Annotated in this window: 54 protein-coding genes (2 of these 54 running past the window's edge); 32 read left to right on the top strand and 22 right to left on the bottom strand. The window is 73.1% G+C overall.

Going from position 1 to position 55,788, the window contains the following annotated elements; all coding sequences use genetic code 11:
* The 3 genes from WA762_RS14350 to WA762_RS14360 form a co-directional block, all read left to right on the top strand.
* Nucleotides 1-507 carry the 3' portion of a class II aldolase/adducin family protein gene (locus WA762_RS14350; protein ID WP_335936022.1) on the top strand. Its footprint begins 153 nt before the window's first position, so 507 of the gene's 660 nt are visible here — the last part of the coding sequence; its start codon lies beyond the left edge, outside the window; it ends in the stop codon at nt 505-507.
* 361 nt (nt 508-868) lie between these two features.
* The gene (locus WA762_RS14355) at nt 869-1,993 is read left to right on the top strand and encodes an alpha/beta hydrolase (RefSeq protein ID WP_335936023.1); all 1,125 of its coding nucleotides are present in this window, start codon (nt 869-871) and stop codon (nt 1,991-1,993) included.
* A 186-nt stretch (nt 1,994-2,179) separates the two neighbouring features.
* Nucleotides 2,180-3,484, top strand: coding sequence for a hypothetical protein (locus tag WA762_RS14360; RefSeq protein WP_335936083.1), 1,305 nt, complete (start codon nt 2,180-2,182; stop codon nt 3,482-3,484).
* Between the two features lie 114 nt (nt 3,485-3,598).
* Here the strand turns inward: WA762_RS14360 and ypfJ are convergent, their stop codons facing one another.
* The gene (gene ypfJ / locus WA762_RS14365; protein ID WP_335936024.1) at nt 3,599-4,489 is read right to left on the bottom strand and encodes a KPN_02809 family neutral zinc metallopeptidase; all 891 of its coding nucleotides are present in this window, start codon (nt 4,487-4,489) and stop codon (nt 3,599-3,601) included.
* 242 nt (nt 4,490-4,731) lie between these two features.
* On the opposite strand from ypfJ, the gene WA762_RS14370 reads away from it, so the two are divergent.
* The 3 genes from WA762_RS14370 to WA762_RS14380 all read left to right on the top strand — a co-directional run bounded on the left by WA762_RS14370 (nt 4,732) and on the right by WA762_RS14380 (nt 7,943).
* Nucleotides 4,732-6,330 carry an ABC-F family ATP-binding cassette domain-containing protein gene (locus tag WA762_RS14370; protein ID WP_335936025.1) on the top strand — a complete coding sequence of 533 codons (1,599 nt, stop codon included), beginning with the start codon at nt 4,732-4,734 and terminating at the stop codon, nt 6,328-6,330.
* A gap of 376 nt (nt 6,331-6,706) precedes the next feature.
* Nucleotides 6,707-6,928 carry a helix-turn-helix domain-containing protein gene (locus WA762_RS14375; protein ID WP_199883310.1) on the top strand — a complete coding sequence of 74 codons (222 nt, stop codon included), beginning with the start codon at nt 6,707-6,709 and terminating at the stop codon, nt 6,926-6,928.
* 223 nt (nt 6,929-7,151) lie between these two features.
* Complete coding sequence (locus tag WA762_RS14380; protein ID WP_335936026.1) at nt 7,152-7,943, top strand: enoyl-CoA hydratase/isomerase family protein; 792 nt, start codon at nt 7,152-7,154, stop codon at nt 7,941-7,943.
* A gap of 161 nt (nt 7,944-8,104) precedes the next feature.
* On the opposite strand, the gene WA762_RS14385 is transcribed toward WA762_RS14380, so the two are convergent.
* The gene (locus WA762_RS14385) at nt 8,105-8,902 is read right to left on the bottom strand and encodes a hypothetical protein (protein WP_335936027.1); all 798 of its coding nucleotides are present in this window, start codon (nt 8,900-8,902) and stop codon (nt 8,105-8,107) included.
* Nucleotides 8,903-8,994: 92 nt separating this feature from the next.
* Here WA762_RS14385 and WA762_RS14390 point away from each other — a divergent pair, with 92 nt between their 5' ends.
* The 5 genes from WA762_RS14390 to amaP all read left to right on the top strand — a co-directional run bounded on the left by WA762_RS14390 (nt 8,995) and on the right by amaP (nt 11,409).
* Nucleotides 8,995-9,468, top strand: a complete 474-nt coding sequence (locus WA762_RS14390; protein WP_335936028.1) for an Asp23/Gls24 family envelope stress response protein — start codon at nt 8,995-8,997, stop codon at nt 9,466-9,468.
* Nucleotides 9,469-9,574: 106 nt separating this feature from the next.
* Nucleotides 9,575-9,766: a hypothetical protein gene (locus tag WA762_RS14395; RefSeq protein ID WP_335936029.1), complete on the top strand. Its 192-nt coding sequence runs from the start codon at nt 9,575-9,577 to the stop codon at nt 9,764-9,766.
* 11 nt (nt 9,767-9,777) lie between these two features.
* Nucleotides 9,778-10,131 (top strand): hypothetical protein, encoded by a 354-nt coding sequence (locus tag WA762_RS14400; protein ID WP_335936084.1) that lies wholly within the window; start codon nt 9,778-9,780, stop codon nt 10,129-10,131.
* Nucleotides 10,128-10,814, top strand: a complete 687-nt coding sequence (locus tag WA762_RS14405; RefSeq protein WP_335936030.1) for a DUF6286 domain-containing protein — start codon at nt 10,128-10,130, stop codon at nt 10,812-10,814. Before WA762_RS14400 ends, WA762_RS14405 begins: the two co-directional genes overlap by 4 nt.
* Before the next feature lie 16 nt (nt 10,815-10,830).
* Nucleotides 10,831-11,409 (top strand): alkaline shock response membrane anchor protein AmaP, encoded by a 579-nt coding sequence (gene amaP, locus WA762_RS14410; RefSeq protein WP_335936085.1) that lies wholly within the window; start codon nt 10,831-10,833, stop codon nt 11,407-11,409.
* 260 nt (nt 11,410-11,669) lie between these two features.
* Here amaP and WA762_RS14415 read toward each other — a convergent pair whose 3' ends face one another.
* From WA762_RS14415 to WA762_RS14435, 5 genes are all read right to left on the bottom strand, one after another.
* On the bottom strand, nt 11,670-12,425 hold the full coding sequence (locus WA762_RS14415; protein ID WP_335936031.1) for an SDR family oxidoreductase: 756 nt from the start codon (nt 12,423-12,425) through the stop codon (nt 11,670-11,672).
* Nucleotides 12,426-12,430: 5 nt separating this feature from the next.
* The gene (locus WA762_RS14420; protein WP_335936032.1) at nt 12,431-14,230 is read right to left on the bottom strand and encodes a glycoside hydrolase family 15 protein; all 1,800 of its coding nucleotides are present in this window, start codon (nt 14,228-14,230) and stop codon (nt 12,431-12,433) included.
* Between the two features lie 144 nt (nt 14,231-14,374).
* Nucleotides 14,375-15,190 carry an SURF1 family cytochrome oxidase biogenesis protein gene (locus WA762_RS14425; RefSeq protein WP_335936033.1) on the bottom strand — a complete coding sequence of 272 codons (816 nt, stop codon included), beginning with the start codon at nt 15,188-15,190 and terminating at the stop codon, nt 14,375-14,377.
* Between the two features lie 84 nt (nt 15,191-15,274).
* A complete protein-coding gene (locus tag WA762_RS14430) occupies nt 15,275-15,508 on the bottom strand; it encodes a hypothetical protein (protein WP_335936034.1) in 234 nt (77 codons plus the stop codon).
* Between the two features lie 63 nt (nt 15,509-15,571).
* A complete protein-coding gene (locus tag WA762_RS14435; protein ID WP_335936035.1) occupies nt 15,572-16,570 on the bottom strand; it encodes a DEDDh family exonuclease in 999 nt (332 codons plus the stop codon).
* A gap of 195 nt (nt 16,571-16,765) precedes the next feature.
* Here WA762_RS14435 and WA762_RS14440 point away from each other — a divergent pair, with 195 nt between their 5' ends.
* Nucleotides 16,766-17,479, top strand: a complete 714-nt coding sequence (locus WA762_RS14440) for a VIT1/CCC1 transporter family protein (RefSeq protein WP_335936036.1) — start codon at nt 16,766-16,768, stop codon at nt 17,477-17,479.
* Between the two features lie 22 nt (nt 17,480-17,501).
* On the opposite strand, the gene WA762_RS14445 is transcribed toward WA762_RS14440, so the two are convergent.
* Nucleotides 17,502-20,591 carry an NACHT domain-containing protein gene (locus WA762_RS14445; protein ID WP_335936086.1) on the bottom strand — a complete coding sequence of 1,030 codons (3,090 nt, stop codon included), beginning with the start codon at nt 20,589-20,591 and terminating at the stop codon, nt 17,502-17,504.
* A 158-nt stretch (nt 20,592-20,749) separates the two neighbouring features.
* Between WA762_RS14445 and WA762_RS14450 the strand changes: the two genes are divergently transcribed.
* Together WA762_RS14450 and WA762_RS14455 are read left to right on the top strand one after the other, a co-directional pair.
* On the top strand, nt 20,750-21,691 hold the full coding sequence (locus WA762_RS14450) for a sterol desaturase family protein (RefSeq protein WP_335936037.1): 942 nt from the start codon (nt 20,750-20,752) through the stop codon (nt 21,689-21,691).
* A complete protein-coding gene (locus WA762_RS14455; RefSeq protein ID WP_335936038.1) occupies nt 21,688-22,377 on the top strand; it encodes a lysoplasmalogenase in 690 nt (229 codons plus the stop codon). Before WA762_RS14450 ends, WA762_RS14455 begins: the two co-directional genes overlap by 4 nt.
* 66 nt (nt 22,378-22,443) lie before the next feature.
* Here WA762_RS14455 and WA762_RS14460 read toward each other — a convergent pair whose 3' ends face one another.
* Together WA762_RS14460 and WA762_RS14465 are read right to left on the bottom strand one after the other, a co-directional pair.
* A complete protein-coding gene (locus WA762_RS14460) occupies nt 22,444-23,907 on the bottom strand; it encodes a CoA transferase (protein WP_335936039.1) in 1,464 nt (487 codons plus the stop codon).
* 91 nt (nt 23,908-23,998) lie between these two features.
* On the bottom strand, nt 23,999-25,534 hold the full coding sequence (locus WA762_RS14465) for a S8 family peptidase (protein WP_335936040.1): 1,536 nt from the start codon (nt 25,532-25,534) through the stop codon (nt 23,999-24,001).
* 311 nt (nt 25,535-25,845) lie between these two features.
* Here WA762_RS14465 and WA762_RS14470 point away from each other — a divergent pair, with 311 nt between their 5' ends.
* From WA762_RS14470 to moaA, 3 genes are all read left to right on the top strand, one after another.
* Nucleotides 25,846-26,211, top strand: a complete 366-nt coding sequence (locus WA762_RS14470) for a DUF485 domain-containing protein (protein WP_335936041.1) — start codon at nt 25,846-25,848, stop codon at nt 26,209-26,211.
* Entirely contained in the window at nt 26,208-27,848 is a 1,641-nt protein-coding gene (locus WA762_RS14475; protein WP_335936042.1) for a solute symporter family protein, read from the top strand. The genes WA762_RS14470 and WA762_RS14475 overlap by 4 nt, the downstream gene beginning before the upstream one ends.
* A 336-nt stretch (nt 27,849-28,184) precedes the next feature.
* On the top strand, nt 28,185-29,174 hold the full coding sequence (moaA, locus tag WA762_RS14480) for a GTP 3',8-cyclase MoaA (RefSeq protein WP_335936043.1): 990 nt from the start codon (nt 28,185-28,187) through the stop codon (nt 29,172-29,174).
* 18 nt (nt 29,175-29,192) lie between these two features.
* Here the strand turns inward: moaA and WA762_RS14485 are convergent, their stop codons facing one another.
* Nucleotides 29,193-29,441, bottom strand: coding sequence for a hypothetical protein (locus WA762_RS14485; protein WP_335936044.1), 249 nt, complete (start codon nt 29,439-29,441; stop codon nt 29,193-29,195).
* 317 nt (nt 29,442-29,758) lie between these two features.
* Nucleotides 29,759-30,121 carry a DUF3099 domain-containing protein gene (locus tag WA762_RS14490; RefSeq protein ID WP_443080587.1) on the bottom strand — a complete coding sequence of 121 codons (363 nt, stop codon included), beginning with the start codon at nt 30,119-30,121 and terminating at the stop codon, nt 29,759-29,761.
* A gap of 268 nt (nt 30,122-30,389) precedes the next feature.
* Here WA762_RS14490 and WA762_RS14495 point away from each other — a divergent pair, with 268 nt between their 5' ends.
* Nucleotides 30,390-30,701 carry a GlsB/YeaQ/YmgE family stress response membrane protein gene (locus WA762_RS14495; protein WP_335936046.1) on the top strand — a complete coding sequence of 104 codons (312 nt, stop codon included), beginning with the start codon at nt 30,390-30,392 and terminating at the stop codon, nt 30,699-30,701.
* A 75-nt stretch (nt 30,702-30,776) separates the two neighbouring features.
* Here WA762_RS14495 and tyrS read toward each other — a convergent pair whose 3' ends face one another.
* Together tyrS and WA762_RS14505 are read right to left on the bottom strand one after the other, a co-directional pair.
* The gene (gene tyrS / locus WA762_RS14500; protein ID WP_335936047.1) at nt 30,777-32,042 is read right to left on the bottom strand and encodes a tyrosine--tRNA ligase; all 1,266 of its coding nucleotides are present in this window, start codon (nt 32,040-32,042) and stop codon (nt 30,777-30,779) included.
* Between the two features lie 229 nt (nt 32,043-32,271).
* Complete coding sequence (locus tag WA762_RS14505; RefSeq protein ID WP_335936048.1) at nt 32,272-33,666, bottom strand: metallopeptidase TldD-related protein; 1,395 nt, start codon at nt 33,664-33,666, stop codon at nt 32,272-32,274.
* 479 nt (nt 33,667-34,145) lie between these two features.
* Between WA762_RS14505 and WA762_RS14515 the strand changes: the two genes are divergently transcribed.
* On the top strand, nt 34,146-34,577 hold the full coding sequence (locus tag WA762_RS14515; protein ID WP_335936049.1) for a hypothetical protein: 432 nt from the start codon (nt 34,146-34,148) through the stop codon (nt 34,575-34,577).
* A gap of 28 nt (nt 34,578-34,605) precedes the next feature.
* On the opposite strand, the gene WA762_RS14520 is transcribed toward WA762_RS14515, so the two are convergent.
* Nucleotides 34,606-36,132 (bottom strand): TldD/PmbA family protein, encoded by a 1,527-nt coding sequence (locus tag WA762_RS14520; RefSeq protein ID WP_335936050.1) that lies wholly within the window; start codon nt 36,130-36,132, stop codon nt 34,606-34,608.
* 294 nt (nt 36,133-36,426) lie between these two features.
* Between WA762_RS14520 and fabG the strand changes: the two genes are divergently transcribed.
* Both fabG and fabI read left to right on the top strand, forming a co-directional pair.
* Nucleotides 36,427-37,146, top strand: a complete 720-nt coding sequence (fabG, locus tag WA762_RS14525; protein ID WP_335936052.1) for a 3-oxoacyl-[acyl-carrier-protein] reductase — start codon at nt 36,427-36,429, stop codon at nt 37,144-37,146.
* A 5-nt stretch (nt 37,147-37,151) separates the two neighbouring features.
* Nucleotides 37,152-37,919, top strand: coding sequence for an enoyl-ACP reductase FabI (fabI, locus tag WA762_RS14530; RefSeq protein ID WP_335936053.1), 768 nt, complete (start codon nt 37,152-37,154; stop codon nt 37,917-37,919).
* Nucleotides 37,920-38,262: 343 nt separating this feature from the next.
* On the opposite strand, the gene WA762_RS14535 is transcribed toward fabI, so the two are convergent.
* Nucleotides 38,263-38,937, bottom strand: coding sequence for a FadR/GntR family transcriptional regulator (locus tag WA762_RS14535; RefSeq protein WP_335936054.1), 675 nt, complete (start codon nt 38,935-38,937; stop codon nt 38,263-38,265).
* 257 nt (nt 38,938-39,194) lie between these two features.
* On the opposite strand from WA762_RS14535, the gene WA762_RS14540 reads away from it, so the two are divergent.
* From WA762_RS14540 to WA762_RS14555, 4 genes are all read left to right on the top strand, one after another.
* Complete coding sequence (locus WA762_RS14540; RefSeq protein ID WP_335936055.1) at nt 39,195-40,526, top strand: CynX/NimT family MFS transporter; 1,332 nt, start codon at nt 39,195-39,197, stop codon at nt 40,524-40,526.
* 29 nt (nt 40,527-40,555) lie between these two features.
* Nucleotides 40,556-40,666, top strand: coding sequence for an SGM_5486 family transporter-associated protein (locus WA762_RS14545; RefSeq protein ID WP_335936087.1), 111 nt, complete (start codon nt 40,556-40,558; stop codon nt 40,664-40,666).
* A 168-nt stretch (nt 40,667-40,834) separates the two neighbouring features.
* A complete protein-coding gene (locus WA762_RS14550; RefSeq protein ID WP_335936056.1) occupies nt 40,835-41,041 on the top strand; it encodes a hypothetical protein in 207 nt (68 codons plus the stop codon).
* Nucleotides 41,042-41,171: 130 nt separating this feature from the next.
* Entirely contained in the window at nt 41,172-41,690 is a 519-nt protein-coding gene (locus WA762_RS14555; protein WP_335936057.1) for a SixA phosphatase family protein, read from the top strand.
* 167 nt (nt 41,691-41,857) lie between these two features.
* Here the strand turns inward: WA762_RS14555 and serB are convergent, their stop codons facing one another.
* Entirely contained in the window at nt 41,858-43,114 is a 1,257-nt protein-coding gene (gene serB, locus WA762_RS14560; RefSeq protein WP_335936058.1) for a phosphoserine phosphatase SerB, read from the bottom strand.
* Nucleotides 43,115-43,453: 339 nt separating this feature from the next.
* Between serB and WA762_RS14565 the strand changes: the two genes are divergently transcribed.
* Nucleotides 43,454-46,096, top strand: coding sequence for an ABC transporter ATP-binding protein/permease (locus WA762_RS14565; protein WP_335936059.1), 2,643 nt, complete (start codon nt 43,454-43,456; stop codon nt 46,094-46,096).
* A 109-nt stretch (nt 46,097-46,205) separates the two neighbouring features.
* On the opposite strand, the gene WA762_RS14570 is transcribed toward WA762_RS14565, so the two are convergent.
* Nucleotides 46,206-46,943: a transglycosylase SLT domain-containing protein gene (locus WA762_RS14570; protein ID WP_335936060.1), complete on the bottom strand. Its 738-nt coding sequence runs from the start codon at nt 46,941-46,943 to the stop codon at nt 46,206-46,208.
* 588 nt (nt 46,944-47,531) lie between these two features.
* On the opposite strand from WA762_RS14570, the gene WA762_RS14575 reads away from it, so the two are divergent.
* On the top strand, nt 47,532-48,677 hold the full coding sequence (locus WA762_RS14575) for a GAF domain-containing sensor histidine kinase (RefSeq protein WP_335936061.1): 1,146 nt from the start codon (nt 47,532-47,534) through the stop codon (nt 48,675-48,677).
* Complete coding sequence (locus WA762_RS14580; RefSeq protein WP_335936062.1) at nt 48,670-49,314, top strand: response regulator transcription factor; 645 nt, start codon at nt 48,670-48,672, stop codon at nt 49,312-49,314. Before WA762_RS14575 ends, WA762_RS14580 begins: the two co-directional genes overlap by 8 nt.
* A 173-nt stretch (nt 49,315-49,487) precedes the next feature.
* On the opposite strand, the gene WA762_RS14585 is transcribed toward WA762_RS14580, so the two are convergent.
* On the bottom strand, nt 49,488-50,273 hold the full coding sequence (locus WA762_RS14585) for a hypothetical protein (RefSeq protein ID WP_335936063.1): 786 nt from the start codon (nt 50,271-50,273) through the stop codon (nt 49,488-49,490).
* A gap of 155 nt (nt 50,274-50,428) precedes the next feature.
* On the opposite strand from WA762_RS14585, the gene WA762_RS14590 reads away from it, so the two are divergent.
* The 4 genes from WA762_RS14590 (at nt 50,429) to WA762_RS14605 (ending at nt 53,779) form a co-directional block, all read left to right on the top strand.
* Nucleotides 50,429-51,226, top strand: coding sequence for an ABC transporter ATP-binding protein (locus tag WA762_RS14590; RefSeq protein ID WP_335936064.1), 798 nt, complete (start codon nt 50,429-50,431; stop codon nt 51,224-51,226).
* 211 nt (nt 51,227-51,437) lie between these two features.
* Nucleotides 51,438-51,866, top strand: coding sequence for an NfeD family protein (locus WA762_RS14595; protein WP_335936065.1), 429 nt, complete (start codon nt 51,438-51,440; stop codon nt 51,864-51,866).
* Between the two features lie 147 nt (nt 51,867-52,013).
* On the top strand, nt 52,014-52,949 hold the full coding sequence (locus tag WA762_RS14600; protein WP_335936066.1) for an SPFH domain-containing protein: 936 nt from the start codon (nt 52,014-52,016) through the stop codon (nt 52,947-52,949).
* A gap of 62 nt (nt 52,950-53,011) precedes the next feature.
* Nucleotides 53,012-53,779 carry a sulfite exporter TauE/SafE family protein gene (locus WA762_RS14605; protein ID WP_335936067.1) on the top strand — a complete coding sequence of 256 codons (768 nt, stop codon included), beginning with the start codon at nt 53,012-53,014 and terminating at the stop codon, nt 53,777-53,779.
* A 106-nt stretch (nt 53,780-53,885) separates the two neighbouring features.
* On the opposite strand, the gene WA762_RS14610 is transcribed toward WA762_RS14605, so the two are convergent.
* From WA762_RS14610 to WA762_RS14620, 3 genes are all read right to left on the bottom strand, one after another.
* Complete coding sequence (locus WA762_RS14610) at nt 53,886-54,392, bottom strand: HNH endonuclease (RefSeq protein WP_335936068.1); 507 nt, start codon at nt 54,390-54,392, stop codon at nt 53,886-53,888.
* Between the two features lie 154 nt (nt 54,393-54,546).
* Nucleotides 54,547-55,080: a YbhB/YbcL family Raf kinase inhibitor-like protein gene (locus WA762_RS14615; RefSeq protein WP_335936069.1), complete on the bottom strand. Its 534-nt coding sequence runs from the start codon at nt 55,078-55,080 to the stop codon at nt 54,547-54,549.
* A gap of 229 nt (nt 55,081-55,309) precedes the next feature.
* A protein-coding gene (locus WA762_RS14620; protein ID WP_335936070.1) for a transposase crosses the window boundary here: on the bottom strand, nt 55,310-55,788 show its 3' portion. 112 nt of this gene lie beyond the right edge of the window; 479 of the gene's 591 nt are visible here — the last part of the coding sequence; its start codon lies off the right edge, out of view — the gene reads right to left on this strand; its stop codon occupies nt 55,310-55,312.

Genomic DNA, 55,788 nt, shown 5'->3' on the forward strand with positions numbered 1-55,788 from the left:
CCGTACGACCGGCTCGGCCCGAAGGACGTGGTCGGCGTCGACCTGGACGGCAACCGCGTCCTCGGCGTACTGGCCCCCACCAGCGAACTCCCGCTCCACCTCGCGGTGTACCGGAACACCGGAGCGGGGGCCGTGGTGCACACCCACGCGGTGCACGCCACGGCCGTCTCCACCCTGGTCACCGAGGTCCCGCCGGTCCACTACGCCGCCGCCGTGCTCGGCGGCCCCGTCCGGGTCGCGGCCTACGCGCGCTACGGGACCGAGGAGCTGGCCGGGAACATGCTCGCCGCCCTGCGCGACCGCACCGGCTGCCTGCTCCGGAACCACGGCACCGTGACGTACGGCGCCGGCCTCGACGAGGCGTACGACCGGACCGCGCAGCTGGAATGGCTCTGCCGGCTCTGGCTCACCGCGAACTCCGTGCCCGGGCGCTCCCCGAGCCTGCTCACCCCGGCCCAGCTGGACGAGGTGCGGGAGGCGCTGAAGGGATACGGACAACGCCGCTGACCGGCCACGACGGACGGGCGCGCCGCGGACTGCGGCCCCGCGGGGCGGGCGGCCCCGCCATACGGCCCCGCCTTACGGCCTGTGATCCCGCCACGGCGGACCCGGCACACGGCCGCCACGCGGCCCAAGGCCGGCACACGGCCCAAGGCCCCGCAGCGGCGGGGCGGCTCCGCCCCTCGGCCCGTGATTCCGCCACGGCGGGCGCGGACCCGCCCGTTCCGGTCCTCGCTCCGGCCGGTCCCCGCCGCCCGGTTCCCGTTCCGCCCGGCCCACCGGCCGGGCCGGGCTCCCGCGCCGCCGCCGGGACACCGGACGGACCCGTCCGGTGGCAGAGCGCGACCCGCCCCAGGACACTGGAGCGGTGCGCCCGGCAACAGTCACGGCAGCAGCCGTCACCACGATCCTCGGACTCGGCGCGGCGTCGGTCGCGGCGGGCCGGCACGCCGGCGGCGCCGCCCTCCGGGCTCCGTCCGGACGACCGCTCCCCGCCGACCGGGCCCTCACCGTGCACGCCACCGCGCCCGGCCGGGTCACCCTGACCCGCTCCCTGACCGCCCTGCGGCCCGGCACGTACGCCCTGGTGGGCGACGACGTCCACGCCGTCGTCGGACCGGTGGCCGAGCACGTCCGCCACGCCCCCGACACCGTCGTCCGCCGACTGGAACGGGTGGACCGGGGCACGCTGGAGACCGGGGCCCGGGTCCGGATCACGCCCCAGCTGCACAGCGGAGACCCCTCGGTGCTCGGCCTCGGCCACGAGGAGGTCGAGATCCCCGGCGAACTCGGGGCCCTGCCGGCCTGGTTCCTGCCCGGTCCCCGCGACACCTGGGTCATCACCGTGCACGGCCTCGGCACCACCCGGGAACACCCCCTGAACGTCATGGGGCTGCTGCACGGACTGCGCCTGCCCGTCCTCGACCTGGCCTACCGGGGGGACGCCGGGGCGCCGCGCTCCCCGGACGGCCTCTCCCGCCTCGGCGAATCCGAATGGCGCGACCTGGACGCGGCGATCCGCTTCGCCGTGCGGTACGGGGCCGAGAAGGTCGTCCTGTACGGCTGGTCCACCGGCGCCTCCATGGCCCTGCACGCCGCCGTCGGATCCGCGCTGCGCGACCGCGTCGCCGGCCTCGTCCTCGACTCCCCGGTCCTGGACTGGGCCACCACGCTGCGCGCCCTGGCCGCCGCCCGGGGCGTCCCCGCCCCGCTGCTGCCGCTCGCCGTCCGCGCCGCCCAGGGCATGACCGGGCTGCACGGCGCCCGCCTCCTGGACCCGTCCCTCGCCACCGGGCTGCGCGCCCCGACCCTGATCTTCCACGGCCCGGACGACACCCTGGCCCCCTGGGGCCCGTCCCGCGAACTCGCCGCCCGCCGCCCCGAACTGATCGCCCTGCACACCGTGCCCCAGGCTCCGCATGCGGCCATGTGGAACGCCGACCCGGACCATTACGAGGAGACCCTGCGCCGCTTCCTCACGCCCCTGATGTGACCCGATGAGCGGGGATCGGCCGATTGGCGCCGCGCCCCGCCCGGCGCCCCGTCCACCGGGAATTCGGGTTCCGTTTGGGCTTTCGGGCCGTCAGGGGCAAGACTGCTCTTCGTGACGTCCCGTACCCCGCGCGACTCCAGGCTCCGACTTGTCCGCCAGCGACCCATCGCCACCGCTCGAAAGGCCGTGACCACCCGGCGCACCAGGCCGGCTCCCCGCCCCCCGGAGGGCACCCCGCCCCGGGCCGAACTGGCCCGCCAGGCCAGGACGGTCCTCGCCGACGCCGTACGGATCGCCCGCTGGGCGGCCGACGGCGCGATCCCGGGCGCGCCGCCGCCGGCCGCCCTGGCGCTCGAAGGGGCCGCCGCGGCCCTGGAACTCTCCCCGGCCCAGGTGCGCTCCGGCTGGGACCGGGCCCGCCTCGCCGGACTCGTCGAACTCCACGGCGACACCGTCCGCCCCGGCTGGCGGCTGCGCGCCTGGGACCGCGACGACTCCGCCGTGCTGCGCGGCTGGGTGGCGCTGTTCGACGCCTGGTCGCTCGTCCACCCGGCCCCCGGCGACGTCGAGCCCACCGCGGTCGCCGAGGCCGTCGAGGCCGTGCCCCAGGTGCTCTCGCTGCTCCAGCTCTCGGCCGGCCCGGTCGCCGTGCCCGCCCTCCTCGACCTGCTCGAACAGCGGGTCGCGGAGCTCCACGAGGAGCGCTGCGAGGTGCCGTACGGGCCGTCGCCCGAACCGGCCGGGCCGATCCCCGCCGCACACCCGTCCGCCCTGGTCGCCCGTCTCCTCGACTGGGCCCTGGAAGGGCTCGCCGCGGTCGGCGCGCTCACCCTCGACGCCGGACACGCCACGCTCACGCCGCTGGGCAACTGGGCGGTCTGGGTCAAGCTGGAACAGATCTGCGTCGCCGCCCAGAGCCCGGCGGGCAACATCGAGCAGTCCGCCGCCGACATGCTCCACGGCTGCGCCCGGCTCACCCCCGGCCCCGCCCGCGACGAGTACCGGGCCTGGCTCGCCGCCCGCACCGTCGGCACCGCCGTCGCGGAACTCCTCGCCGTCGCCCGGGGCGAGGACGCCCTGCTGCGCGGGCTCGCCTTCGAGGCGCTCCGCGTCGTCGGCGCACCCGCCGAGCCCGAGGTACGCTCCGTCCTCGACGACGTCTCGCTGCGCCCCTACGCGCTGCTGTGGCTGGCCGAGTACGAGGGCGCCGACCCCGAGGAGGCCCAGGACGTCCTCAGCCGGGAGGAGGCCACCTGGCTCTGGGTCGACACCGCGGCGGCCGTCGCGGACCACGGCGAGACCGGGCTCCTGGTCCGCCACCTCGACTCGGCCGTCCAGGGCACCGTGCCCGCCCTCCTCGACGAGGTCCGCGCCATCGGCCACCCGCGCACCGTGCAGGTCCTGGTGGCCCTGGCCGCCGCGCACCCGGACCCCGCCCTGGCCAAGGCGGTGCGCCGGGCCGCGTTCCAGGTGCACACCGGCGGCGTGTGACACGCACCGCACGCACGGAGGGCCGGACCCGCCCCGGGCGGGTCCGGCCCTCCGTCGTCACGGGCCGGGGGCGTCACGCCGGACGGCGCGTCCCCCGGCCGGAGCCGCCGTCGCTCAGCGGAAGGTGTCGCAGGCCGCCATGGAGCCGCTGCGGTACCCCGTGGTGAACCACTGCTGCCGCTGCGCCGACGAGCCGTGTGTCCAGGCCTCCGGGGAGACCCGCCCCTGGAACTTCTCCTGGATCCGGTCGTCGCCGACCGCCGCCGCCGCGTCGAGCCCCTCCCGGATGTCCGCCTGCGTGAGCGACGTGATCAGCGGCCGTCCGGTCCGCTCGTCGGGCGTGCTCGTCGCGTGGTGCGCCCAGACCCCGGCGTAGCAGTCCGCCTGCAGCTCCACCCGGACCGAGTTGCTGTCCGCGCCGGTGCGCCCGTCGTGCGCCCGGCCCAGCGTCCCCGTCAGGTTCTGCACATGGTGCCCGTACTCGTGGGCGGCGACGTACGCCTGGGCGAACGGGCCGCCGTCGGCGCCGAACTTCGACCGCAGCTCCTCGAAGAAGCCCAGGTCCAGATAGACCTTCCGGTCGCCCGGGCAGTAGAACGGCCCCACCGCCGAGGTCGCGGAGCCGCACGCGGTGTTCACCCGGTCGGTGAACAGCTTCGTCGGAGCGTCGCTGTACCGCTCGCCCTGCCTCTGGAACTCCTGCCGCCAGAAGTCCTGCACGCTGTTGACCACCGCGACCATCCGGCAGTCGTCCCTGGTGTTCGCGTCCCGCCCGGTCCGGCAGGACTGCTGCACCTGCGCCGCCGAGGACGCGGACGCCGTCGTCCCCGAGTCGCCGGACGTCAGCCCGAGCTGGTCGGGGCCGATGCCGAGGAACAGCCCCACCAGCAGCGCGATGAGGCCGACGACGCCGCCCCCCACGGTGGCTGCGCCCCCCGGGATGCGGCTGCCGCGCACGTCCTCGACCTCGGACGTGTCCAGATCGGCGTCGTCGTCGAACTGCATGTGAAGTCACCCTCCGTTCCGGTCGTGTGCTCCGACCGCCTCCGCAGAGTATTGGCGAGATCACCCGCGAATGACCAACGGGGCCACGAGGCGGAGCGGCCCGGCCCCGGCGGGCGCGGAAAACCAGTTGCACACCGCCAGTAGAATGAGCCGCATGGCAATTCTCCTTGTGCATTAGCGGCGTCGAGTCGTGAGTCCGTAAGTCACCCGTCCGCCGCCCAGACCGCCCTGGAGTCTTACCCGTGATCACCGCTTCCGGCATCGAGCTGCGCGCCGGCGCCCGCATCCTCATCGAGTCCGCTTCCTTCCGCATCGCCAAGGGCGACCGCATCGGCCTCGTCGGCCGCAACGGAGCGGGCAAGACCACCCTCACCAAGTGCCTCGCGGGCGAGGGAGCCCCGGCCGGCGGCACCATCACCCGCTCCGGCGAGGTCGGCTACCTCCCGCAGGACCCGCGCACCGGCGACCTCGACGTGCTCGCCCGCGACCGCATCCTCTCCGCCCGCGGCCTCGACGAGATCCTCCGCAAGATGCGCGAGAACGAGGACCGGATGGCGAACGGCAAGGGCGCCACCCGCGAGAAGGCGATGAAGAAGTACGAGCGCCTGGAGACGGAGTTCCTCACCAAGGGCGGATACGCCGCCGAGGCCGAGGCCGCCACCATCGCCGCCGCGCTCAGCCTCCCCGACCGGGTGCTGGGACAGCCGCTCCACACGCTCTCCGGTGGTCAGCGCCGACGCGTGGAGCTGGCCCGCATCCTGTTCTCGGACGCCGACATCCTGCTGCTCGACGAGCCGACCAACCACCTCGACGCCGACTCGATCGTCTGGCTGCGCGACTACCTCAAGACTTACCGCGGCGGCTTCATCGTCATCTCCCACGACGTCGAGCTCGTCGATACGGTCGTCAACAAGGTCTTCTACCTCGACGCCAACCGCTCGCAGATCGACGTCTACAACATGGGCTGGAAGCTCTACCAGCAGCAGCGCGAGGCTGACGAGAAGCGCCGCAAGCGCGAGCGGCAGAACGCCGAGAAGAAGGCCGCGGCCCTCAACTCGCAGGCCGACAAGATGCGCGCCAAGGCCACCAAGACCGTCGCCGCGCAGAACATGGCCAAGCGCGCCGAGCGGCTGCTGTCCGGGCTGGAGGCCGTCCGGGTCGCCGACAAGGTCGCCAAGCTGCGCTTCCCCGAGCCCGCGCCCTGCGGCAGGACCCCGCTGATGGCGGAGGGCCTGTCCAAGTCGTACGGCTCCCTGGAGATCTTCACCGATGTGAATCTCGCCATCGACAAGGGCTCCCGGGTCGTCATCCTCGGCCTCAACGGCGCGGGCAAGACCACGCTGCTGCGCCTCCTCGGCGGCGCCGAGAAGCCCGACACCGGCCGGGTCGTCGAGGGCCACGGGCTCAAGCTCGGCTACTACGCCCAGGAGCACGAGACCCTCGACCCGGACCGCACGGTCCTGGAGAACATGCGTTCGGCCGCGCCCGACCTGGACCTCGTCGACGTCCGCAAGACCCTCGGCTCGTTCCTCTTCTCCGGCGACGACGTCGACAAGCCCGCCGGCGTGCTCTCCGGCGGCGAGAAGACCCGCCTCGCGCTGGCGACCCTGGTGGTCTCCTCCGCCAACGTGCTGCTCCTGGACGAGCCGACCAACAACCTCGACCCGGCCAGCCGCGAGGAGATCCTCGGCGCGCTGCGCACCTACAAGGGCGCCGTCGTCCTCGTCACGCACGACGAGGGCGCGGTCGAGGCCCTCCAGCCGGAGCGGATCATCCTGCTTCCGGACGGGGTCGAGGACCTGTGGGGAGCGGACTACCAGGACCTGGTCGCCCTGGCCTGACCCGGTCCGGCCGCCCCGCGGCCGCTGTCCGGGCCGCCTCCGGCCAGCTCTCTGACGCACCCGTATGGATCATTCGGCTCATGTGTGATCCGTCATCTGTGTGAGTGCGTCTCGTACCGCGTCGGCGTCCCCCGGCAGACGGCCGCCGGGCCCACCCGTTCGGCGGGTGCGCCCCCCGCGTGGCCCTGACCAGGACGTTCCGTTCCGGGCCCGCCCCGATCCGCCTCCCGAGCCCGACGGAACAGGGGATTCCGAACGGGTCGGGCCGCCGATCGGCCGGGGATCCGGTTGCGCGGACCTTGTCGAATGGGTGGCCAGGAGGCCCCCGAGGGGTGATCATGAGAGTCCAGAGCGCACTTCCCATGAGGAGGCACGGGTGGCCGAGACTCTGAAGAAGGGCAGCCGGGTGACCGGCGCCGCGCGCGACAAGCTCGCGGCAGACCTGAAGAAGAAGTACGACTCCGGTGCGAGCATCCGGGCGTTGGCCGAGGAGACCGGCCGCTCCTACGGATTCGTCCACCGGATGCTCAGCGAGTCCGGAGTCACGCTGCGCGGACGCGGCGGCGCGACACGAGGCAAGAAGGCCACCGCGGCCTGAGGGCCTGTCGGGTGACCTTCGGCCGCCCGGTCAGAGGTCTCCCGACAGGCTCTGAGGGCTTCGGTGGACGGGACAGATCGCGGACAAGGCCGTCCGGACCCGTCCCGGAGCTCACCGGTTCCGATGGTGGCCACCCGGTCGATCGTGCTCTTGATCGGGTGGTTACTGTTCAGTCACTTGGTTCGACACGCTCGGCCCGCTGACTGACGATCCGGAGGCTCCCATGACCTCGCCCGACTCCGTGCTCGACAAGGACGGCGTACGACTCACCGTCGACGACGCGGTCGCCACGGTGACCCTCGCCCATCCGGCCAAGCGCAACGCCCAGTCCCCCGCTCTGTGGCGGGCGTTGGCGGAGGCCGGGCGGGCACTGCCCGGCACGGTCCGGGTCGTCGTGCTCCGCGGCGAGGGCAAGTCCTTCTCCGCGGGCCTCGACCGCCAGGCGTTCACGCCCGAGGGGTTCGACGGCGAGCCGTCCTTCCTCGACATGGCGCGCGGCTCGGACGCCGAACTCGACGCGACCATCGCCGAATACCAGGAGGCGTTCACCTGGTGGCGCCGCAACGACATCGTGTCCATCGCGGCCGTCCAGGGGCACGCCATCGGGGCCGGCTTCCAGCTCGCCCTCGCCTGCGATCTGCGGATCGCCGCCGAGGACGCGCAGTTCGCCATGCGGGAGACCAGCCTGGGCCTGGTCCCCGACCTCACCGGCACGCACCCCTTGGTGCACCTGGTGGGGTACGCCCGCGCGCTCGAGATCTGTGCCACGGGCCGCTTCGTGCACGCCGAGGAGGCCGAACGCATCGGCCTCGCCAACCTGGTGGTCCCGGCCGGTGAGCTGGACGCCGCCGCACGGGACCTGGCCGGCGCGCTGCTGGCCGCCCCGCGCGACGCGGTGGTGGAGACCAAGGCGCTGCTGGGCGGTGCGGTCCACCGGGGGTACGAGGAGCAGCGCGCCGCCGAACGAGCCGCGCAGGCCCGCCGCCTGCGCGACCTGGCGGGCATCACCGACTGACCGGCCCGACCGACCGACCCGACTGACCGGCCCGACCGGCTGACCGCCGGAGCCCGGCCGCCGGACGGACGGGACCGCACGTCGGCCACCGGGGCCGTCGCCCCATCGCGTCTTACCCCGGTGCCCCGCCGCCCGGACGCATGGGCGCCGGTGGACGGCTCTCAGGGGAACTCCCGGCCGGGGCGCGCCGGTGACCGGCGGAGGGGAGCGCGGAGCGGCCCGGCAGGGTCCGGACGAGGTGCGCCGGGCGTGCCCCGGCAGCCGCCGCGCGCCGCCACCGCCGTCACCAGCACGGCCACCGCCGGCCGTCCCGGCACCGCGCCCGCCACCGCCTCCCGCACCGCCCGCACCACGTCGAGCACGCGATGACCCGGCTCCGTCGCCAGCTCCATCCGCACCCGCCCCGGGGCCGTGTGCACGGCGTCCCCCAGCACCCGGGTCAGCGTGGCGACACCGGGCGTCCCCGCGGCGGCGGCGCCCACCGCTCCCTCGGGCTCGGCCGGGCAGACCTCGACCGGTGCGGGCGGGCGCCGCCGGGGAGGCGCGTCCAGCAGTTCCGTCACCCGCAGGTCCACTCCGGACACCGCCAGCCCCAGATCCCGGTCGGCCGACGCGAGGAGTGCCGTACGCAGCGCACCGGCCGCGGCCGGCAGCGGCCGACCCGAGAACGCCGACATGGTCCCCGCCATCCGCAGCGGGCCCGGCGGCCACGCGCCCGGCGGCCAGACGCCCGGCGCCGGGACGGGGTCCGGGCCGGCCGCGCGGATCCGCAGCTCCCCGAGCACCGGCGCGGGCGCCGGCCCGACCGCCGCCTCCCGCAGCACCGCGACCGCGGCCCGTTCCGAGATCCAGGCCCCGTCCGCCGGTTCGCCCAGGGGGAGCAGCCGGCCCAGTCCGGTCCGCCGCCGGACCACCGCCGCCCACCCGTCGCCCCCGTGCGTTCCGTCGGTCGCCGTCATGGGGCCAGCCTGCCGTATCCACGGCGCGGGATGGGGCAAGCGCACCTAATGTGGGCAAAGAGGTCCAAACTGCCCCGAAGGGAAGAGTGGCGATGACCGACACCACACAGCGGGCCCGTACCGAGAGCCCCGGCCCGGAACCGTCCCCGCTCACCAAGCGCGGCGGGGGAGACCCCGCCACCCGGGGCCGCACGAGCATCGCGGACGGGGTGGTCGAGAAGATCGCCGGCATGGCGGCGCGGGACGTGGTCGGCGTCCACGCGATGGGCAGCGGTCTCTCGCGCACGTTCGGGGCGGTGCGCGACCGGGTGCCCGGCGGCGGCAGGTCCGTCGCGCGCGGGGTGAAGGCGGAGGTCGGCGAGTCGCAGACCGCGCTCGACCTGGAGATCGTCGTCGACTACGGAGTGGCGATCGCCGACGTCGCCCGCGACGTACGGGAGAACGTGATCGCGGCGGTCGAGCGGATGACCGGCCTGGAGGTCGTCGAGGTCAACATCGCGGTGACCGACGTGAAACTGCCCGACGAGCCCGATGACGAGGAACTGCCCGAGACCCGCCTCCAGTAGCGGTGACCGCCAGGCGGCAGGCGGTGGATGGCGGGCGGCGGACGGCACAGGCGGGCGGCGGGCGGACCCGGCGAACGGGAGGACCGAGGCAGTTGAGGAGTGCGCGATGAGCACGGCGTTGGTCGGCATGGTGGCCGGCATGGCGCTCGGATTCGCCGGATACTTCGGCGGATTCGGGGCGTTTCTGCTGGTGGCGGCCCTGGGAGCGGTCGGTTTCATCATCGGCCGGTTCCTGGAGGGCGATCTGGAACCCGGTGACTTCTTCCGGAGTCGCGAACGCGGCGACCACCGGCGGTGACGGCGGTGCCGGTGCCGGGGGCGGGCGGCCGGGTGGCCGCCGGTGAACGCGGAGCGACCAGGATCGCCGACCGGGTGGTCGCGAAGATCGCCGCGCAGGCGGCGAAGGAGGCGGTCGACGGACCGCCGCGGGAGGGCGGGCCGCCGCGCGCCACGGTCATGGTGCGCCGGGACGCCGCCCGGGTGCGGATCAGTCTGGAACTCGCCTACCCCACGGACATCGGCCGCCAGTGCCGAGGGGTGCGCCGACGGGTCGTGGAGCGGGTACGGGCGCTGACGGGCATGGAGGTGCCCGAGGTCGCCGTGCGCGCCGAGCGCCTGCACCCGGCGGAGACGGGCGGCGCGTCCCGGGGGAGGGTCCGATGACCGTGCCCCACGACCCCCGGCACGATCCCGGGCATCCGCCCGACGGTCGCCCCGCCGAGGACGGCGAGGCGCCGGCACTCGACGGGACCGGCTCCTGCGCCACCCGGGTCCCGCCCGCGCGGCGGCGGGAGCGCGGTCGTCCGGCGCGCCGCTTCTGGTCCGCCCGCCGTGTTCCCGCCGCGCTGCTCGCCCTGGTGGTGCTCGCCTGTGCGGGTCCGCTGCTCTACGACGTGGCGGCGGTACGGGCCGGGCGGCCGGCGATGCGCTGGCGCCGGGTGCTGGCCCGCGAACTCGCGGACCGGCCGCTGCACGACGCGGCGGTGCTGACCGGAGCGGCGGTCGCCGCGGCGGTCGGCCTGTGGCTGCTGGCACTCGCCCTCACTCCGGGGCTCCGCGGTCTGCTGCCGATGCGCCGGGCCCGCACCGGCGTCCGGGCCGGCATCGACCGTTCGGCGGCGGCCCTGATCCTGCGCGACCGGGCCGTCGAGGTGTCCGGGGTGCGGTCGGCGCGGGTACGGATGGGCCGGCGGAGGGTCCGGGTGCGCGCGGTCTCGCACTTCCGGGACCTCGACGACGTACGGGCCGACCTGGACACCGTGCTCTCCACCGGCATCGCGGAACTGGGCCTGGCCGGGCGGCCGGCCGTGGACCTGAGCGTCCGCCGTCCCCCGAGGAAGGGGTGAGGAAGCGGTGAACCCGCTGCTGAGGACCGTCAACCGGGCACTGCTCGGTCTGGCCGGACTCGCGCTGATCTGCGGCGGCGGCGCGGTGCTCGCCGCGGGGCTCGGCCTGGCCGTGCCGTCCTGGTGGCCCTGGCACGGCGGAAGCGATGTGCTGCTCGGCGCGGCCGACCGGGTCCGCTGGCGCGACCGGGGCTGGTGGTGGCCGGCGGTGCTCGCGGCCCTCGCCGCCGTGGTCGTCCTCGCCCTGTGGTGGCTGCTGGCCCAGGCGCGCCGGCCCCGCCTGACCGAGGTGCTGGTGGACAGCGGCGACGGCGAGGGGGCGGTGGTGAGGGGCCGGGCCCTGGAGGCGGCGGTCGCCGACGAGGCGGAGTCCCTGGACGGGGTGGCCCGCGCCCGGGTCGTCCTGACCGGCCGCCGCGGCGCGCCGCACGCGGCGGTACGGCTGCTGCTGGAACCGCACGCCACACCGGACGCGGCGCTGGGCCGGCTCACCGACGAGGCGCTGGCCCACGCGCGGGATTCCGCCGGGCTGGCCGCCCTGCCGGCCGAGGTGCGGCTGGGGGCGGTCGGGCACCCTGCGGAAAGGGTGAGCTGACGCCGCGCCACCGGCGTCGGCCCCCCTCCGGGAATCCCGGGCCCCGGCGGCCGGGCCGCAGCGGCCCGGCCACCGGGGCCCGGGATTCCCGACGTACGCACGGAGACCGCGGTGGCAGGGAGTCCCGGCCGTGGGGGAACCGGGGCATTCCCGCCCTACGGAAACCGGGGGAGTCCGCGTCGTACGGAAGCGGGGGCACTCCCGCCGTACGGAAGCCGGGACAGTCCCCGTCGTACGGAAGCCGGGGAGAGCCCCGCCGTTCAGAAACCGTGCCGGGAGCCGCCGTCGACCGGCAGCATGACGCCCGTCACATAGGACGCCGCGGGGGACAGCAGGAACGCCGCGGTCCGGCCGAACTCCTCCGCGGTGCCGTACCGGCGCAGCGGGATGCCCGCCCCGTTGGCGGCGCGGCTGGCCTCGGCGTCGCCGGACAGCGCGTCCAGTTCACGGATCCGGTCGGTGTCGATCCGGCCCGGCAGCACGCCCACCACCCGGATGCCCCGGGGCCCGAGTTCGTCGGCCAGGGACTTGGCGAAACCGGCCAGGCCGGGGCGCAGCCCGTTGGAGATCGTCAGCCCGGCGATCGGCTCGTGTACCGAGCCGGAGAGCACGAAACCGATGACGCCGCCCTCGCCGAGGGACGCCGCCGCGGCCCGGGCGAGCCGCACCGCGCCCAGGAACACCGACTCGAACGCCGACTGCCACTGCTCGTCGGTGTTGTCGGCGAGCAGCCCGGGCGCCGGACCGCCGACGCTGATGAGAATGCCGTCCAGCCGCCCGAACCGCTCCAGGGCGGTGTCGACCAGGCGCTGGGCGGCGGCGGGGTCGGCGTTGTCCGCGGCCAGTCCGACCGCGTCCGGTCCCAGTTCGGCGGCGGCCGCCTCGACGCGCTTCTCGTCCCGACCGGTGATGATCACCCGGGCGCCGTCCCCGGCCAGCGCACGCGCCGTCGCGTTGCCCAGCCCCCGGCTCGCCCCGGTGACGATGTACACACGGTCCTTCAGTCCCAGATCCATGGGCCCTATCCTGCCGTGCCGGCCTCCAACGTGTCCTCACCGGCCAGTGCCATCGCGGTGCCCACCAGCCCGATGTGGCTGAACGCCTGCGGGAAGTTGCCGACCTGCCGGGACGCGAGGGTGTCGTACTCCTCGGAGAGCAGCCCCACGTCGTTGCGCAGCTTCAGCAGCCGCTCGAAGAGGTCCCGGGCCTCCGCCCCGCGCCCGGTCAGCTTCAGGGCGTCGGCCAGCCAGAACGAACACGCCAGGAACGCCCCCTCGCTGCCGGGCAGCCCGTCGATCGACGGGCCGTCCGTGCTGTAGCGGCGGACCAGGCAGTCGCTGCCCAGCTCCGCCCGGACCGCGTCGACCGTGCCGATCACCCGCGGGTCGTCCGGCGGCAGGAAGCCGGTCCGGGGGATCAGCAGCGTCGCGGCGTCCAGGTTCCGCGAGCCGTAGGACTGCGTGAAGGTGTTGCGGACCGGGTCGAACCCCTTCTCGCACACCTCCCGGTGCACGGTGTCCCGCATGGCCCGCCACCGGTTCGCGTCACCGGCCAGCGCCGGGTTCCTCTCCAGGGCGCGCACGGCGCGGTCGGCGGCGACCCAGGCCATGATCTTGGAGTGCACGAAGTGGCGGCGCTGGCCGCGGATCTCCCACAGCCCCTCGTCCGGCTCCCGCCAAGTGGACTCCAGGAAGCCGAGCAGGCTCAGCTGGAGGTTCCAGGCGTGCGGCTTGTCTTCGAGACCGGCCTCGCGGCCGAGCCGCAGCGAGTCGATGACCTCCCCGTACACATCGAGTTGGCGCTGGCCGACCGCGGCGTTCCCGGCCCGGACCGGGGCGGAGTTCTCGTACCCGCGCAGCCACGGCAGCTCCGTCTCGGGCAGCCGGCGTTCACCCGACAGGCCGTACATGATCTGGAGGTCCGCCGGGTCCCCGGCGACCGCCCGCAGCAGCCAGTCCCGCCAGGCGACGGCCTCCTCCAGATACCCGGCCGAGATCAGCGCGCCGAGGGTCAGCGTGGAGTCCCGCAGCCAGCAGAAGCGGTAGTCCCAGTTCCGTACGCCGCCGATCTCCTCCGGGAGCGAGGTGGTGGGGGCCGCCACGATCCCGCCGGTCGGCCCGTAGGTGAGCGCCTTCAGGGTGATCAGCGAGCGGATCACCGCCTCCCGGTACGGGCCCTGGTACCGGCACCGCGCGGACCACTCGGTCCAGTCGGACAGGGTGGTCCGCAGCGCCCGGAACGGGTCGACGGGTTCGGGGCGGGGCGAGTGCGAGGGGTGCCAGGTCAGGACGAAGGCGACCTTCTCGCCCGCGCCGACGGTGAACGACGAGCACGTGGAGAACTGCTGGCCCCACGTCTTGACCGGCGGTTCGCTGCGCAGCCAGACCGAGTCCGGGCCGGCGACCGCCACCCGCTGGCCCTCCGAGCGGCGCATCCACGGCACGATCGACCCGAAGTCGAAGCGCAGCCGGATCACCGAACTCATCTCGACCGTGCCGCTGACGCCCTCGATGATCCGCATGACCTCGGGCTGCTGGTCGCGGTGCGGCATGAAGTCGGTGACCTTGACCGTGCCGGTGCGGGTCTCCCAGAACGTCTCCAGGACGAGGGAGTCACCCGCGTAGCCGCGCCGGGTGCAGGCTTCGGCGCCCGTCGGCGCGATCCGCCAGTGGCCGTTCTCCTCGTCGCCGAGCAGGGCCGAGAAGCAGGCCCCCGAGTCGAAGCGGGGCAGACAGAGCCAGTCGACGGAACCGTTCCTGCCGACCAGGGCGGCCGTCTGCAGATCGCCGATCAGGGCGTAGTCCTCGATGCGTGGGGTCACGTTCTGGCGTGTTCCCGAACATGGGCCCGGTTAAGCAGCCCCGCCCCACGGGCGACGCTCCGCGGCCCCGGGCCGGTCCGGCCCGGGCCCGGCCCTCCGGTCACGCGGGCCGCCGGGGGCCGGGCCCCGGCCGGGCGCGCCGGGTCAGGCCGGGGCGGGCTCCGGCCGCTCCGGCTCGGCGGCCGACGGCTCCTCGGCGGTCTCGGCGGCCGCGGCCTGCTCCCGGTCGCGCTTCTCCCTGCGGGCGAGGACCACGTAACCGACCGGGACGGCGGCGGCGAACAGCCACCACTGCACGGCGTACGCCATGTGCGGGCCGATCGAGCCGTCGTCGGGCGCCGCGATCAGTTCCGGTGAGCCGCCGGACGGCTCGGGCGCGGTCTGCTCGATGTAGCCGCCGAACACCGGCCGGGACAGCCGCTCGGACTCCTGGCCGCTGTTGATCAGCATCACCTGGCGGTCGGGCAGGTCCGAGATGTCCTTGATGCCGCTGCTGCCGGTCGTCTCGTCGGCCTTGAGCCGCCCGGTGACGGTCACCTCGCCCGAGGGCGGGGGAGGGACACGCGGGAAGGCGCGCTGGCTCTCGGCGGAGGGCACCCAGCCCCGGTCGACCAGGACCGTCCCGCCGCCCTTGAGATCGAACGGGGTCAGCACGTGGACGCCGACCCGGTCGTCGTTGGAGGTCCTGCGGCGCACGACCACCTCGTGCGCGGTGTCATAGACGCCGGTGGCCGAGACCGTGCGCCAGTAGTCGGACCGCGGAACCGTGTGCCCCGGCGAGGTCAGCGACGCGACCGGCACCGGGTCCGCCCTCAGGTTGCGGGAGATCAGGGCGTTCTGCGCGACCCTGTGCTCATGCCGGTGGAGCTGCCAGAAGCCCAGCTCGACCATCGTGGGGATCAGGACGAGGACGAGCAGGGCGAGGAGCAGCCACTGCCGGGTCAACAGGAAGCGGTACACCCCATGACGGTACAACCGCGTCATGGGGTGCGGTGCGCAGGGGTCGGGGAGCAGGGGACGGGGAGGGCCGACGGCGGCCGGTGGTCAGACCTTGTCGATGATGCCCACCCTCCCCTCGGCGCGGGCGCAGTGGCCGCCGCAGTACCAGTGCCCGTCGACCTCGACGCCCTGCCCGATGATCTGGACCCGGCAGTGCTCACAGATCGGCGCCATGCGGTGGATGGCGCAGGAGAAGCAGTCGAAGACGTGCACCGCGCCCTGCGCGTGCACCTCGAAGGACATGCCGTAGTCGTTTCCGCATACCTCGCAACGTGCCATGCGCCACAGGGTCGGACGCGGCGGCGGCCACGGGCGGGCGGCGGGCGGGCGAGTCGTCCTGGTTCACTCCGATGACGGCGCGGCCGCCCGGGACGTCGCCGGGGCCACGTCCCGCAGCAGATGGGTGAACGCGCTCTCGTCCAGGATCGGGGTGCCGAACGACTTCGCCTTCACCGTCTTCGACGTGGCCGCGTCCGGATCGTTGGTGACGAGCAGGCTGGTCAGCCGGGAGACGCTGGTCGCCACGTGCAGTCCGGCCTCCACGGCGCGGTCCTCCAGCAGCTCGCGGTCTATGGAGGTGTCCCCGGAGAACGCCACCCGCATGCCCTGCATGAGAGGTTTGTCCTTCTCGTACCGTCCGGGGTTGGGGTACGGGCACGGCGGGCGCTTGCGCGAGGGACGCCAACTGCCCCGCCCGTACGAGGGCTGGTAGCCGATCCGCGGGGCGACCGGGGAGTCCGACCACTCGGTCAGCGGCCGGCACTCCAGCAACGGCAGCCGCACCTCGTCCCGCGCCGCCGCGTGCAGGCTCGGCCGGAACGCCTCGGCCAGCACCCGGGCGTCGTCCAGCGCGTGGTGGGCGCGCTGCTGCACGACCCCGAAGTGCGCGGCCAGCGACTCCAGCTTGTGGTTGGGCAGCGGCAGCCGCAGTTCCTTGGAGAGCGCGATGGTGCACAGCCGCTGCTCGACGGGTGCGGTGACCGAGGCCCGGGCGTACTCCCGGGCCAGCATCGACCAGTCGAACGCGGCGTTGTGCGCGACGAGCACCCGGCCCGCGAGGCGTTCGGACAGCTCGGCGGCGATCTCCGGGAAGAGCGGGGCGCCTTCGAGGACCTCGCTGGTCAGCCCGTGGATCCAGACCGGCCCGGGATCGCGCTGCGGGTTGACCAGGGTGTACCAGTGGTCCTCCACGTCGCCTCTCGCGTCCAGACGGTAGACGGCGGCGGAGACTATCCGGTCGTCGCGGGCGAGTCCGGTGGTCTCCACGTCGACGACCGCGTACCCCCGGGGGTACGCGGCCGGCCACGGCGCTGCGGTCTGACGGTCGTCGAGCATGGTCACAGAGAATACGGGCCGCGACTGACAGTCTCCTATTCCGGCCGTCCCCCACGGGCGTTCCGGCCGTCTCCGCTCCCGGGCGTTCCGGCCGACTCCCCGGGGCGCTCCGGCCGTCTCCCGTCGGCGGGCGGGGAGTTTCGCGGCGGCGGGCCGAGGAGGGTGCGCGCCCGGGACCGGACGGGGTGAGACCATCCCCCGATGACGGACATCCGGATGCATGACGAACCGCACGGCGACGGAATCGGCGCGCGGCTGAACTGGCTGCGCGCCGCCGTCCTCGGCGCCAACGACGGCGTCGTCTCCACCGCGGGACTGGTGGTCGGGGTGGCCGGCGCCACCGGCGACCGGGGCACCCTGCTCACCGCCGGTCTGGCCGGGCTGCTGGCCGGTTCCATGTCGATGGCGGCGGGCGAGTACGTCTCGGTCTCCACCCAGCGCGACTCGGAACGAGCCGCGCTGGCCACCGAGAAATGCGAGCTCGCGCAGGCCCCCGAGGCGGAACTGGTCGAACTCACCGGCCTGTTGGAGGACAAGGGGCTGAGCCACGAGGTCGCCCGCGAGGCCGCCCTCCAGCTCACCGCCCGCGACGCGCTGCGCGCCCACGCGGAGGTGGAACTCGGCATCAACCCGGACGAGCTGACGAACCCGTGGCACGCGGCGGGCGCGAGCTTCCTGGCGTTCACCGTGGGCGCGTTGCTCCCGCTGCTGGCGATCGTGCTGCCCCCGGCATCGCTGCGGCTGCTGGTGACCGTGCTCTCGGTGCTGGCGGCGCTGGCGCTGACGGGCTGGTGGAGCGCCCGCCTGGGCGACGCGGCGCCGTGGCCCGCGGTGCTGAGGAACATGGGCGGGGGCGCGCTGGCGATGGCGGTCACCTATGCGGCGGGGGGTCTGCTGGGGGCGGTGGGGGTGTAGGCGGGCTTCAGGGGCGTCGGAATCAGGGGAGCCGGACGATGCGTTCGGGCGGGAAGAGTTCGGTGCCGATGGCCCGCGTGCGGTACGAGAGGGTGATGGTCAGCTCGTCCCGGTCGCTCAACGGGGACAAGTCGACGGGATTGCTCACCACCGCCAGGTCGAGCGAGGCGAGGCCGGTCAGCTCGCGCAGGGGCGCCAGGCCCTCAGGAATGTCGCACCCTAGCAGGGCCAGAGTGCGGAGCCCGGTGAGCGGCGCCAGGAGACGGAGGTCGATCGGGGACAGCCCATGCAGCGTGAGCGATTCCAAGCCGTCGAGCGGTGTCGTACTGGTGAGCTGGCGTAAATGAGTGCTGCCCCAGAGAGCGAGTGCACGCAGAGCCGCCCAGCCCTCCAGCCCCTCAAGGCCCATGTACCGGCTCTGGGGCAAGAGCGTCAGGCTGGTGACCCGGTGGCACACGGGGAGTTCGCCGATGCTTTCGACAAGAAACGGGTGGCCCAGTGAGAGTTCCCGCAGATCGGGCATCTCACCGATGGGTCCCGGCTGGAGCTCCGGATGCAGTTCGACCAGAGAGAGCCGCTCCAGACCGGGGCGGGCCAGTGGGGTGAGGTCCGTGATCCGTGGGCAGGAACTGAGCCCCACGTCGCGAAGCCGGGGCATGGCCGCGATCCGCCCCAGGTCACCGAGAGCCCGGTTCTGAAAGACGAAGAGCCGTTCCACGTCCGTCCTGGAAGTGATGGCCGGGAAGTCCTCGTGGTCTCCCTGGACGTGCACTCCCCGGGACGTCGGGATGTGGCGCAGCGCCGTCAGTTGGGCTTTGGTCTCCGCGTAGGGGTACGGCCCGGAGTCCCAGGACCGGCCCGCCAGGACCTCGCGTGCGTAGGTCTCCGCGTCGAAGGAACTCCAGGCCATGGAGAGGGCGTCGGCCACAAGGAGCCGGTCATCGTCCCTGAACCGGCAGACGACCTCGTAGGCGGCGTCGCCCCTGATCTCCGCCGCCGTCCGCACGATCGCGGCCGCCTCGCGCTCGGTCACCTCGTCCGGTCCCGGCAGCAGCCCCAGCACCAGCTCGCCCACCTTGGCGAGCGCCTCGACGTCCTCGGTCGTCGCGGGCGGCAGCAGGTCGCCGGTCCGGCGCTCCACCTCCTCCCGGACCTCCGGGGCCAGCTCCGGGGCGTGCGCCAGGCTCGCCGCCGCCAGCAGCACCAGCCGGTGTCCGAGGCCGGGCTCCCGGTCGGCGCGGCGCAGCAACCCGCGCAGGAGCTCGGCCCGTTCGTCCGCCCGGGCGTGCCCCACCGCCATCTGCACCACGTCGTCCCAGCCGTCGTCGTGCGCGTTGCGCACCAGCACGCCGAAGTCCCGGGCCTCCACCGCGGCCTTGGCGCCCAGGTAGTCCAGGAACGTCCGGTGCACGAAGTCCACCGCGCCCGGCGCCGGTTCGCGCAGCAGCCCGCTGCGGATCAGCAGATGCGAGAACACCTGTTCCGCCGTGCCCCGCACCTGCGGCATCGCCCGCAGCCACTCCTCGACCATCGCCACCGCCCGCGCGCGGTCCGCCTCCACCTGGCCGTTGCGGATCAGCCAGTACGCCAGCCGCTGCAACAGCGCCGTCTGCTCCTCGCGGGTCAGGTCGACGCCCTCCACGCCCACGATCTCCCGCTCGGTGTCCCGGCGGATCAGCAGCATGTCCAGCGCCGCGTCGTACAACTCCTTGCGGGCGCGCGGCAGATGCATCCGGCGGTCCCGGTTGAGGGCGCACAGCAGCGCGCACATCAGCGGGTTCGTCGCCAGCCGGCCCAGGTCCCGGCGCGCCCCGACCGCCCGGCGCAGGGCGTCCTCGTACGTGTCCAGCCCCGCCCGCTCCTCCTCGGAACGGCACTCCGTCCGCGCCGCGTCGTGCCAGTGCCGGATGAAGGCGCGGATGTCCTTCCGCCCCATCGGCTGCAGGGAGTACGCGGCGAATTCCTGCTGTTCCAGCCAGCCGTCCGGGACCGCGGACGGCCGGGTCGTCACCACGTACCGGGCCCGCGGGTAGGCCGTGATCAGGTCCTTGAGCCAGCGCTCGGTGCGGTTGCGCAGCCGTGTCGGCACCTCGTCCACCCCGTCCACCAGGACCAGCGCCCGGCCCTCGGACAGCAGCCGGTCCGCCCAGCCCGCCGGCGCCGCGCCGTGCAGCGGGACGCCGGTCGCGCGCAGGAAGTCGTCCGGCACGGGCAGGGAACCGTACGAGGTGAAGGCGCGCAGCCGCAGGACGAACGGCACGCAGCGGTTCCAGTCCGCGAGCCCGTCGGCGAAGGAGCGGCGCGCGGCGTTGAGCGCCAGCCACTGCACCAGCGTGCTCTTCCCGGAGCCCGCCGGACCGCGCAGCAGCAGCCGGCCGGTGTCCAGGAGCGCCTGCTCCGCCCTGACCGTCACCCGGTCCGGTGCGGGCAGCTCCCACCACTCCGGGCCGGGGGCGCGGTGCGAACTCACCGTCAGACCGATGTAGGCCGTCTCCAGCGGCCACTCGCCCGCCGTCCGGCCCAGCGTCAGCCCGAACAGGCCCATCCGGCTGTGCGCGGCGGCCACGAAGTCCGCGTACCGCCGCTCGAAGTCCAGCGCCGCCGCCTCCGGGCGCGGACCCGTCCGGGCGCGGACCTCCTCCACCAACTCCCTTGTCCGCGCGGCCGATCGGACCTGCTCCACCGCCGCCCGCGCCGCGAACGACGGCTCGGCGGTCAGCTGCTCGACGATGTGCTCGCAGCACCGGCCGAGCAGTTCCTCGTACAGGCCGGCCGCGCGCTCCGCGAGGCCCGCGGCGGGCCCCGGCAGTTCGGCGCGCAGCCGCGCCGGGTCCAGGTCCAGGGCGAACAGCCGGTCGCCCGTCAGCCCGTCGGCCGCCTCGAACGCGTCCCGCACCGCGTCCACGGCGGCCAGCCGTTCGTGCTCCGGGAGGTCCGCGTACGACTCCGTCAGACGGCTCCCGAGCACCTTCGCCAGCCGGTCCGGCTTCGCCGGGCGGGGGAGCGGACGCACCGGATCCGGGACCAGGCCCGCGCCGGTCCCCGGCCGCAGCAGCGACCTGGCGACCGCGCCGGCCACCGTCGTGGCCAGCCGGAGCACCGCAACTTCCATACCCTGCACGGCTGTTCCTCCCCCGAGGCGGTTGCGTTCCCAGGGATCGTACGACGCCCGCGTTGGCGGAAGTCGCCAAAGACTGCTGACACCAGGTCTCGCATACTTGTTGGTAACAACGTCTGGTCCTGGGAGAGCGGCGGCTCTACGGTGCTCGCATGCCGTCGAACCTGCCCGATGTCGTGCTCTGGTCCATACCGGCCTTCCTCCTGCTCACCGTTCTGGAGATGGCCCTCCACCACTTCCACCCCGACGAGGACGCCGAGGGATACGAGGCGAAGGACGCGGTCACCAGCGTCACCATGGGGCTGGGCAGCCTGTTCTTCGACCTGCTGTGGAAAGTGCCCATCGTCGCGATCTACACCGCGGTCTACGAACTGACGCCGCTGCGGGTCCCCGTGCTGTGGTGGACCGTCCCGCCGATGCTGCTGGCCCAGGACTTCCTCTACTACTGGTCCCATCGGGGCCATCACGTCGTCCGGATCCTCTGGGCCTGCCACGTCGTCCACCACTCCAGCCGGAAGTTCAACCTCACCACGGCGCTGCGCCAGCCGTGGACGTCGTGGAGCGTCTGGCCGTTCTACGTGCCGCTGGTGGCCTGCGGCGTCCACCCGGCCGCGCTCGCGTTCTGCTCGTCGGTGAACCTCGTCTACCAGTTCTGGGTCCACACGGAACGCGTCGGCAGACTGCCCCGGCCGTTCGAGTACGTGCTGAACACGCCCTCCCACCACCGGGTGCACCACGCCTCGCAGGGCGGCTACCTGGACCGGAACTTCGGCGGCATCCTGATCCTCTGGGACCGGCTCTTCGGCACCTTCACCCCCGAGACGGTGCGGCCCGTGTTCGGCCTCACCAAGAACATCGACACGTTCAACCCGCTGCGGGTCGCCACCCACGAGTACGCGGCCATCGCCCGTGATCTGCGGACGGCGAGCGGCTGGGGCGAGCGCACCGGGCGGATCTTCCGCGGCCCGGGCTGGCAGCCGGCCGCGCCCCGCACCGCCGAGGCGGCGCAGGCCCCCGCGACCCCCGCAATCGTCACAGCTCCCACAGCTCCCACAGCCTCCACAACTCTTCGCACCGAGGAGCGTGCCCGATGAGCGCCGACCCCGCCACGGACCGCCGCGCGCGTCTCGCCCGATCCCTGCTCGTCGCCTTCCTGGTGGTCTGCGCCGTCGACCTGATCGCCGTGCTCACCGGCGTCCGGGGCCCCGGCCTCATCGCCAAACCCCTGCTGATGCCGCTGCTGGCCGGGTACGCGGCGGCCCGGGGCGGCCCCCGGCTGCTCGTCGCGGCGCTGCTGTTCGGCTGGGGCGGCGATGTGCTCCTGATGGTGGGCGACGACCTCGCCTTCCTCCTCGGGATGAGCTCCTTCGGCCTCGGACACGTCTGCTACCTGTGGCTTTTCGGACGCGCCAGGAGCTCCCCGCTCGCCGCCGCGGGATATGTCGTGTACCTGGTCGTCGCCGTCGTGCTGCTCTGGCCCGGGCTCCCCGCCGACCTGCGGATCCCGATGGCCGGCTACAGCCTGCTGCTCGCGGCGATGGCGTACCGCGCGGGCGTCCTCGGCCGGTACGCGGCCGTCGGCGGGGCGCTCTTCCTGCTCTCCGACACGCTGATCGCCACCGGGGTCGCCGACTGGCCGGGCCTGCCCGCCCACGGCTTCTGGATCATGCTCACCTATGTCGCCGCGCAGTTCCTGCTCACGGCGGGGGCGCTGGCGCCCGGGACGCATCCATGGCCGCGCGCCCCATGGGTGCACGCGGCGGACGCCCCGCGGACCTGACCCCCGGCGCCGGACCGGCCGGGCGGCCCACCCGTGAACGGGCCGGCCGCCCGCCGGACCGCCCGCTCAGCCCGCGCCGAGCCAGACCGGCTCGTCCGAGCCCAGCGGACCGGGCGGCCGCGACCAGTCGGCGGGCGAACCGTCGAAGCCGACCGGCGGCAGGGCATGGCGCAGACGGCCGAGCGGACCGTCCGTCTCCGTCAGCCACTTCTCCGGCTCGTACGGCTCCGGCGCACCGGAACGGTCCCCGGGCCGGGGGCCGGAGGGCAGTTCGTCGAGCAGCCACGCGGCGGTGCGGGCGAGCGAGAGCGTGAGCAGCCGGGAACCGCCCTCCTCGTGCTGCTCGGTCAGCGCGCGCAGCACCCCGGCGGCCAGCAGATAGCCGGTGCCGTGGTCGAGTGCCTGGGCGGGCAGCGCGCCCGGCGGGTCCTCCGGCCCGTCCGGGGCCTCCGCCGCGGCGATGCCGGTCGCCACCTGCACCAGGCTGTCGAAGCCGCGCCGCTCCTGCCACGGACCGCGCCCCCACGCCGAGAGCCGCCCGATCACCAGCCCCGGGCGGCGCGCGGCCAGCGACTCCGGCGTCAGACCGAACCGTTCGAGCGCGCCCGGCCGGTAGCCGGTCACGACCACGTCCGCGCCACCCAGCAGCTCGTCGAAGACGGCCGCGCCGCCACGGCCGCCGAGGTCCAGGTCCACCGACCGCTTCCCGAACCCGGTGTCGCTGTGCGCGTCCGCGCTCTCCGGGAGGCCCGGGGCGTCGATCCGCAGCACGTCCGCGCCCAGCAGCGCCAGCGTGCGGGTGGCGACCGGGCCCGCGATGACCCGGGTCAGATCCAGCACCCGCACCCCGGCCAGCGGCAGCAGCGGTTCACCGGTGAGGGGCGCCGATCCGCGCGCCGGCGCGTCGTCCAGACGCTCCCGGCCCACCAGGGGCGTGTCCCGGACGGCGACGCCCTGCGGGCCGGCCGCCCACTTCTCGGGCGTACGGGCGGCGACGGCCAGCCCGCCCGCCGCGTACACGGTCTCCTCGATCTCGCCGCCCCGGCGCCCGGCGAACGAGGCGGCGACCGCGTCCAGGGCGGCGGCGTCCGGGGCGTCCGCCGGCAGCCCCAGCGTGCCGAGCAGCCGGGCCCGGTGGTGCGGGTAGTTGGCGTGGGTGCGGACCCACCCGTCGGCCGTCCGCCAGAACCGGGACAACGGGGCGAAGGCGGTCGGCGCGCGCCCGTCGATCCGCAGATGACGCTCGCTGGTGAACGCCGTGGCCACCGCGCCGTCGTCGACCCGGACCCGGGGCGTCGGGCGCGCGGTGCGGCGGGCGGCCAGTTCGGCGGCGGCCAGCGAACAGGCGGCGACCGTGGAACGGGCCAGCTCCATGACGGGCAGCCGGGCGGGCAGCGGCCCCCCGGGGCCGCCCGGCGCGCCGCGGCCGACCGTCTCGACGCGCGGGAGAAGCGCCGGATCCCCGCCCAGCGCCGCCCACGCCTGCTCCGTGCCCGACGGACGTGTGCCCGACGGATGTGTGCGACTCATTCCCGCACTATGGCACCCGGTGTCACCGGCCGGGAAGCGGGCGGGGCGGCGGCCGTCACCGGCCGCCGCCCCGCGTGTCATGCCGGGTCCGCTACCAGCGGACCGCGTTCAGCGCGTTCACCACACCGGCTCCGTAGAAGCCGTTGTCGTTCTTGCCGCCCTCGCAGACGGCGTCGATCTCGCCGTCGCCGTCGATGTCGTACGGCGCCCCGCACGCGGTCGCGTCGGCCTCCGCCGTCAGCAGCGCCTTCACCGCGGCCGCCGAGGCGTACGGGTGCTTCGACTTGATCAGGGCCGCGACGCCCGCGACGTGCGGGGACGCCATCGACGTGCCGGCCTTGTAGCCGTACTTGCCGCCCGGCAGCGTGGACAGGATCAGACCGCTCGTGGCGGGCGCCTCGGGCCTCTGGTAGACCGTCGAGTCACCGCCCGGGGCGGCGACGTCGATCACGCCCTTGCCGTAGTTCGAGTACGAGGACTTGAGGCCCTTGGCGCCGGTCGCCGAGACGGTCACGACACCGGGCAGCATCGCCGGGATGTCGAGGCACTGGCGCGGGTCGATCGTCCGGCGGACCGCCGTGGTGTCGTTCGGGCTGGTCGTGTCCTCGATCGAACGGGCGGCCAGGTCGAAGGCGCTGTTCCCCGCCGAGGCGACGTTGACCGCACCCTTGCGCTCCGCGTAACGGGAGGCGCGGGCCACGGCCTCGACCAGAGCGCCCTGGTCGGCGTCGTCCTTGCAGTTGAACATCCACGGGTCGGTGTAATAGCTGTTGTTGGTGACGTCGACCCCGTGCTCGGCGGCCCAGACGAAGCCGCAGACGACCGACTCGGTGTAGAACATGCCGTCCGGGTTCGCCACCTTGATCCCGGCGACCTTCACGCCCGGGGCGACGCCCGTGACCCCGATGCCGTTCTTCGCGGCGGCGATGGTTCCCGCCACGTGCGTGCCGTGGTCGCTCTCACCGGCCTTCGGGCGCCAGGCGCCGTCCGTCGTGTCCGGAGCACCGGTCGCGCAGCTCACCGACGCGCCGCGGTTGAAGTTCGGCGCCAGGTCGGGGTGGGTGTCGTCGACGCCCGTGTCGATGACCGCGACCGTGACCCGGCTGCTGCCCAGCGAGATCTTGTGCGCCTGGTCCGCCTTGATGGCCGGCAGATCCCACTGCAGCGGCTCCATCGGGTCCTGCCCCGCGGTCGCCTCTGCCGCCGCGGCCTCGGCCTGGGCGGCGGTCAGCGGCTGCTCGGCGCCGGTCTCCGTGACGGCCTGCGGAACGATGGGGTTGGTGCGGGTCGCCCCCACCGAGTCGACCGCCTTGACGCGGCGGACCGACTTGGCGAAGTCCGGGTTCTGCGAGTGGACGACGATCACGCCGATCTGCTCGTAGGCGGCGACCACCGTGCCACCGGCCGCGGTTATCGCCTTCGTCACCTGCTTGACGGTGCCGTGGTTGGCCCGCGTGTTGACGACGTACGAGAGCTTCGGTCCGTCCGTCGACACCTTCGCCGCGGGCTGCGCGCCCGCCGGTGCGGCGGAGGCGGCGCCCGCCGGCAGGAAGCCGAGCGATGCCGTGAGTGCCAGTCCGACGGTCGTCGTCAGGGTGCGCGTCCGTCTGGAACCCAGCTGAGCCATGGGGTCTCCACATCATCCGTGCCGGGCGACCGGACACCGGTCGTACCCGGTCGCGTACATGACCAGCGAAGTTACCGCTGATCATCCCTGTTCATCAATGAGTGCGACCGACCGATTCGGGCGGACGTCCGCGCACGGACGCGTTCGAGGAGTGCGAACCGGCGGTGAACCACCGTCACACGCCGTCCGTGTCGTAGGCAGGGGAACACCCCGTCAGGCCCCGGGAGCGCCCCGCGCGTTCCCTCCCGGCCGGCTTCCCCGGCCGGATCCCGGCATCCCCACCACCGCCCCCGCGTCGCGAGGAGACTTCCGTGACTACCGATGCACCACCGCCCGAGAGCGTTGCGGACACCCGTCCCGCCGAACCCGGGACCGAGACGTTCGTCGCGACGCAGCGGAGCGCGGAGTTCGGCGAGCTGCGCCGCGCGCACCGCTCGTTCGCCTTCCCGCTGACCGTCGCGTTCGTCCTCTGGTACCTGCTCTACGTGCTGCTGTCCAACTACGCGGGCGGCTTCATGGGCGCCAAGGTGTACGGCACGCTCAACGTGGCCTTCGTGTTCGGCCTCGCCCAGTTCGTCAGCACCTTCCTCATCGCCTGGTTCTACTCACGTCACGCGGCCGCGAAGCTCGACCCGAAGGCCGAGGCCATCAAGTCCCGTCTGGAGGCCGACGCATGAGCGCCGCTCACCCCTCGCACTCCGTCCTCCAGCTGGCCGCCGCCTCGACCACCGAGCACCGGCCGCTGATCATCACGCTGTTCGCCGTGTTCGTCGCGGCGACCCTCGGCATCACCGTCTGGGCCGGACGCCAGACCAGGAACGCCTCCGACTTCTACGCGGGCGGCAGGCAGTTCACCGCCTTCCAGAACGGGCTCGCCGTCTCCGGCGACTACATGTCGGCGGCCTCGTTCCTCGGGATCGCCGGGGCCATCGCCCTGTTCGGCTACGACGGCTTCCTCTACTCCATCGGCTTCCTCGTCGCCTGGCTGGTGGCCCTGCTGCTGGTCGCCGAACCGCTGCGCAACTCCGGCCGCTACACCATGGGCGACGTCCTCGCCTACCGGATGCGGCAGCGCCCGGTCCGCACCGCGGCCGGCGTCTCCACCATCGTCGTCTCGATCTTCTACCTGCTGGCGCAGATGGCGGGCGCGGGCGTCCTGGTCGCCCTGCTGCTCGGCATCACCAGCGACGCCGGCAAGATCCTGATCGTCGCGCTGGTCGGCGTGCTGATGATCGTCTACGTCACCATCGGCGGGATGAAGGGCACCACCTGGGTCCAGATGGTCAAGGCGGTGCTGCTCATCGCGGGCGCGCTCCTGATGACCTTCCTGGTGCTGCTGAAGTTCGACTTCAACGTCTCCGACCTGCTGGGCACGGCCGCGGCGAAGAGCGGCCACGGAGCGGCGTTCCTGGAGCCCGGGCTCAAGTACGGCGCCACCGGCACCTCGAAGCTGGACTTCCTCTCCCTCGGCATCGCCCTGGTCCTCGGCACCGCCGGGCTGCCGCACATCCTGATCCGCTTCTACACGGTGCCGACCGCCAAGGCCGCCCGTAAGTCGGTCAACTGGGCCATCGGCATCATCGGCGCCTTCTACCTGATGACCATCGCGCTCGGCTTCGGCGCCGCGGCGCTGATCGGCCCGGACGAGATCAAGGCGAAGAACCCGGCGGGCAACGCGGCCGCCCCGCAGCTCGCCGAGTACCTGGGAGGGGTGGGCTCCACCGGCGGCGCCGTGCTGCTGGCGGTGATCTCGGCCGTCGCCTTCGCCACCATCCTCGCCGTCGTCGCGGGCCTCACCCTCGCCTCCTCGTCCTCCTTCGCGCACGACATCTACGCCAACGTCATCCGCAAGGGGAAGGCCACCGAGAAGGAGGAGATGCGGGCCGCCCGCTGGGCCACCGTCCTCATCGGCGCGGTCGCGATCGGGCTGGGCGTCTTCGCCCGCGACATGAACGTCGCCGGACTGGTCGCGCTCGCCTTCGCGGTGGCCGCCTCCGCCAACCTGCCGACCATCCTCTACAGCCTCTTCTGGAAGCGGTTCACCACCCGGGGCGCGCTCTGGTCGATCTACGGCGGGCTTGCCTCCTCGGTGATCCTGGTGCTGTTCTCCCCGGTCGTCTCCGGCAACGAGAAGACGTCCATGTTCAAGGGCGTCGACTTCGCCTGGTTCCCGCTGGAGAACCCGGGGCTGATCTCCATCCCCCTGGGCTTCCTGCTCGGCTGGGCCGGCTCCCTGCTCTCGAAGGAGGAGCCCGACCAGGGCAAGTACGCCGAACTGGAGGTCAAGTCCCTCACCGGCGTCGGCGCCCACTGAGCGGGGCGGCCCCGAGGCGGCGGGGCCGGGCGGCCGTACGGAAGCTGTCCGGGACCGCACGGCACGGGGACGGGCGGCCCGGCAGCCGCACACGCGGCGCCCCGCCCGTCGCCCCGCGGCCGCCTCCCGTCGCCCCTCCGCCGCCTCCCGCCGCCCCGCCGTCGCCCGTGCGCCCCTCCGATGCCACGGGTCTCGCGTAGGCTCGGAAGGACCGGCCGGAAGAACCGCGCCGGACGTCCCGCCACGGGCCTCGCCCGGCACCCGGCCGCGACCACGGCCGGCGCGGCCCGGACGAGGAAGCCGGAGACCGGGAGAACGACCGGGGAGGGGGCCCACATGCTCATCGACACCCACGGCCGGGTCGCCACCGACCTGCGCGTCTCGCTCACCGACCGGTGCAATCTGCGGTGCACCTACTGCATGCCGGAAGAGGGCCTGCGGTGGCTGGCCAGACCCGACCTGCTCGACGACGACGAGATCGTCCGGCTCGTCCGCATCGCCGTCACCCGCCTCGGCGTCACCGAGGTCCGCTTCACCGGCGGCGAACCGCTGCTGCGCCCCGGGCTCGTCGCCGTCGTCGAACGCTGCGCGGCCCTCGACCCGCGCCCCAGGCTCTCGCTCACCACCAACGGCATCGGGCTGGAGCGCACCGCGCCCGCGCTCCGGGCGGCCGGCCTGGACCGGGTCAACGTCTCGCTCGACACTTTGCGCCCTGACGTCTTCCGGACGCTCACCCGCCGCGACCGCCACCACGACGTGCTCGCCGGGCTGGCGGCCGCCCGCGCCGCCGGCCTCGCCCCGGTCAAGGTCAACACCGTCCTGATGCCGGGACTCAACGACGACGAGGCCCCCGACCTGCTCGCCTGGGCCGTCGGGCACGGATACGAGCTCCGCTTCATCGAGCAGATGCCGCTCGACGCCCAGCACGGCTGGAAGCGCGACGACATGATCACCGCGGACGACGTCCTCCGGTCGCTGCGCACCCGCTTCACCCTCACCGAGGAGGGCGGGACCGAGCGCGGTTCGGCGCCCGCCGAGCGCTGGCTCGTCGACGGCGGCCCCCATCGGGTGGGAGTCATCGCCTCCGTCACCCGCCCCTTCTGCCGGGCCTGCGACCGGACCAGGCTCACCGCCGACGGACAGGTGCGCACCTGCCTCTTCGCCCGCGAGGAGACCGATCTGCGCGGCGCCCTGCGGGCGGGCGCGCCGGACGAGGAGATCGCCCGGATCTGGGCGCTGGCGATGTGGGGCAAGAAGGCCGGTTCCGGTCTGGACGACCCGGCCTTCCTGCAACCGGACCGCCCGATGTCGGCCATCGGCGGCTGAGGCCCGGCCCGGCCGGACTCAGCGGTCCCCGGCGTCGGACTCCCAGTCCGCCAGCGTCACGACCTCCTTGAGGAAGCCCCGGACGCCCAGGAACGAGGAGAGGTGTTCGCGGTGCTCCTCGCAGGCCAGCCACGTCTTGCGGCGCTCGGGGGTGTGCAGCTTCGGATTGTTCCAGGCCAGCACCCATACGGCGTCGGCCCGGCAGCCCTTGGCGGAGCAGACGGGAGCGGCGGCGGCGTTCTCGGGCGCGGGATCAGGGGAGTTCACGGGCTCAACCCTACGGGCTGCCCCGACGTCCCCGGCGGGCGCCCGACGACGCCTGCGGCGCCTCGCCGTGGCCGGAGGGCCGGGGCCGCACGCCCGGACATGAGAAAACGACGCCGAGCAGCCACGGGGGGAGCTGCCCGGCGTCGGTCCGTCGCTCCGACGGGGGATGCGGAGCGCGTACGAAGTATGTCACGCGGACCGGGGTGCGGTGCACCGGAACTTTGGGATTGATCTGACGTTTTCATGAATCCCGGACCGGGCGCGCCGTCGACGGAAACGGCGTCGACGCCGCCCGTTCGACGCGCCCTTCGACAGTCTCACCCGGCTTCGTCGCCGCGTTTCCCCTCGGCGACGGGTCCGGAATCCGGCGTAGCGGACATGTGGGAGGCGTCCAGTGCCGGCCGCACCGGCGAGGGGACGAACGTCGAGGGGAGGCCCGGGGTGGATTCCCGGCCCGCGTTGGCGATGACCACCGCCACATACGGGAGCAGAGCTCCGAGGACCAGCGCCACGATCGCGACATACCGCTCGACGTTCCACAGCGCCGCGGCCAGGATCACCGAGGCCGTCCGCACGGACATCGAGATCACATAACGCCGCTGCCTGCCGCGCACATCGTCCGCGAGCCCCTGCCTGGCTCCGGTGATCCGGAAGACCTCGGCACCGTTCCGGTTCCGCATCACGACTCCACCACCCTTCCCCCAGCGCCCGGCGGCCCGGGAGAGACCTCATTCCCGCATTCCCGCGCCCGACATGTCCCGGACCGGACGGGATCCACGGTACGCCCGGCGTCCGGCGGCTTCGAGACCGGGGCGCGCGTCGCGTCCGCGGAAACGCCCGCCGATTCGCGCACGCGTTCGCTCGGACGGGTGAGCCCCCCGTGCGCCGGGCCTTCCGCCGCGCGGAGACTGGCCGCACACGCGACATCACGTCGCACGAGGAGGCGACATGGGCTGGTTGTGGGCAATCATCGTGGGACTGGTGCTCGGCGTGATCGCGAGGGCGATCCTGCCCGGCAAACAGAACATCCCCCTCTGGCTGACGGTGCTCCTGGGCCTGATCGGCGGTCTCCTGGGCAACGCCGTCGCCAGCGGGATCGGCGTACACGACACCAAGGGCATCGACTGGATCCGGCACCTGCTCCAGCTGATCGGGGCCGTGGTCGTCGTCGGCCTCGGCAGCATGCTCTGGTCCTCGATCCGGGGTTCCGGACACAGAGCGGAGGCGGAGAGCGGAAGCCGTCGCGGCCCCGGAGTCTGAGACCGGCCGCACCACGCACCGCGGCCGGGCACACGCCTTCGCGCGTACCCGGCCGCGAGCCGGCGTCCGAGCGGGTCAGCCGGTGACCTCGACGGCGGCGAGGTTCTTCTTGCCACGGCGCAGCACCAGCCACCGGCCGTGCAGCAGCTGGTCGCGGCCCGGGGCGCTCTCGCCGTCCACGACCTTCACGTTGTTCACGTACGCGCCGCCCTCCTTCACCGTGCGGCGGGCGCCCGACTTGCTCGGCGCCAGGCCGACCTCCACCAGCAGGTCCACCAGCGGGCCCAGCTCGGCGACCCGGGCGTGCGGGACCTCGGACAGCGCCGCGCCCAGCGTCGCCTCGTCCAGCTCGCCCAGCTCGCCCTGGCCGAAGAGGGCCTTCGACGCGGCGATCACCGCGGCGCACTGCTCGGCGCCGTGCACCAGCGTCGTGAGCTCCTCGGCCAGCGCGCGCTGCGCCGTACGGGCCTGCGGACGCTCCTCGGTGACCTTCTCCAGCTCCTCCAGCTCCGCCGGGGTGCGGAAGCTGAGCACGCGCATGTACCGGGAGACGTCCCGGTCGTCCACGTTCAGCCAGAACTGGTAGAAGGCGTACGGCGTGGTCAGCGTCGGGTCGAGCCAGACGGCCCCGCCCTCGGTCTTGCCGAACTTGGTCCCGTCCGCCTTCGTCATCAGCGGCGTCGCCAGCGCGTGCACCTCGGCGCCCGGCTCCAGCCGGTGGATCAGGTCGAGCCCCGCGGTGAGGTTGCCCCACTGGTCGCTGCCGCCCTGCTGGAGGGTGCAGCCGTAGCGCCGGTACAGCTCCAGGAAGTCCATGCTCTGGAGCAGCTGGTAGCTGAACTCGGTGTAGCTGATGCCCTCGTCGGACTCCAGCCGCCGCGCGATGGCGTCCTTGGTCAGCATCTTGTTGACGCGGAAGTGCTTGCCGATGTCGCGGAGGAACTCGATCGCGGACAGGCCCGCGGTCCAGTCCAGGTTGTTCACCATGACCGCCGCGTTCTCACCCTCGAACGACAGGAACGGCTCGATCTGCCTCCGCAGCCGCGACACCCACTCGGCGACCGTCTCCGGGTCGTTCAGCGTGCGCTCGGCGGTCGGCCGCGGGTCACCGATCTGACCGGTGGCCCCGCCCACCAGGGCGAGCGGCCGCAGCCCCGCCTGCTGGAGCCGGCGCATGGTGAGCACCTGCACCAGGTGGCCGACGTGGAGACTCGCCGCGGTGGGGTCGTAGCCGCAATAGAACGTGACGGGGCCGTCCGCGAGAGCCTTGCGCAGTGCGTCCTCATCGGTGGACTGGGCGAACAGCCCACGCCACTTCAGCTCGTCGACGATGTCCGTCACGGTACTTTCTCTCCTCGCGTGTGCATCGGATGTGCGCCCGGACGCGTCGCGCGCGCCGGACGGCACCAGCCAGTCTACGGGCCGTGCCGTGAGCGGCGGCGGGCGCGCGACGACGGCCGTGGCTGCCCGCCGCGCCGCCGGAACGCCCGCACGCGCCGCGGACCGTGCGGACCGCCCCGCCGTGCGGCCGGGCGGCGGCGGGGCGGTCGACGGCGCGGCCCCGCGCGGCTCACACGCCCGGGCTCACGGAACTCATGTTGAAGTCCGGGATCCGCAGCGCGGGCATGGCGGCCCGGGTGAACCAGTCGCTCCACTCGCGCGGCAGCGTCCGCTCGGTACGGCCCGCCTCGGCGGCCCGCGCCAGCAGGTCCACCGGAGACTCGTTGAACCGGAAGTTGTTCACCTCGCCGACGACCTCGCCGTTCTCGACGAGATACACCCCGTCGCGGGTCAGCCCGGTCAGCAGCAGCGTCGCCGGATCGACCTCCCGGATGTACCAGAGGCAGGTCAGCAGCAGGGCCCGGCCGGTCGTCGCGGCCACCATCTCCTCCAGGGACCGCTCCCCGCCGCCGTCGAGCAGCAGGTTGTCGATCGCCGGCGCGACCGGCAGCCCGGTCAGACCCGCCGTGTGCCGGGTGGTCGTCAGGCGCTCCAGCCGGCCGTCCCGGATCCAGTCGGTCGGCGTCAGCGGCAGACCGTTGTCGAAGACGGACGCGCTGTCCCCGGACGCGTGGGCGATCACGAACGGCGCAGCCTCGATCCCCGGCGCGTGCGGGTCGCTGCGCAGCGTCAGCGGCAGCCCGCTCAGGGTCTCGCCGAGCCGCGTGCCGCCGCCCGGCCGGGAGAAGACCGTGCGACCCTCCGCGGCGTCCCGGGCCGTCGACGACCACAGCTGGTAGACCAGCAGATCGGCCACGGCGGACGGCGGCAGCAGCGTCTCGTACCGTCCGGCCGGCAGGTCGACGCGGCGCTCGGCCCAGCGCAGCCGCCCCGCCAGCTCCGTGTCCAGCCCGATCGGGTCGACGTCCCCGAAGTCGCGGGTGGAGCGGCCCGCCCAGGTCGACCGGGTCCGGTCGGGTGACTTGGCGTTGAGCTCCAGCGTGCCGTCCGGCTGGTCGTGGCGCAGCCGCAGCCCCGTCGAGGCGCCCAGATACGTCGACGTCATCCGGTGGTGGGCGAAGCCGTACAGCTCCCGGCCGCCCGACCGGGCGCGGGCGAACGCCTCGCCCAGCGCCGGGGCGAACTCCGCGAAGACGTCCGACCCCGTCTCGGCCGGCGCGTCCGTGAACCCGGGGGACACCGGCACCCCCTCGACCAGCGGCTGCGCGTCCTCCGCCGGCTCCGCCCCGCGCGCGGCGGCCTCGGCGGCCCGGACCAGCGGCTCCAGCTCGTCGGCGGTGACCGCGGACCGCGACACCACCCCGGACGCGGTGCCCCGCGCGCCGTCGACGGTCGCGATGACGGTCAGGGTCCGCCCGCGCGTCACCCCGTTCGTGGTGAGCGCGTTGCCCGCCCAGCGCAGATTCGCGGACGACTCCTCGTCCGCGATGACCACACAGCCGTCGGCGGTGGACAGGTCGAGCGCCCGCTCGACGATCTCGTGCGGCTTGCTCACGCGGCTCATCGCCCGGCCTCCCGCGTCGTGTCGAGACTGTGCCGGCCCGGGGTGCGACCCCCGGACCCCCGGCCGGTTCCCTGGTGACCGTTCAGCGTCCCGCCTCCTGCGTCGTGTTGAGGATGCCCACGCCCCGGAAGAGGGCGGAGAGGCGGCCGTACGAGACGGCCGGAACCCGGCCGGACCCCGCCGCGGCGGAACGCGCCGCCCGGGACGTACGTCCGCGGGCCGCCGGCCTCCTCCACCGAGCCCCGCGGGCCCGTCGTCGCCTCGGACCAGAGACTACCCACCGGCCGCCCGGAGCGCGGACGCGGACATCGCGGCGGGCGGCGCGCGGCGGCGGGCCGGGCGCCGCCCGCCCGGAACGCCTGGGTCCGCCGGGAGCCACCGCACCCGCCGGGGACGACGGGGCAGCCCTTAGAGTGGGAGCCCGTGAGCGAACGGCCGGGCCGGGGCCGTGACCGACGCTTCTTCCGGGGAGGGAAGCCGTGCCTGTCCGCAGGATGCAGAAGTGGAAGAAGCGTTCGATGCAGGGAGCCGGCCTGGCCGTCTTCCTCGGCTGGATCCTGTGGATGTGCTTCGCCATCGCGACGCAGCCCCCCAAAGGGGCGGCCTCGCTGACGGAACTGCGCGACGACGTCCGAACCGCCGTGACCCAGGGGAACGCCGACCGCCTTCAGGAGCTGTTCGACGAGGACGGCGTGGCCGACGGCTACGCGAGCTCCTTCCTCGAACGCCTCCGGGACACCGGGACTTCGGACGCCGAGGTCGTCCTTGAGAAGCGCGGAGAGACGAACCACCTGGTGGTGAAGGGGAGCGACCGAGGGGGAGCCGCGGTGTGCACCCCCTGGGCGGTGACCGAGAAGGACGCGCGCTGGTATCTCGACGGCACGCCCCCGGTCGCCGGCGACCTCTGCTGACCCGCCCCTCCGCGCCGGCGCCGCGTCGTCAGGCGCGCCCGGACTCGTTCGCCGTGTTCAGGATGTTCACCCCGCGGAACAGCGCGGACGGGCATCCGTGGGAGACGGCGGCCACCTGCCCCGGCTGGGCCTTTCCGCAGTTGAAGGCCCCTCCCAGCACATAGGTGGACGGCCCGCCGACCGCCTCCATCGATCCCCAGAACTCCGGCGTGACCCCCTGGTACGCGAAATCCCGGAGCTGCTCCTGGAGACGGCCGTTCCGGATCATGTACGCCCGCTGACCCGTGAACTGGAAGTTGTAGCGCTGCATGTCGATCGACCACGACCGGTCGCCGACCACGTAGATCCCGCGCTCGACCCCGCCGATCAGCTCCTGGGTGGACGGCCCGCCCGGATCGGGCAGCAGCGACACGTTCGCCATCCGCTGCACGGGCACATGGGCGGGCGAGTCCGCGTACGCGCAGCCGTTGGAGCGGCCCAGCCCCGTCAGCCTCGCCATCCGCCGGTCCAGCTGGTACCCGACCAGCGTCCCGTTCTTGATCAGGTCCCAGGACTGCGCCTCGACGCCCTCGTCGTCGTACCCGACGGTCGCGAGCCCGTGCTCGGCCGTCCGGTCACCGGTCACGTTCATCACGGGCGAGCCGTACGCCAGCTTCCCCAGCCGGTCGAAGGTGGCGAACGAGGTCCCCGCGTACGCCGCCTCGTACCCCAGCGCCCGGTCCAGCTCGGTGGCGTGGCCGATCGACTCGTGGATGGTCAGCCACAGGTTCGACGGGTCGACGACCAGGTCGTACGTCCCCGGCTCGACACCCGGTGCCCGCATCTTCTCCGTCAGCAGGCCGGGGATCTCCTCCAGCTCCCGGTCCCAGTCCCAGCCGGTCCCGGTCAGGTACTCCCAGCCGCGGCCCACCGGCGGGGCGAGGGTCCGCATCGAGTCGAACTCGCCGGTGGTCCCGTCCACGGCGACCGCGGTGAACTCCGGGTGCAGCCGCACCCGTTGCTGCGTGGTGACGGTGCCCGCCGTGTCCGCGTAGAACTTGTTCTCGTGAACGGCGGTCAGCGAGGCGTCCACGTGCGCGACCCCCGCCGCGCCCAGCAGCCGCCCGCTCCACTCGGCGAGCAGCCCGGCCCGCTCCTCGTCCGGCACGGAGAACGGGTCGGTCCCGTACGAGGAGACCCAGGTCCGCTCCCCGTGCGACGGCTCGTCGGCCAGCTCCACCCGCTCGTCCGACCCGGCCGTCGCGATGACCTTCGCCGACAGCTTCGCCAGGGCGACGGCCTGCGAGGCCACCTTCGCCGCGGCGTCCATCGTCAGATCCACGCCCGACGCGAACCCCCACGCCCCGCCGTGCACCACCCGCACCGCGTACCCGAGATCCGTGGTGTCCGAGCTCCCGGCCGGGCGGGCGTCCCGCAGCCGCCAGGACGCGCTGCGCACCCGCTCGAAGCGGAAGTCCGCGTGCGTCGCCCCGAGCGCCCGGGCCCGCGCGAGCGCCGCGTCGGCCAGGGAGCGCAGGGGCAGGGCGAGAAAGGATGGGTCGATGTCATGGGCCACGCGTGGGCTCCTTCTGTCGTCACACGCCCCGGACCACACGCGGGGAGTCCGGTCAGTCGCTTCGCTTGCTTCGCTTGCCCCGGATCCGGGCCTGTCCCGGATCAGGGCTTTCCTCGGATCACGCAGGAGGAAGTGAAGCACGACCGGAGCGGCGCGGCACGCCCGCGCCCGGGTCCGGCACTGTAGGAACCCCACAGTGCCCGGGGGAAGGCGCTGTCAGGGGCCGATTCCTCGCGCGGCGGACGGTACCGATAGGTTTCCGAGGTACCAGACCGCTATCGAAAGGGTGATCCGTTGAGCCGCTCGGTTCTCGTCACCGGAGGAAACCGGGGCATCGGCCTCGCCATCGCCCGCGCTTTCGCCGCCAACGGCGACAAGGTCGCGATCACCTACCGCTCCGGCGAGCCCCCGCAGGAACTCGCCGAGGCGGGCTGCCACGCCGTCCGCTGCGACATCACGGACGCCGAACAGGTGGAGCAGGCCTACAAGGAGATCGAGGACAAGCACGGCCCCGTCGAGGTACTGGTCGCCAACGCCGGTATCACCAAGGACCAGTTGCTGATGCGGATGTCCGAGGACGACTTCACGTCCGTGCTCGACACCAACCTCACCGGCACCTTCCGGGTGGTCAAGCGTGCCAACCGCGGCATGCTGCGAGCCAAGAAGGGACGCGTCGTCCTCATCTCCTCCGTCGTCGGGCTGCTCGGCTCGGCGGGGCAGGCGAACTACGCCGCGTCCAAGGCGGGACTGGTCGGCTTCGCCCGGTCGCTGGCCCGTGAACTCGGCTCGCGCAACATCACCTTCAACGTCGTCGCACCCGGTTTCGTCGACACCGACATGACCCAGGTGCTCACCGAGGAGCAGCGCAAGGGCATCGTGTCCCAGGTGCCGCTCGGCCGCTACGCGCAGCCCGAGGAGATCGCCGCGACGGTGCGCTTCCTCGCCTCCGACGACGCCTCGTACATCACTGGAGCCGTCATCCCCGTTGACGGCGGATTGGGCATGGGTCACTGATCACCATGAGCGGAATTCTCGACGGCAAGCGGATCCTCGTCACCGGTGTGCTGATGGAGTCGTCCATCGCCTTCCACGCCGCCAAGGTGGCCCAGGAGCAGGGCGCCGAAGTCATCCTGACCGCCTTCCCCCGGCCCACCCTGACCGAGCGCATCGCCAAGAAGCTGCCGAAGCCGGCCAAGGTCATCGAGCTGGACGTGACCAACACCGAGCACCTGGACCGGCTCGCGGGCCTGGTCCGCGAGGAGCTCGGCTCGCTCGACGGCGTCGTCCACTCCATCGGCTTCGCGCCGCAGGACGCGCTGGGCGGCAACTTCCTGAACACCCCGTTCGAGTCCGTCGCCACCGCGATGCACGTCTCGGCGTTCTCGCTGAAGTCGCTCGCCATGGCCTGCAAGCCGCTGATGAACGAGGGCGGCTCGATCGTCGGCCTCACCTTCGACGCGCAGTTCGCCTGGCCGCAGTACGACTGGATGGGCCCGGCCAAGGCCGCGCTGGAGGCCACCTCCCGCTACCTCGCCCGCGACCTGGGCAAGGACGACATCCGCTGCAACCTGGTCTCGGCCGGACCGCTCGGCTCCATGGCCGCGAAGTCCATCCCGGGCTTCTCCGACCTGGCGAAGGTGTGGGACACCCGCTCCCCGCTGACCTGGGACATGGCGGACCCGGAGCCGGCCGGCCGCGGCATCGTCGCCCTGCTCTCGGACTTCTTCCCGAAGACCACGGGCGAGATCATCCACGTCGACGGCGGCGTGCACATGATGGGCGCCTGACCCGGCGACACCCCGCGCGGGCGGCCCCGGGCCGGTACCCGTACGGCGGGCGGCGTCCCGCCCGCGAGGCCCCCGGGCCGCACGGCCGACCGCCACCCGTACGTCCTGCGGTCCGGCCGGGCCCGTACGACGTACGCCCGGCTGCGACACGGCCGCGTGCCGCTCCTCCGTCGGAGGCGGCACGCGGCCGTCGTGCTTCCGCGCTCCCGGGGAGGGGCCGCGAGGGAGGCGCTCCCCGGGCAGGGCCGCGAGGGAGGCCGCGCGTGCCTCCCCTCCGACCGCGCCGCCGTGCTCCCAGGCCGCCGCGCCGCCGCGCCGCTCCCGGTGGTCCGGGAGCCCGCCGTCACACCCGGTCCACCAGGCAGCTGAGGGCGTGGCTCGCGGCCTCGGCCGCCGCCGCCTCCGCGTCCCCGGCCCGGATGGCCTCGACCAGCCGCCCGTGGTCCATGTGGTTCTCCGGCCGCAGCTCCTGGCCGACATCGCCTCTGAGGTAGTCCCGCAGCAGGTCGCCCAGGTCGGCGTAGAGGCCGGTCAGCACGTCGTTGTGCGAGGCCGCGACCACGGCCAGATGCAGCGTCGCGTCCGCCGCCACGAACGCCTCGGCGTCCCCCGCAGCCCAGGTCTCCTCGCGCCGCGTCATGAGCGCGTCCAACTGCTTCAGGTCCCGTTCGGTGCGCCGGGCGGCGGCCAGCCGGGCCGCCGACGACTCCAGGGTGGAGCGCAGCTCGGCGATGTGCCGGGGATCGGCGGTGGCGAAACGGCGGTGCATCACCCCGGCCAGCTCGCTGGTGGCGATCACATAGGTGCCCGAACCCTGCCGGATGTCGAGCAGACCGTTGTGCGCCAGCGCGCGCACGGCCTCCCGGACCGTGTTGCGCGCCACCCCCAGCTGCTCCACCAGCTCGGGTTCGGTGGGAATGCGCGAGCCCACGGGCCACTCGCCCGAGGTGATCTGATTCCTCAGCTGGGCAATCACCTGATCGGCGAGTGCCGAACGCCGGGGGGAGGTCAGCGTCATGGTGCTCCTTGCTCGGTTGCTGCGGATCGCCGAGGCCACGGGTCCTTCCGGGCCGCCGGGTCCACGGGGCGTTCCGGGTCGCCCGGGTACGGCGACGCCCGGACCGCCCGTGACATCGGCGCGAGGGGCGGAACGGGAGCCGCTCCGCGCCCACCGGAGGTGCGGTGAACCCGCGGCGGCGCGCGCGTTCCCCGACCGTCCCCGGATGTTCTCAGACGATTGGACAATCAATCATCCCATGATTCTATGATGGCCCCATGCCAGACGACGAGACCCAGCCCCAGAACCGGACCCCGACCCGGACCCTGAGCCCCGCCGAACCGACCGGCGCCCCGGCGAACCGCGAAGCCCACCGGGCCGAGGCCGCACATCCGCGGACCGCGACGACGCCGGGCGTCGCGGGCTCCCCCTGGCTGCTCCGGCTGGTCGCCATCGGGCTCGTCCTCACCGCACTCAACCTGCGCCCCGCCATCACCAGCCTCGGCGCCCTCCTCGAAGAGGTGCGGGACGGGCTGCACATGAGCGGCAGCGTCGCCGGCGTCCTCACCTCCGTGCCGCCGCTCTGCTTCGCGGTCTTCGGCGTCATGGCGCCCCGCCTCGCCCGCCGCTTCGGCCCGGCCGCCGTCGTCTGCGTCGGCATGATCGCCATCACGGCGGGCCTGGTGATCCGCCCGCTGGCCGGCGGCACGGCCGGCTTCCTCGCCGCGAGCGCCCTCGCCCTCATGGGCATCGCCGTCAGCAACGTCCTGATGCCGGTGATCGTCAAGCGCTGGTTCCCGGACCGCGTCGGCTCCATGACCGGCCTCTACTCCATGGCGCTGGCCCTCGGTACCTCGCTGGCCGCCGCCGTGACCGTGCCCATGACCGACGCGCTGGGCGGCAGCTGGCGTCTGGGCCTCGGCGTCTGGGCCGCGCTGGCCGCCGTCGCGATCCTGCCCTGGATCCCGCTGGTGCGCGACCGGCGCGGCGCCGCCGGACAGCCCGCGGCCCGGCCTCATGACACCCCGGCGCCGAGGATCACCCGCAGCCGTACCGCCTGGTCCCTCGCCTGCTTCTTCGGCCTCCAGGCCACCGCCGCCTACATCACCATGGGATGGATGCCGCAGATCTTCCGCGACGCGGGCGTCTCGGCCGGCACCGCCGGCGTGCTGCTCGCCGTCACCATGGCGCTGGGCGTGCCGCTCGCCTTCGTCATACCCGGGGTCGCCTCCCGGATGAGGAACCAGGGCCCGATCGTCCTCGTCCTCGGCGGCTGCGGCCTCGCCGGATACGCGGGCCTCTACCTCGCGCCGGCCGGCGGGGCCTGGGCCTGGGCGCTGCTCCTCGGCATCTCGAACTGCGCCTTCCCGCTCGCCCTGACCATGATCGGGATGCGGTCGCGCAGCGGGGCCGGAGTGGTCCGCCTCTCCGCGTTCGCGCAGTCCGTCGGCTACCTCATCTCGATCCCCGGCCCGCTGCTCATCGGCGTCCTCTACCAGCACGGCGGCGGCTGGGGCCTGCCGCTCGCGCTCATGGCGGGCCTCATGGTGCCGCAGATGGTCGCCGGATTCCTGGCGGGGCGGGACCGGACGATAGAGGACGAGTGCTGAGATGCGAGACTGACCCCATGTCTTCTCCTGTGCTCGACCCGAATCCGCAGAACGGTCAGAAGAAGTTCCTCCTCGTGCTCGGGGCGATGCTCCTCGTCACCGTGATCGTCGGAGTGATCGCCTCGATCGCCGCACCCTGAGCGGCGGCCCGCTCCGCTCCCTCCCGCTTCCCGGGGGACAGGGGGGCTCGCCCCACCATCCCCTAGGGGGCTGGGGTCAGGGTGAAGTGGGTGGATCACCGGATGGGACCGGCGCCCCGGCTTCCGTAGGTTCACAGGTGTCGGAACCCACGATCCACGGAGGCGGACATGTCGGCCCCTGCACACACCCGGCTCACGCCTCCGTCCGCGGGCGGAGCCGACGCGCGGCTGCCGTGGTGGGCCATCGCGCTGCCCTCGGTCGCGTTCGCCGTGCTGCTGCTGATGATCGTGGGATCCGGTGAGGCGCACGCGGCGACGGCCGACCCCACGCTGGGCCGGCTGCTCGAACGCGTCCTCGCGCTCCTGATCCCCTGAGCGGCGCCGCGGCGCTCCGGCGACCCGTCGGCCGGCGGTGCGGCCGCGGTCCGGCGACGCCTCCCGCGTCCGGTGCGGGAGCCCGCCAACCCCTGCGCCGGGCGGCGCGTTTCGTGCGAAGCTGAGGTGTATGAGCGTCGATACACCTCGCAGGATCGTCCTTCTCAGGCACGCAAAGGCGGAATGGTCGCAGGACTCCGATCATGAGCGGCCGCTCGCGGAACGCGGCCGCCGGGACGCGCCCGTCGCGGGCCGCAGACTCGCCGACTCCGGGATCGTCCTCGACCTCGCCCTGTGCTCCACCGCCGTCCGGACCCGCGAGACCTGGAAGCTCGCGGTGCACGAGATGCCGCGCCGCCCGCGGACCGTGTATGAGGAGCGGCTCTACGAGGCGTCTCCCGGAGAGCTCATCGCCCTGATCAACGAGACGCCCGACGATGTGCGCGATCTTCTGCTCATCGGCCACAACCCCGGCATGCACGCGGTCGCGGACGCCCTTTCCGGGACGGCCGACGGAGACGCCCTGGCCAGGATGCACCGCGGCGGCTTCCCGACCGCCGCCTTCGCCGTCGTCGAGTTCTCCGGCTCCTGGAAGAGCGTGGAGCACGGAGTGGGCAGGCTGGTCGAGTACTGGACCCCCAACGACTGACCCCCGCTCGCGGGGGAGCGCGGCCGAGGGCCCCGGCGCGGAAGCGGTGAGCTTCCGCACCGGGGCCCTCGCCGGTCCGTATGCCCGAGGCGGCCGGTCGGTCCGCCCGAGGCGGCTGGTCCGTCCGCCCGATGTGTCGAGTCCGTACGTCTGACGCGGCGGGCGTGTCAGTCCACCAGGCCGTCGGCGGCCTCGACCTCCTCGCGGGTGATGCCGAGCAGATACAGCACGGTGTCGAGGAACGGCACGTTCACCGCGGTGTGCGCGGCCTCGCGGACCACCGGCTTGGCGTTGAAGGCCACCCCGAGACCGGCCGTGTTCAGCATGTCGAGGTCGTTGGCGCCGTCACCGATGGCGACGGTCTGCGCCAGCGGCACCCCGGCCTGCGCGGCGAAGCTGCGCAGCAGGCGGGCCTTGCCGGCCCGGTCGACGATGTCGCCGACGACCCGCCCGGTCAGCTTGCCGTCGACCACCTCCAGTGTGTTGGCGGAGGCGAAGTCGAGCCCGAGCCGCTCCTTCAGATCGTCGGTGACCTGGGTGAACCCGCCCGACACGACGCCCACCTGGTAGCCGAGCCGCTTGAGCGTACGGATCAGGGTCCGGGCGCCGGGCGTCAGCCGCACCTCGGCCCGCACCTTGTCCACCACCGACGCGTCGAGCCCCGCCAGCAGGGCCACCCGCGCGTGCAGCGACTGCTCGAAGTCGAGCTCGCCGCGCATCGCCCGCCCGGTCACCTCGGCGACCTTGTCCTCGCAGCCCGCGTGAGCGGCGAACAGCTCGATGACCTCGTCCTGGATGAGGGTGGAGTCGACGTCCATGACGACCAGCCGCTGGGCCCGGCGGCTCAGCCCCGCCGACACCACCGCGACGTCGACGCCGATCCCGGCGGACTCCGTCGCCAGCGCCGTGCGCAGCTCCTCGGTGGCCGTACCGGAGACCGCGAACTCGACGGCCGTCACCGGGTACTTCGCGAGCCGGAAGATGCGGTCGATGTTGCCGCCGGTCGAGGTGATCCTGGCCGCTATGGCGGCGGTCGACCGTGCGGTCAGCGGGTGCCCGAGCACCGTGACATGGGAGCGGCCGAAGCCGCGCGGGCGGTTGTCGCCCGTGCCGGAGATGATCTCGGCCTGCAGCTTCAGCGACTCCGCCCAGCTGTGCACGGTCGCCCGCAGATCGCCCTCGGTGGCGCCGTCCGTGGCCGGGGGGGTGATCAGCGCGCACAGGACGATGCGCCCACGGGTGACGACCTGCTCGATGTCGACGACGTCGACCGAGTAGGCGGCGAGGGTGTCGAAGAGCCCGGCGGTGATCCCGGGACGGTCCTTCCCGAAGATCTTCACGAGAAGGGTGGGGGTGTCGGAGCCCTGACGGGGGCCATGGGGCTCGGAGGAGGGGGAGGACTGAGGTGGCTGCGATGCGCTCATGGTGCTTCCACCGTATCGGGCCGCCTCTCCGCCCCGGCGGCCCGTCCCGAGGACCGGACAGCGCGTCGACGCGTCCCGTACGGGGCGACGGCGGAGCGTGCGCGCCCGCCCGCGTACGGCGGGGGACCAGCCCGCCGGGCCGGGGCCAGCGACCCCTGCTACGACCCCGCCCGGGGCCCTTCAGAACCCTGCCCGGACCCCGTCCGGGGCGAGTCCGGGCCTGTCAGAGCCCCTCCGGGCCCCGCCCGACTTTCGTATCCGGGACTGTGCCTGGAATAGTTCCCCACGATGTTCAGCATCCCTGGGCCTCCTTCGACGGGGCCACTCGGGGGACGACAAGTGGGGCGCGGAGTGCCGGAACTCGTACTGGAATTGAATGGCAGAACCTGGACGCTCGATCCGTCCAGGTCGTACACCGTGGGGCGTGATCCGCAGGGGGACCTGACGATCGACGACGCCAGGGTGTCGTGGCGGCACGCCACGATCAGCTGGGGGGGCCGCGGTTGGATCATCGAGGACAACGGCAGCACGAACGGCACCTATGCGCAGGGCCGACGGGTCCAGCGGCTGGAGATCGGCCCCGGCGCCGCCGTGCACCTGGGCAACGCCACCGACGGACCGCGGCTGAGCGTCACCGCCCCCGCGGGCGCGGCGGCGTACGGCGGGCAGGGCGCGGGCGCCCAGCAGTCTCCCGCGCAGCAGCCGCAGCAGCCGCAGCAGCCGCAGCAGCCGCAGCAGCCGCAGCAGCCGCAGCAGGCCCAGCAGGCCGGTGCGGGCTGGCCGGGCCAGGCGCACGTCCCGCAGGCGTCGCCCCAGCAGCAGCACCCGCAGCAGGGCTGGCAGCAGGCCCCCCAGGGCCACCAGCCCCAGCAGCCCGTGCCGGCACAACAGGTGCCGCACCAGCAGGGCATCGGGAACCCGCCCGGCGCGGCCGGGCCCGGCGGAGTCGCGGGGGCCCCGTCGGCGTACGGCGACCGCAGCCCGACCACGTTCCACCAGCTGGCCCTCGACCGGGTCATGCGCATCGGCCGCGCGCTGGAGAACGACCTGGTCGTCTCCGACCTCCAGGTCTCCCGCCACCACGCCGAATTCCACGCGAAGCCCGACGGCCGCTTCGAGATCCGCGACCTCGGATCCCACAACGGCACCTACGTCAACGGCCAGCCGCTGCCCAAGTCCGGCTCCGCGCTGCTGGGCCCGAACGACATCGTCGGCGTCGGCCACTCCACGTTCCGGCTGGTCGGCGACCGGCTGGAGGAGTTCGTCGACACCGGTGAGGTCACGTTCTCCGCACGTCACCTCACGGTGACGGTCGACGGCGGGAAGCAGATCCTCAAGGACGTCTCCTTCGGCGTCCCGGAGAAGTCGCTCGTCGCGGTCATCGGCCCGTCCGGCTCCGGCAAGTCCACCCTGCTCAAGGCGCTCACCGGCTACCGGCCCGCCAACCAGGGCGAGGTCCTCTACGACAACCGGAACCTGTACAAGCAGTTCGCCGAACTGCGCCAGCGCATCGGTCTGGTCCCGCAGGACGACATCCTGCACAAGGAACTCACCGTCACCAAGGCCCTCAAGTACGCGGCCAAGCTCCGCTTCCCCGCGGACACCACCGAGGCCGAGCGCGAGGCCCGCATCCACGAGGTGCTCGCCGAGCTCAAGCTCGACATCCACAAGGACAAGAAGGTCACCTCGCTCTCCGGCGGCCAGCGCAAGCGCGTCTCCGTGGCGCTGGAGCTGCTCACCAAGCCGTCGCTGATCTTCCTGGACGAGCCGACCTCCGGCCTCGACCCGGGCATGGACCGCGACGTCATGCAGCTGCTGCGCGGACTGGCCGACGACGGCCGCACGGTCCTCGTCGTCACCCACTCCGTGGCCGAGCTGGCGCTCTGCGACAAGCTGCTCGTCATGGCGCCGGGCGGGGCCGTCGCCTACTTCGGCCCGCCGGAGGAGGCGCTCAACTTCTTCGGCTACACCACCTGGGCCGACGTGTTCTCCGCGTTCGAGAACTACCGCGACTACGACTGGGCGGGGCGCTGGCGCGGCTCCCAGCACTACCAGATGTACGCCGCGGACATCGACGCCGTCGCCGCGCAGCCCGCGCACATGCCGACCCCGCAGCAGATACGCCCGCCGAAGCCGCAGAGCTGGTCGGCCCAGCTGTGGACGCTGATCCGCCGCTACCTCTCGGTGATCGCCTCCGACAAGGGCTTCATGGGCCTGATGGTGGTCCTGCCCGCCGTGCTCGGCGTCGTCAGCGTGGTCATCCCGGCCAAGTTCGGCCTGGCCGCGCCGGAGCCGCCCTCCCGGTTCAACAGCGCCGCCGGAACGATCATGCTGATCCTCGCGGTCGGCATGTGCTTCAGCGGCGCGGCCAACTCCGTACGAGAACTGATCAAGGAACGCGTCATCTACGAACGGGAACGGGCCACCGGCCTCTCCCGCTCCGCCTACCTGATGTCCAAGGTGATCGTCCTCGGCGTGATCACGGCCCTGCAGGGCGTCATCATCTGCGGCATCGGCTTCGCCACCCGCAAGCTGCCGTCGGAGGGCCTGATCATGCCCCCCGCGGTCGAACTCTGCGTGACGATCATCGTGCTCGGGTTCACCTCGATGATGTTCGGCCTGGTGATCTCCTCGCTGGTGAAGACCTCCGAGAAGACCATGCCGCTGCTGGTCATGTTCGCGATCGTCCAGGTCGTCTTCACCGGCATCCTCTTCCAGGTGTACGGATCTCCCGGGCTGGAGCAGTTCGCCTGGCTGATGCCGTCCCGCTGGGCCATCGCCGCCTCGGGCGCCACGCTCGACCTCTCGCACCTCATGGCGCCGTGGGACCCGAAGAACCCGACCGACCTCGACCCACTGTGGGAGCACACCGCCGGGCAGTGGGCGATCGACGTCTCGGTCCTGCTGTTCCTCGGCGTCGTCTGCGGCTTCGCGGTCGCGCGCCTGCTGCGCCGCCACGAGCCGGAGGTCATGCGCAAGTAGCCGCAGGACGCCGGCGCCGGATCCGGCGGACGCGACGTGGGAGGGCGCCACCCCGGCCGGGGTGCCGCCCTCCCACGTGTGCGCGTCGGCCCGGGACGTCCGGAACCGGTCAGTACGCGCTGTTGACGTTGTCGATCGAGCCGTAGCGGTCGGCGGCGTAGTTGGCCGCGGCCGTGAGGTTGGCGACCGGGTCGTAGATGTTCTTCGAGGTGCCCGGCACGTGGTACGCCTCGAACGTCGGTCGGATGACCTGGAGCAGACCGCAGGACGGGACGCCGTTGCGGGCGTTGATGTCCCAGTCGTTGATCGCGTACGGGTTGCCGGAGGACTCCCGCATGATGTTCTTGTGCAGACCGTGGTAGGTGCCGGGGATGCCGCGGTCCCTCATGACGTCCAGGGCCTCCCGGATCCAGCCGTCCAGGTTGTTCGCGTAGACCGGGGCGCGGGTCTCGGAGCGGCTGGCGGCGACGTCCTTGGCCTGGGACCGGGACTTGGCCTCGGCGACCGCCTTCGTCCGGCCGGCGGCCGGGGCCTTCTTGGGGGCGGACTTCTCGGCCCTGGCCAGGTCCGCGGCCTTCACCAGCTTCTCGGCGGTGGAGTTCTGCTTGATCGTGGACTGCTGCTCCAGCAGGCTGGCCTGCAGCGCCTTGGCGTGCGGGTTCCCGGCGACCGAGGAGTCGAACACCACGGGAGCCGCGGAGACGGCGGCCTCGGGCTTGGACTCGGCGTTGGCGGGAACGAGCGAGAACGAGAGGGACGCGGCGGCAGCGGCGGCGATCCCCGCGACGGAGAACTTCTGGGCCTTGCTCAGACGACTACGACGGCCGGGAATGCGGGACACGAACATGCAGACGTACCTCTTCGAATGGCGGGAGTCCTCACGGAGGACGAAGACGGGAAACGCTCGATGCGCCTCTCCGTCGGGGACGAGAGCAATTCTTAGCTGCCGCAAAATTCGCTGGCAAAGGTGTGACGTACGACCCCGGATAGTGGAGTGGTCCGCCGTTTGGCCACGGCCCCCCGCGCACCTGCTCATTGATGTCGCGCTTACACGTCCACTAGCAGGCTTCGTAAGTGATGTGGGTCCTATGCCCGGCCTCACACCGGCCGCCCCGCCGTCTCACAACCCGTTGCTCCAGCAATTCGGAGCGTGAGGATCCGAGGACTGTCGACCCCCGGGCGGTACGCGCACGGCCCGCCGGGCCCGCGAGGCCCGGGCCTCCCGCGCCGCCCTCCCCGGCCGCTCCGGAGCCGGCCCGCCTCCGGCCTCGGACGGCCCGGCCCGGGCCGTGCCGTCGCACCGCCCCCGCCGCCGTGCTCGGCCGGACGACGCCGCCGCGACGGCCGACCTGGGACAGGTCCTAGTCCCCGGGTCCTGGGCCGCGGCCGTCCACAGGCCGATACGGCGTTCTCGCCCCGCTTGTACGGTGAGGCCATGAGCCATCGCCCACCGTCGGGCCTCGCAGCGGTGAGTGCCGCACTGCTCGCCATGAGCCGGCCACTCGAGGTGCGCGACGTCCTGAAGACGATCATCGCCTCGGCCCGCGAGCTGCTGGACGCCGAGTACGCCGCCCTGGGCGTCCCCGACGACCACGGCGGGTTCGCCCAGTTCGTCGTCGACGGCGTCGGCGACGAGCAGTGGAAGGCCATCGGCCCGTTGCCCCGGCAGCACGGCGTCCTCGCCGCGATGCTCCACGACGCGAGGCCCGAGCGCCTCGCCGACGTCCGCGAGGACCCCCGCTTCGGCGGCTGGCCCGCCGCCCACCCCGACATGTCCGACTTCCTCGGCCTGCCCATCCGGGACGGCGACGAGATCATCGGCGCCCTCTTCCTCGCCAACAAGCGCTGCCCCAAACCCGAGGGCAGCTGCGGCTTCACCGCCGAGGACGAGGAACTGCTGGCGATGCTCGCCCAGCACGCGGCGATCGCCCTCACCAACGCCCGGCTCTACGAGCGCAGCCGGGAGCTGACCATCGCCGAGGAACGCTCCAGGCTCGCCCACGAACTGCACGACGCGGTCAGCCAGAAACTGTTCTCGCTGCGGCTGACCGCCCAGGCGGCCACCGCCCTCGTCGACCGCGACCCGGCCCGCGCCAAGGGAGAGCTCCACCAGGTCGCCGCGCTCGCCGCCGAGGCCGTGGACGAGCTGCGCGCCGCCGTCGTCGAGCTGCGCCCGGCCGCCCTCGACGAGGACGGCCTCGTCGCCACGCTCCGCACCCAGGTCCAGGTCATGGACCGCGCCCACTCCGCCCGGGTCTCCTTCGAGAGCCTGGGCGTGCGCGCCCTGCCCGCCGCCCAGGAGGAGGCGCTGCTCCGGGTCTCCCAGGAGGCCCTGCACAACGCCCTGCGCCACTCGGGCGCGGCGCACGTCGACGTCACCCTCACCCGGCGCGACGGCGGCACCCTGCTCCGCATCACCGACGACGGCGGCGGCTTCGACCCCGCCGCGACCAGGCAGGCGGGCCGCCACCTCGGCCTGGTGTCGATGCGGGACCGCGCGAGCGGGGTCGGCGGCAGGCTCACCGTTGAATCGGCGCCCGGCGAGGGCACCACGATCGAGATGGAGGTGCCCGGTGGCTGACCGGATCATCAGGGTGCTGCTGGTCGACGACCACCAGGTCGTCCGCCGCGGTCTGCGTACGTTCCTGGAGGTCCAGGACGACATAGAGGTGGTCGGCGAGGCGTCCGACGGGGCCGAGGGGGTGGCCCGGACCGAGGAGCTCCGCCCCGACGTCGTCCTGATGGACATCAAGATGCCCGGCACCGACGGGATCGAGGCCCTGCGCAGGCTCCGCGAGCTGGGCAACCCGGCCAGGGTCCTCATCGTGACCAGCTTCACCGAGCAGCGCACCGTGGTGCCCGCGCTCCGGGCCGGGGCCTCCGGCTACGTGTACAAGGACGTCGACCCCGACGCCCTCGCCGGGGCCATCCGCTCGGTGCACGCCGGGCATGTGCTGCTCCAGCCGGAGGTCGCGGGGGCCCTGCTCGCCCAGGACGACGCGGGCGGCGGCACGGGCCGGGGGAGCACCCTCACCGAACGGGAGCGGGAGGTGCTGGGCCTGATCGCCGACGGCCGCTCCAACCGGGAGATCGCCCGTGCCCTGGTCCTCTCCGAGAAGACCGTCAAGACACACGTGTCGAACATATTGATGAAGCTCGACCTCTCGGACCGCACCCAGGCCGCTCTCTGGGCGGTACGCCACGGAGCGGCCGGCTGACCGGAACGCCGAAGCCCGCCCCACCGCACCGACGACCGCGGCCCCGCCGGAACGTCCCACTGGAACGGCCTGCGGGACCGCGCCCCGCGGGCCGGCGTCGGCGCCGAGCCCCCCGGGCCACCGCGCAGGGCGGGACGGCGCCCGGAACCGCGCCCGCCGGGACCGCACCGGCCCTATCGCTCCCGTTCCCGCTCCTCCACATACGCGTTGTACGCGGCGACCTGCGCCCGCCGGGCCACCCGCTCGACCGGCCGCAGCGCCTCCGCCCGGGCCGCGATCTCCGAGGCGCTCACCGCCCCGCCGTGCCCGTTCCCGTGCGCCACCGAGATCAGCAGCCCGACCCGCTGCGCCAGCTCCAGCACCCGCACCGCCCGCGGCGGGTACCCCGGGGCCAGCACCTCGCGCCCCCGTTCCACCCGCGCCCGGTAGGCGTCCACCGCGGCCTCCGCCATCGGGCCGGAACCGGCCACGTCCAGCCGCGACAGCGTCGCCGTCGCGTCCCGCATCGCCTCGGCCAGCTCCCGCTCCGCCTCGCCCAGCGACGGCACATCCGCCGGCACCGCCTCCCGCACCGGCAGGCAGTGCCACACCACCTCGACGTGCAGATCCCCGTCCGGCCCCCTCTCGCTCACCTCGGGAACCAGCCCGTACGGGGCGCCGAACGCGACCACCGCCTCCAGCGCCTCCAGCGCCCGCGCGTTGAACTCCGGGGGACCGCTCAGCCCCAGCGGATGCCCGGGGGCCGGCAACGCCACTCGGAACCCGCTCACCCCCAGACTCCGCAACCGTCCGAGCGCCAGGGTGAGCCCCACCGGCCCCGTCTCACCCGGCAGCCCCGCCACGCGGTGCACCGCGTCCTCCCCGACGATGGCGAGCGCCGCGTCGTCGGGGGAGACGAGTCCCGCGAGAAGCGCGTTCCCCCAAGCGGCCAGCAATCCTGAGCGTGGTTCCGAAAGCATGGCAACAGCGTAGGGAACCGGCCGTCGGCCCGTCGCCCCCCGGACCGTCTCCCGGGCCCAGCGCCGGACACACTCCCGTGGTGGCGTAGATTTCCCTGGGAGCCGTGCCCACAGGCACCCGACGATCTCGACACTGCATGGGGAGACAACGCGCCATGAGCGATGTACTGGAGCTGGTGGACGTATCCGTGGTCCGCGACGGGCACGCCCTGGTGGACGCCATCTCCTGGCAGGTCAAGGAGGGGGAGCGCTGGGTCATCCTCGGCCCGAACGGCGCCGGCAAGACCACCCTCCTCAACATCGCGTCCAGCTACCTCTTCCCGAGCACCGGCACGGTCACGATCCTCGGCGAGCGGCTCGGCGGCGTCGGCACCGACGTCTTCGACCTCCGCCCGCGCATCGGCATGGCGGGCGCCGCCATGGCCGAGAAGCTGCCCAGGCGCCAGACCGTCCTGCAGACCGTGCTCACCGCCGCCTACGGCATGACCGCCACCTGGCACGAGAACTACGAGGCCGTCGACGAGGAGCGCGCCCGCGCCTTCCTCGACCGCCTCGGCATGAACGAACACCTCGACCGCAAGTTCGGCACCCTGTCCGAGGGCGAGCGCAAGCGCACGCTGATCGCCCGCGCCATGATGACCGACCCCGAACTCCTGCTTCTCGACGAGCCGGCGGCGGGACTCGACCTCGGCGGCCGCGAGGACCTGGTCCGCCGCCTCGGCCGGCTGGCCCGCGACTCGTACGCCCCCTCCATGATCATGGTGACCCATCACGTCGAGGAGATCGCCCCCGGCTTCACCCACGTCCTGATGATCCGCCAGGGCAAGGTGCTGGCCGCCGGGCCCATGGAGACCGAGCTCAGTTCGCGCAACCTCTCCCTCTGCTTCGGCCTGCCGCTCGTCGTCGAGCGCACCGGCGACCGCTACACGGCCCACGGACTCCCGCTCTCCTAGCAGCTCGACCGTTCCTCGTCTCCTCGTCTCCTCGTCGCCGCATGCCGCCGCCGGGCGCCGACGGCGCACGCGAGGACGGCGGGGCCCGGGGCTCCCCGGGGCCCGTACTGCCCGGCGTCCGCTCGCGCGCTCTCCGCCACCGCGTTCTCCGCCACCGCGCTGTCCACTCGCGCACTGTCCGCGAGGGGCCTCACGGTCCTACCATGACCACGTGGACATCGACGCGTGGGTGTGGTGGCTGATCGGCGCGGCGGGCTTGGGCATCCCGCTCGTCCTGACGGCGATGCCCGAATTCGGCATGTTCGCCGTCGGAGCGATCGCCGCCGCGGTCGTCGCCGCGCTCGGCGGCGGCGTCGTGGCCCAGGTGCTGGTGTTCGTCGTGGTCTCCGTGGCGCTCATCGCCGTGGTCCGCCCGATCGCCGCCAGACACCGTTCCGACCGGCCGCAACTCGCCACGGGCATCGATGGGCTGAAAGGCCGTCAGGCCGTCGTCCTGGAACGGGTCGACAGCACCGGCGGCCGGATCAAGCTGGCCGGGGAGATCTGGTCCGCCCGGGCGCTCGACGGTGACCAGAGCTTCGATCCGGGCCAACAGGTCGATGTCGTCGACATCGACGGAGCCACCGCCGTCGTCATGTGACCGAATCCCTCACATGACAGCGCGCGTTCTGTCAGACTCGAAGTCGATCATCATGAGATCGAGGTCGCACGGGTACACGACCCCTCGTACGGTCTCGACCCCGATCACCGCGATCCGTCGGCAACCGAAGGGCAATGAGGGAACACGATGCAACCGATCATCATCGTCCTGATCATTCTGGTGGTGCTCGTCTTCATCGCCCTGATCAAGACGATCCAGGTCATCCCGCAGGCCAGCGCCGCCATCGTGGAGCGCTTCGGCCGCTACACCCGCACGCTCAACGCGGGCCTGAACATCGTCGTGCCGTTCATCGACACCATCAGGAACCGCATCGACCTGCGTGAACAGGTCGTTCCGTTCCCGCCCCAGCCGGTGATCACCCAGGACAACCTGGTCGTCAACATCGACACCGTCATCTACTACCAGGTGACCGACGCCAGGGCCGCCACGTACGAGGTCGCCAGCTACATCCAGGCGATCGAGCAGCTCACCGTCACGACGCTCCGCAACATCATCGGCGGCATGGACCTGGAGCGCACGCTGACCTCCCGCGAGGAGATCAACGCGGCGCTCCGCGGAGTCCTCGACGAGGCGACCGGCAAGTGGGGCATCCGCGTCAACCGCGTCGAGCTCAAGGCCATCGAGCCGCCCACCTCCATCCAGGACTCGATGGAGAAGCAGATGCGCGCCGACCGCGACAAGCGCGCCGCGATCCTCCAGGCCGAGGGCACCAGGCAGTCCGCGATCCTCACCGCCGAGGGCGAGAAGCAGTCCGCCATCCTGCGCGCCGAGGGCGAGGCCAAGGCGTCCGCCCTGCGCGCCGAGGGCGAGGCCCAGGCCATCCGCACGGTCTTCGAGTCCATCCACGCCGGGGACCCGGACCAGAAGCTCCTCTCGTACCAGTACCTCCAGATGCTCCCCAAGATCGCCGAGGGCGACGCCAACAAGCTCTGGATCGTGCCCAGCGAGATCGGCGACGCCCTGAAGGGACTCAGCGGCGCCTTCGGCAACCTCGGCAACGGCGCCCCCGGATTCGACACCGGCGGCGGCAAGGAACGCCGGGAGCAGCCCCCCGTCGAGTGACGCGTACATGCCCTCGTGCATGATCGGTGCACGACGCATCGACCATGCACGGGGGAGTCGCCATGACCATCTGGGAGATGCTCGCCGTCTTCGCGGCGGGCATCAGCGCCGGCACGATCAACACGATCGTCGGATCCGGAACGCTGATCACCTTTCCGGTGCTGCTCGCCACCGGGCTCCCCCCGGTGACCGCCACCGTCTCCAACGCGCTCGGTCTGATCCCCGGCGCGGTCAGCGGCGCCATCGGCTACCGCGCCGAACTCGCGGGACAGGGGCGTCGCGTCCTCAAGTTCGCCGTGGCGTCGCTGATCGGCGGTCTCACCGGCGCCACGCTCCTGCTGAGCCTGCCGTCCACGGCCTTCGAGACGATCGTGCCGGTCCTGGTGACCCTGGCCCTGGTGCTGGTCGTCCTGCAGCCCCGGATCAGCCGGGCGGTGCAGCGCCGACGCGAGCACCGCGGCGGTCCCACCCGCACCGACGGCGGCCCGCTGCTCTTCACCGGGCTGATGCTCGCCAGCGTCTACGGCGGCTACTTCACCGCCGCCCAGGGGATCATCTACCTCTCCCTGATGGGGATGCTGCTCGACGACACCATGCAGCGGCTCAACGCCGTCAAGAACGTCCTGGCCGCCGTCGTCAACAGCGTCGCCGCGCTCTTCTTCCTCTTCGTCGCGCACTTCGACTGGACGGCCGTCGTGCTGATCGCGGTCGGCTCCGCGCTGGGCGGCCAGATAGGCGCCAGGGTCGGCCGCCGGCTCAGCCCCACCGTCCTGCGCGCCCTCATCGTCGCGGTCGGCGCCGTCGCCATCGTCCAACTGCTGCTGCGCTGACGGCCCAAGGCCCGCCTCCGCGAGAAGACGGGCCTCCGGACGGGGCGGGGCCGGCACATGTACGGGCCAGGCGCACGTACAGTCACACCGCCGCGCGCCGACCGGCCTACGCGGCGGTGCGCTCCAGCCACTCCGGGAGCTCCGGCCGCTCACCGGCCCCCATCGCCAGCAGCATCGCCTCCGCCGGGGACGGCACGAACGGCTGCCGCAGCAGCGGCATCCCCGCCTCCTCCGGCGTCCGGGCCGCCTTGCGGTGGTTGTCCTCGGCACAGGACGCCACCGTGTTGAGCCAGGTGTCCTGGCCGCCCTGGGCGCGCGGCAGCACATGGTCGACGGTGGTCGCCCGCCGTCCGCAGTACGCGCACCGGTGCTGGTCCCGGACCAGCACCCCCCTCCTGGACCACGGCGCCTGTCTTCGGAACGGCACCCGTACGTACCGGCAGAGCCGGATCACCCTGGGCACCGGGATGTCGACGGCGGCGCCACGCATGCGGAGGCCGGGGCGCGACTGCTCGACGACGGCCTTGTCCTGGAGGACCAGCACCACCGCCCGGTTCAGCGTCACCGTCGACAGCGGCTCGAAGCTCGCGTTCAGCACCAGCGTGTCCCGCATCTCGCCCACCTCCCGTGTGCCGCCCGCCTCCTGGCGAGCCGGGATCAACTCTGGCCGCGCGGGCTGTGATGGACAACGCAATAAAAACTGCCCTGCCCCGGTCACTTCGGGACCAGGGCAGGGCGAACAGCGGGAGAACTCTCGGTTCCGGCGGCTACTCGGCGGGCCCCTCGTACTCGCCGATCAGCTGGGCGCGGCCCAGCGTGTGGAACCGCAGATTGAAGCCGACGACCGCGGGCGACGTGTCGCTGTCGACCCCCAGCTTCTCGGTGTCGACCGCGTACACGGTGAAGACATAGCGGTGGTTCTCGCCGGCCGGCGGGGCGGCGCCGCCGAAGTCCTTCGTCCCGTAGTCGTTCCGGGCGTGCACGGCGCCGGCGGGCAGTCCGGGGAACGCCCCGCCGCCCGCGCCGGCGGGCAGCTCGGTGACCGAGGCCGGGATGTCGAAGAGCACCCAGTGCCAGAACCCGCTGCCCGTGGGGGCGTCGGGGTCGAAGCAGGTCACGGCGAAACTCCTGGTCTCCGCGGGGAAACCCGCCCACCGCAGCTGCGGCGAGGTGTTCCCCGCCGCCAGCACCTGGGCGTCCGCCAGCACGCCCCCGGGGGCGAGGTCGTCGCTCACCACCGTGAACGACGGCACCTCGGGATGGAAGTCGTGCGGCAGCGGCGCCCTTTTCGGCTCGGTCACGTCAGCACCTCTCCTGATCACCCTGCTGCTGTCAGCAGGTCTCCCCCCGACCCTAGGGGTGTCTGACAAATACCTGCGGCCAAATACCTGCGGCGTCGCGGGGTCCGGCACGCACGCTCGCGGCGTTGCCGAACCGCCCACGTGGCTCCGCCACGCAGAGGCTCCGGAGTCTTGCGATCGCACGCACCGGACCCCGCTCCTTCTCCCGCACTCATTCATCAGACACCGCCTACTGATCTTTTCGTAAGTTCGGTGGGTGTGGTGGGCGGATGGTCAGGGCGGTATGACCGAGGAATGACCATGGCAATCGGGGGTTGGCGTTGATGCGGTGGATGCCTTGCTCGGTGGCGTCGGCGACATCGGCGAGGTGGTCGCCGGCGAGGTTGGCGAGTTCGCGCTTCTTGAGCGAGGACCACAGCAGTTCCACCGGGTTCAGCTCGGGAGCGTAGGCGGGTAATCGTTCCAGGGTGAGCCAGTCCTGTTCGGCGACCCAGGCCCGCATTGCCCGGCTCCAGTGGGCGGACAGGCCGTCCCGGACCAGGACCACTCGCTCGCCGCGGTAGAACGCCTTCATCTGCTCCAGGACCTCGATGAGTCCGGCGGTGCCGTAGCTGCCGGGCTTGAGGTGGAAGCACAGGCGCGCCCCGCGATGAGGGTCGGTGGAGTGGTAGCCCAAGGCCCCGGCCATCGACGCGCGCTTCCAGTTCA

Source organism: Streptomyces tyrfis (assembly GCF_037034285.1).
Classification (GTDB): domain Bacteria; phylum Actinomycetota; class Actinomycetes; order Streptomycetales; family Streptomycetaceae; genus Streptomyces.

Bases quoted from the DNA above. Each gene is read 5' to 3' on its own strand.
- WA762_RS14405 (WP_335936030.1), top strand. From the start codon at position 10,128: ATGACCGTGCCCCACGACCCCCGGCACGATCCCGGGCATCCGCCCGAC.
- WA762_RS14605 (WP_335936067.1), top strand. From the start codon at position 53,012: ATGACCATCTGGGAGATGCTCGCCGTCTTCGCGGCGGGCATCAGCGCC.
- fabI (WP_335936053.1), top strand. From the start codon at position 37,152: ATGAGCGGAATTCTCGACGGCAAGCGGATCCTCGTCACCGGTGTGCTG.
- WA762_RS14535 (WP_335936054.1), bottom strand. From the start codon at position 38,937: ATGACGCTGACCTCCCCCCGGCGTTCGGCACTCGCCGATCAGGTGATT.
- WA762_RS14585 (WP_335936063.1), bottom strand. From the start codon at position 50,273: ATGCTTTCGGAACCACGCTCAGGATTGCTGGCCGCTTGGGGGAACGCG.
- WA762_RS14465 (WP_335936040.1), bottom strand. From the start codon at position 25,534: ATGGCTCAGCTGGGTTCCAGACGGACGCGCACCCTGACGACGACCGTC.
- WA762_RS14555 (WP_335936057.1), top strand. From the start codon at position 41,172: ATGAGCGTCGATACACCTCGCAGGATCGTCCTTCTCAGGCACGCAAAG.
- WA762_RS14570 (WP_335936060.1), bottom strand. From the start codon at position 46,943: ATGTTCGTGTCCCGCATTCCCGGCCGTCGTAGTCGTCTGAGCAAGGCC.
- WA762_RS14600 (WP_335936066.1), top strand. From the start codon at position 52,014: ATGCAACCGATCATCATCGTCCTGATCATTCTGGTGGTGCTCGTCTTC.
- WA762_RS14495 (WP_335936046.1), top strand. From the start codon at position 30,390: ATGGGCTGGTTGTGGGCAATCATCGTGGGACTGGTGCTCGGCGTGATC.
- WA762_RS14430 (WP_335936034.1), bottom strand. From the start codon at position 15,508: ATGGCACGTTGCGAGGTATGCGGAAACGACTACGGCATGTCCTTCGAG.
- WA762_RS14460 (WP_335936039.1), bottom strand. From the start codon at position 23,907: ATGAGTCGCACACATCCGTCGGGCACACGTCCGTCGGGCACGGAGCAG.
- WA762_RS14505 (WP_335936048.1), bottom strand. From the start codon at position 33,666: ATGAGCCGCGTGAGCAAGCCGCACGAGATCGTCGAGCGGGCGCTCGAC.
- WA762_RS14455 (WP_335936038.1), top strand. From the start codon at position 21,688: ATGAGCGCCGACCCCGCCACGGACCGCCGCGCGCGTCTCGCCCGATCC.
- WA762_RS14610 (WP_335936068.1), bottom strand. From the start codon at position 54,392: ATGCGGGACACGCTGGTGCTGAACGCGAGCTTCGAGCCGCTGTCGACG.
- WA762_RS14540 (WP_335936055.1), top strand. From the start codon at position 39,195: ATGCCAGACGACGAGACCCAGCCCCAGAACCGGACCCCGACCCGGACC.
- serB (WP_335936058.1), bottom strand. From the start codon at position 43,114: ATGAGCGCATCGCAGCCACCTCAGTCCTCCCCCTCCTCCGAGCCCCAT.
- WA762_RS14395 (WP_335936029.1), top strand. From the start codon at position 9,575: ATGAGCACGGCGTTGGTCGGCATGGTGGCCGGCATGGCGCTCGGATTC.
- WA762_RS14380 (WP_335936026.1), top strand. From the start codon at position 7,152: ATGACCTCGCCCGACTCCGTGCTCGACAAGGACGGCGTACGACTCACC.
- WA762_RS14445 (WP_335936086.1), bottom strand. From the start codon at position 20,591: ATGGAAGTTGCGGTGCTCCGGCTGGCCACGACGGTGGCCGGCGCGGTC.
- WA762_RS14590 (WP_335936064.1), top strand. From the start codon at position 50,429: ATGAGCGATGTACTGGAGCTGGTGGACGTATCCGTGGTCCGCGACGGG.
- moaA (WP_335936043.1), top strand. From the start codon at position 28,185: ATGCTCATCGACACCCACGGCCGGGTCGCCACCGACCTGCGCGTCTCG.
- WA762_RS14440 (WP_335936036.1), top strand. From the start codon at position 16,766: ATGACGGACATCCGGATGCATGACGAACCGCACGGCGACGGAATCGGC.
- WA762_RS14575 (WP_335936061.1), top strand. From the start codon at position 47,532: ATGAGCCATCGCCCACCGTCGGGCCTCGCAGCGGTGAGTGCCGCACTG.
- ypfJ (WP_335936024.1), bottom strand. From the start codon at position 4,489: ATGCAGTTCGACGACGACGCCGATCTGGACACGTCCGAGGTCGAGGAC.
- WA762_RS14390 (WP_335936028.1), top strand. From the start codon at position 8,995: ATGACCGACACCACACAGCGGGCCCGTACCGAGAGCCCCGGCCCGGAA.
- WA762_RS14550 (WP_335936056.1), top strand. From the start codon at position 40,835: ATGTCGGCCCCTGCACACACCCGGCTCACGCCTCCGTCCGCGGGCGGA.
- WA762_RS14450 (WP_335936037.1), top strand. From the start codon at position 20,750: ATGCCGTCGAACCTGCCCGATGTCGTGCTCTGGTCCATACCGGCCTTC.
- WA762_RS14415 (WP_335936031.1), bottom strand. From the start codon at position 12,425: ATGGATCTGGGACTGAAGGACCGTGTGTACATCGTCACCGGGGCGAGC.
- WA762_RS14475 (WP_335936042.1), top strand. From the start codon at position 26,208: ATGAGCGCCGCTCACCCCTCGCACTCCGTCCTCCAGCTGGCCGCCGCC.
- WA762_RS14490 (WP_443080587.1), bottom strand. From the start codon at position 30,121: ATGCGGAACCGGAACGGTGCCGAGGTCTTCCGGATCACCGGAGCCAGG.
- WA762_RS14385 (WP_335936027.1), bottom strand. From the start codon at position 8,902: ATGACGGCGACCGACGGAACGCACGGGGGCGACGGGTGGGCGGCGGTG.